Origin of the sequence: Arthrobacter sp. CAN_A214 (assembly GCF_015751955.1) — a bacterium.
Lineage (GTDB): Bacteria > Actinomycetota > Actinomycetes > Actinomycetales > Micrococcaceae > Arthrobacter_D.
The window spans coordinates 1-50,030 of sequence record NZ_JADOUU010000018.1 but is presented as its reverse complement, the minus strand read 5'-3'; the positions used below and the strand labels follow the sequence as shown (position 1 = coordinate 50,030).

General features: G+C 63.4%; 47 protein-coding genes and 2 riboswitches. Of the genes, 25 read left to right on the top strand and 22 right to left on the bottom strand.

Annotated elements, in window-relative coordinates; all coding sequences use genetic code 11:
- Positions 1 to 453: 453 nt before the first annotated feature.
- Positions 454 to 678: a LysE family transporter gene (locus IWX65_RS13660; RefSeq protein WP_196883645.1), complete on the bottom strand. Its 225-nt coding sequence runs from the start codon at positions 676 to 678 to the stop codon at positions 454 to 456.
- Positions 679 to 859: 181 nt separating this feature from the next.
- On the opposite strand from IWX65_RS13660, the gene IWX65_RS13655 reads away from it, so the two are divergent.
- The 9 genes from IWX65_RS13655 (at position 860) to IWX65_RS13615 (ending at position 11,216) form a co-directional block, all read left to right on the top strand.
- Positions 860 to 1,264, top strand: a complete 405-nt coding sequence (locus tag IWX65_RS13655; RefSeq protein WP_196883644.1) for a tautomerase family protein — start codon at positions 860 to 862, stop codon at positions 1,262 to 1,264.
- Between the two features lie 171 nt (positions 1,265 to 1,435).
- Entirely contained in the window at positions 1,436 to 2,419 is a 984-nt protein-coding gene (iolC, locus tag IWX65_RS13650; protein WP_196883648.1) for a 5-dehydro-2-deoxygluconokinase, read from the top strand.
- Positions 2,416 to 3,351: a Cgl0159 family (beta/alpha)8-fold protein gene (locus tag IWX65_RS13645; RefSeq protein WP_196883643.1), complete on the top strand. Its 936-nt coding sequence runs from the start codon at positions 2,416 to 2,418 to the stop codon at positions 3,349 to 3,351. Before iolC ends, IWX65_RS13645 begins: the two co-directional genes overlap by 4 nt.
- A 14-nt stretch (positions 3,352 to 3,365) precedes the next feature.
- Entirely contained in the window at positions 3,366 to 5,294 is a 1,929-nt protein-coding gene (iolD, locus tag IWX65_RS13640) for a 3D-(3,5/4)-trihydroxycyclohexane-1,2-dione acylhydrolase (decyclizing) (protein ID WP_196883647.1), read from the top strand.
- An 18-nt stretch (positions 5,295 to 5,312) separates the two neighbouring features.
- On the top strand, positions 5,313 to 6,818 hold the full coding sequence (locus tag IWX65_RS13635) for a CoA-acylating methylmalonate-semialdehyde dehydrogenase (RefSeq protein WP_196883641.1): 1,506 nt from the start codon (positions 5,313 to 5,315) through the stop codon (positions 6,816 to 6,818).
- 41 nt (positions 6,819 to 6,859) lie between these two features.
- Positions 6,860 to 7,795, top strand: coding sequence for a sugar phosphate isomerase/epimerase family protein (locus IWX65_RS13630; protein ID WP_196883640.1), 936 nt, complete (start codon positions 6,860 to 6,862; stop codon positions 7,793 to 7,795).
- A gap of 27 nt (positions 7,796 to 7,822) precedes the next feature.
- Positions 7,823 to 8,836, top strand: coding sequence for a Gfo/Idh/MocA family protein (locus IWX65_RS13625; RefSeq protein ID WP_196883639.1), 1,014 nt, complete (start codon positions 7,823 to 7,825; stop codon positions 8,834 to 8,836).
- A gap of 71 nt (positions 8,837 to 8,907) precedes the next feature.
- Positions 8,908 to 9,798 (top strand): sugar phosphate isomerase/epimerase family protein, encoded by an 891-nt coding sequence (locus tag IWX65_RS13620; RefSeq protein ID WP_196883638.1) that lies wholly within the window; start codon positions 8,908 to 8,910, stop codon positions 9,796 to 9,798.
- Positions 9,795 to 11,216, top strand: coding sequence for a sugar porter family MFS transporter (locus tag IWX65_RS13615; protein WP_196883637.1), 1,422 nt, complete (start codon positions 9,795 to 9,797; stop codon positions 11,214 to 11,216). Before IWX65_RS13620 ends, IWX65_RS13615 begins: the two co-directional genes overlap by 4 nt.
- Before the next feature lie 92 nt (positions 11,217 to 11,308).
- On the opposite strand, the gene iolB is transcribed toward IWX65_RS13615, so the two are convergent.
- Both iolB and IWX65_RS13605 read right to left on the bottom strand, forming a co-directional pair.
- Positions 11,309 to 12,202, bottom strand: a complete 894-nt coding sequence (iolB, locus tag IWX65_RS13610) for a 5-deoxy-glucuronate isomerase (RefSeq protein ID WP_196883636.1) — start codon at positions 12,200 to 12,202, stop codon at positions 11,309 to 11,311.
- Between the two features lie 27 nt (positions 12,203 to 12,229).
- Positions 12,230 to 12,967 (bottom strand): GntR family transcriptional regulator, encoded by a 738-nt coding sequence (locus tag IWX65_RS13605; RefSeq protein WP_196883635.1) that lies wholly within the window; start codon positions 12,965 to 12,967, stop codon positions 12,230 to 12,232.
- 444 nt (positions 12,968 to 13,411) lie between these two features.
- On the opposite strand from IWX65_RS13605, the gene IWX65_RS13600 reads away from it, so the two are divergent.
- Positions 13,412 to 14,833 carry a sugar porter family MFS transporter gene (locus IWX65_RS13600; RefSeq protein ID WP_196883633.1) on the top strand — a complete coding sequence of 474 codons (1,422 nt, stop codon included), beginning with the start codon at positions 13,412 to 13,414 and terminating at the stop codon, positions 14,831 to 14,833.
- Positions 14,834 to 15,536: 703 nt separating this feature from the next.
- On the opposite strand, the gene IWX65_RS13595 is transcribed toward IWX65_RS13600, so the two are convergent.
- Both IWX65_RS13595 and IWX65_RS13590 read right to left on the bottom strand, forming a co-directional pair.
- On the bottom strand, positions 15,537 to 16,577 hold the full coding sequence (locus IWX65_RS13595) for an NAD(P)-dependent alcohol dehydrogenase (protein ID WP_196883631.1): 1,041 nt from the start codon (positions 16,575 to 16,577) through the stop codon (positions 15,537 to 15,539).
- A 682-nt stretch (positions 16,578 to 17,259) separates the two neighbouring features.
- Positions 17,260 to 18,033, bottom strand: coding sequence for a CHRD domain-containing protein (locus IWX65_RS13590; RefSeq protein ID WP_196883629.1), 774 nt, complete (start codon positions 18,031 to 18,033; stop codon positions 17,260 to 17,262).
- A gap of 567 nt (positions 18,034 to 18,600) precedes the next feature.
- On the opposite strand from IWX65_RS13590, the gene IWX65_RS13585 reads away from it, so the two are divergent.
- Entirely contained in the window at positions 18,601 to 19,062 is a 462-nt protein-coding gene (locus tag IWX65_RS13585) for a cupredoxin domain-containing protein (RefSeq protein ID WP_196883627.1), read from the top strand.
- Between the two features lie 92 nt (positions 19,063 to 19,154).
- A complete protein-coding gene (locus IWX65_RS13580) occupies positions 19,155 to 19,550 on the top strand; it encodes a hypothetical protein (RefSeq protein WP_196883625.1) in 396 nt (131 codons plus the stop codon).
- A 15-nt stretch (positions 19,551 to 19,565) separates the two neighbouring features.
- On the opposite strand, the gene IWX65_RS13575 is transcribed toward IWX65_RS13580, so the two are convergent.
- The 3 genes from IWX65_RS13575 to IWX65_RS13565 form a co-directional block, all read right to left on the bottom strand.
- Entirely contained in the window at positions 19,566 to 20,504 is a 939-nt protein-coding gene (locus IWX65_RS13575) for a polysaccharide deacetylase family protein (protein WP_196883623.1), read from the bottom strand.
- A gap of 135 nt (positions 20,505 to 20,639) precedes the next feature.
- Positions 20,640 to 21,608: a D-2-hydroxyacid dehydrogenase family protein gene (locus IWX65_RS13570; RefSeq protein WP_196883621.1), complete on the bottom strand. Its 969-nt coding sequence runs from the start codon at positions 21,606 to 21,608 to the stop codon at positions 20,640 to 20,642.
- 16 nt (positions 21,609 to 21,624) lie between these two features.
- A complete protein-coding gene (locus IWX65_RS13565) occupies positions 21,625 to 22,524 on the bottom strand; it encodes a ketopantoate reductase family protein (RefSeq protein WP_196883619.1) in 900 nt (299 codons plus the stop codon).
- Positions 22,525 to 22,650: 126 nt separating this feature from the next.
- Between IWX65_RS13565 and IWX65_RS13560 the strand changes: the two genes are divergently transcribed.
- Positions 22,651 to 23,052, top strand: coding sequence for a universal stress protein (locus IWX65_RS13560; RefSeq protein WP_196883617.1), 402 nt, complete (start codon positions 22,651 to 22,653; stop codon positions 23,050 to 23,052).
- A gap of 85 nt (positions 23,053 to 23,137) precedes the next feature.
- Here the strand turns inward: IWX65_RS13560 and IWX65_RS13555 are convergent, their stop codons facing one another.
- A complete protein-coding gene (locus IWX65_RS13555; RefSeq protein WP_196883615.1) occupies positions 23,138 to 23,992 on the bottom strand; it encodes an IclR family transcriptional regulator in 855 nt (284 codons plus the stop codon).
- A gap of 96 nt (positions 23,993 to 24,088) precedes the next feature.
- On the opposite strand from IWX65_RS13555, the gene IWX65_RS13550 reads away from it, so the two are divergent.
- The 10 genes from IWX65_RS13550 to IWX65_RS13505 all read left to right on the top strand — a co-directional run bounded on the left by IWX65_RS13550 (position 24,089) and on the right by IWX65_RS13505 (position 34,227).
- Complete coding sequence (locus IWX65_RS13550; RefSeq protein ID WP_196883614.1) at positions 24,089 to 25,315, top strand: CaiB/BaiF CoA transferase family protein; 1,227 nt, start codon at positions 24,089 to 24,091, stop codon at positions 25,313 to 25,315.
- Entirely contained in the window at positions 25,308 to 26,090 is a 783-nt protein-coding gene (locus IWX65_RS13545; protein WP_196883612.1) for an enoyl-CoA hydratase-related protein, read from the top strand. Before IWX65_RS13550 ends, IWX65_RS13545 begins: the two co-directional genes overlap by 8 nt.
- 2 nt (positions 26,091 to 26,092) lie before the next feature.
- Positions 26,093 to 26,530: a PaaI family thioesterase gene (locus IWX65_RS13540; protein ID WP_196883610.1), complete on the top strand. Its 438-nt coding sequence runs from the start codon at positions 26,093 to 26,095 to the stop codon at positions 26,528 to 26,530.
- A gap of 70 nt (positions 26,531 to 26,600) precedes the next feature.
- Complete coding sequence (locus IWX65_RS13535) at positions 26,601 to 27,587, top strand: Bug family tripartite tricarboxylate transporter substrate binding protein (protein ID WP_196883608.1); 987 nt, start codon at positions 26,601 to 26,603, stop codon at positions 27,585 to 27,587.
- Positions 27,584 to 28,138: a tripartite tricarboxylate transporter TctB family protein gene (locus IWX65_RS13530; RefSeq protein WP_196883606.1), complete on the top strand. Its 555-nt coding sequence runs from the start codon at positions 27,584 to 27,586 to the stop codon at positions 28,136 to 28,138. The genes IWX65_RS13535 and IWX65_RS13530 overlap by 4 nt, the downstream gene beginning before the upstream one ends.
- A 35-nt stretch (positions 28,139 to 28,173) precedes the next feature.
- Complete coding sequence (locus tag IWX65_RS13525) at positions 28,174 to 29,748, top strand: tripartite tricarboxylate transporter permease (RefSeq protein ID WP_196883604.1); 1,575 nt, start codon at positions 28,174 to 28,176, stop codon at positions 29,746 to 29,748.
- Positions 29,749 to 29,859: 111 nt separating this feature from the next.
- Positions 29,860 to 31,083 (top strand): MFS transporter, encoded by a 1,224-nt coding sequence (locus IWX65_RS13520; RefSeq protein WP_196883602.1) that lies wholly within the window; start codon positions 29,860 to 29,862, stop codon positions 31,081 to 31,083.
- A gap of 61 nt (positions 31,084 to 31,144) precedes the next feature.
- A riboswitch (TPP riboswitch) is annotated at positions 31,145 to 31,275 on the top strand.
- 62 nt (positions 31,276 to 31,337) lie between these two features.
- Complete coding sequence (locus IWX65_RS13515) at positions 31,338 to 31,943, top strand: ECF transporter S component (RefSeq protein ID WP_196883600.1); 606 nt, start codon at positions 31,338 to 31,340, stop codon at positions 31,941 to 31,943.
- Entirely contained in the window at positions 31,940 to 33,433 is a 1,494-nt protein-coding gene (locus IWX65_RS13510) for an ABC transporter ATP-binding protein (protein ID WP_196883599.1), read from the top strand. The genes IWX65_RS13515 and IWX65_RS13510 overlap by 4 nt, the downstream gene beginning before the upstream one ends.
- Entirely contained in the window at positions 33,430 to 34,227 is a 798-nt protein-coding gene (locus tag IWX65_RS13505) for an energy-coupling factor transporter transmembrane component T family protein (RefSeq protein ID WP_196883598.1), read from the top strand. The genes IWX65_RS13510 and IWX65_RS13505 overlap by 4 nt, the downstream gene beginning before the upstream one ends.
- A 47-nt stretch (positions 34,228 to 34,274) precedes the next feature.
- Here IWX65_RS13505 and IWX65_RS13500 read toward each other — a convergent pair whose 3' ends face one another.
- The 8 genes from IWX65_RS13500 to IWX65_RS13465 form a co-directional block, all read right to left on the bottom strand.
- Positions 34,275 to 35,012 carry an amino acid ABC transporter ATP-binding protein gene (locus IWX65_RS13500; protein WP_196820620.1) on the bottom strand — a complete coding sequence of 246 codons (738 nt, stop codon included), beginning with the start codon at positions 35,010 to 35,012 and terminating at the stop codon, positions 34,275 to 34,277.
- Entirely contained in the window at positions 35,009 to 35,773 is a 765-nt protein-coding gene (locus tag IWX65_RS13495; RefSeq protein ID WP_196883597.1) for an amino acid ABC transporter permease, read from the bottom strand. Before IWX65_RS13495 ends, IWX65_RS13500 begins: the two co-directional genes overlap by 4 nt.
- Before the next feature lie 7 nt (positions 35,774 to 35,780).
- A complete protein-coding gene (locus IWX65_RS13490; RefSeq protein WP_196883596.1) occupies positions 35,781 to 36,695 on the bottom strand; it encodes an ABC transporter substrate-binding protein in 915 nt (304 codons plus the stop codon).
- 179 nt (positions 36,696 to 36,874) lie between these two features.
- A riboswitch (SAM riboswitch) is annotated at positions 36,875 to 36,992 on the bottom strand.
- Positions 36,993 to 37,080: 88 nt separating this feature from the next.
- Complete coding sequence (locus tag IWX65_RS13485) at positions 37,081 to 37,959, bottom strand: aminodeoxychorismate lyase (protein ID WP_196883595.1); 879 nt, start codon at positions 37,957 to 37,959, stop codon at positions 37,081 to 37,083.
- A 55-nt stretch (positions 37,960 to 38,014) separates the two neighbouring features.
- Positions 38,015 to 40,066, bottom strand: coding sequence for a chorismate-binding protein (locus IWX65_RS13480; RefSeq protein ID WP_196883594.1), 2,052 nt, complete (start codon positions 40,064 to 40,066; stop codon positions 38,015 to 38,017).
- An 8-nt stretch (positions 40,067 to 40,074) separates the two neighbouring features.
- Positions 40,075 to 40,695 carry a LysE family transporter gene (locus tag IWX65_RS13475; RefSeq protein ID WP_196883593.1) on the bottom strand — a complete coding sequence of 207 codons (621 nt, stop codon included), beginning with the start codon at positions 40,693 to 40,695 and terminating at the stop codon, positions 40,075 to 40,077.
- Positions 40,696 to 40,830: 135 nt separating this feature from the next.
- Entirely contained in the window at positions 40,831 to 41,628 is a 798-nt protein-coding gene (locus tag IWX65_RS13470; RefSeq protein ID WP_196883591.1) for a methyltransferase domain-containing protein, read from the bottom strand.
- Positions 41,629 to 41,671: 43 nt separating this feature from the next.
- Entirely contained in the window at positions 41,672 to 42,178 is a 507-nt protein-coding gene (locus IWX65_RS13465) for a MarR family winged helix-turn-helix transcriptional regulator (protein ID WP_334683859.1), read from the bottom strand.
- Between the two features lie 50 nt (positions 42,179 to 42,228).
- Here IWX65_RS13465 and IWX65_RS13460 point away from each other — a divergent pair, with 50 nt between their 5' ends.
- Positions 42,229 to 44,454 (top strand): MMPL family transporter, encoded by a 2,226-nt coding sequence (locus IWX65_RS13460; protein WP_196883589.1) that lies wholly within the window; start codon positions 42,229 to 42,231, stop codon positions 44,452 to 44,454.
- 406 nt (positions 44,455 to 44,860) lie between these two features.
- The gene (locus IWX65_RS13455; RefSeq protein ID WP_196883588.1) at positions 44,861 to 45,148 is read left to right on the top strand and encodes a DUF1905 domain-containing protein; all 288 of its coding nucleotides are present in this window, start codon (positions 44,861 to 44,863) and stop codon (positions 45,146 to 45,148) included.
- A 43-nt stretch (positions 45,149 to 45,191) separates the two neighbouring features.
- Here the strand turns inward: IWX65_RS13455 and IWX65_RS13450 are convergent, their stop codons facing one another.
- The 5 genes from IWX65_RS13450 to IWX65_RS13430 form a co-directional block, all read right to left on the bottom strand.
- The gene (locus tag IWX65_RS13450; protein ID WP_196883587.1) at positions 45,192 to 45,731 is read right to left on the bottom strand and encodes a DUF2231 domain-containing protein; all 540 of its coding nucleotides are present in this window, start codon (positions 45,729 to 45,731) and stop codon (positions 45,192 to 45,194) included.
- A gap of 325 nt (positions 45,732 to 46,056) precedes the next feature.
- Complete coding sequence (locus IWX65_RS13445; protein ID WP_196883586.1) at positions 46,057 to 46,848, bottom strand: ZIP family metal transporter; 792 nt, start codon at positions 46,846 to 46,848, stop codon at positions 46,057 to 46,059.
- 381 nt (positions 46,849 to 47,229) lie between these two features.
- On the bottom strand, positions 47,230 to 47,997 hold the full coding sequence (locus IWX65_RS13440; RefSeq protein WP_196883585.1) for an SCO1664 family protein: 768 nt from the start codon (positions 47,995 to 47,997) through the stop codon (positions 47,230 to 47,232).
- On the bottom strand, positions 47,997 to 48,551 hold the full coding sequence (locus IWX65_RS13435) for a DUF3090 domain-containing protein (RefSeq protein ID WP_196883584.1): 555 nt from the start codon (positions 48,549 to 48,551) through the stop codon (positions 47,997 to 47,999). Before IWX65_RS13435 ends, IWX65_RS13440 begins: the two co-directional genes overlap by 1 nt.
- An 18-nt stretch (positions 48,552 to 48,569) precedes the next feature.
- The gene (locus tag IWX65_RS13430; protein ID WP_196883583.1) at positions 48,570 to 49,268 is read right to left on the bottom strand and encodes a histidine phosphatase family protein; all 699 of its coding nucleotides are present in this window, start codon (positions 49,266 to 49,268) and stop codon (positions 48,570 to 48,572) included.
- Positions 49,269 to 50,030 lie beyond the last annotated feature (762 nt).

Genomic DNA, 50,030 nt, shown 5'->3' with positions numbered 1-50,030 from the left:
AGGAAACAGTTTTGCTCCCAGAACTCACTGCAGCATAATCAAAGAACTGACCCGCACGGTGTCGAGAAAACTCCACCACTCAGCGGGACGTAACCATAAGGATGCCGAAATGTAGCGGCATACGCTGCATTATTATGCTTTGGGCTGCATGATGTCGGAATGTAGCAGTTGCTCGTTTCGCACCGGTCGCCGGTGATGCATATAGGTTTGCTTCACCGCGACACTTTGGAGGCACGCCACCACGCCAGAGGCTCAACGGCCTCGACGTTCAAGCGATGCGAAGTCGACCTGTTAGTCCAATACGGATCCCCCTGTGCCCTCTCACCTTGAGGGCATTTCCTTGAAGCGCGTCCGCCTGGATCAGGTCGTAGAAGAGCACGGCGCCAACAACACTCGTTTCCCGACCTCCAGCGGCACGAACGAACAAGCAGCTTTCCTTGTGGCGCGGTGCTTTCAGTGGGCATCGAGGGCGAGGGTGGTGCCGAAGCAGACCAGTGCCACACCGGTGATCGTGTCGGTCGCCCTGGTGATTCGGGGGGTACGCAGCCATTGGCGGGCGATATGCGTGCCGAAGATGATGAGGGTGAACCAGACAGGGCCCAGCAGGTTGTGCATGCCTGCCAGGGCGACGCCCATCCAGAGGGGACAGGGACAACGGAGCAAGTTAGCTCGAGACATCGGGGCACTGTGTACGCCCCGGACGACAGCAAAGGACCTTCGTAAGGGGATGGATGACTGTCCGTGGGTGCAGCCTGTGTTGATCAGGCCGGGTAACGCCGGTAGGTAGCTTGCCTATCGAATGCATTGCATTCAGTGTCCCCTAAAGAGTATGTTAGGACAAACTTTTCTAGGAGGATCAATGCCCCTTGTGCGGATCGACATCAACAAAGGCCGAACCAGCAAACAGCTGCGCGAGATCAGCGAAGCGATCCATGCGGCGATACTCGCCGAGTACCGTATCCCCGAGCGTGACCTGTTCCACATCCTTACTCAGCACGAACCGGGCGAGATCCTGGCACAGGATGCGGGTCTCGGCTTCGAGCGCAGCACCGATGTCGTCATGATCCAGATTTTCACCCAGGGAGGTCGCACCCAGGAGGCGAAGAGTGCCCTTTTTGCTCACGTTGCCGCAGCGCTGGAGGGAGTTGGTGTTGAAGGCTCGGATGTTTTCATCGGCTACGTCGAAAATGGTCCAGGCGATTGGTCTTTCGGCTTCGGTCGTAGCCAATACATGAACGGCGAGCTGACCGTTCCTGCTGAATGAGCCATCGGTAAGAACTATTTGTTCTGATGTACATACAAACTTGACAGAGCGGTCGGGTGTAGCGGAGTCTCGAAGTATGAAGCACGTCACACGGGCGAGGGTCTTTGCATTCCCCCATCTCCCTGAAGCACACCGCTTACGGGCAGGAACAACGGAAGGTCAGGGTCGATGGTGACTCACGAATTACTGACGATCGGACGCATCAGCGTCGACATCTACCCCAATGATGTGGGGGTTGATTTGGAGGACGTTACGTCCTTCGGGAAGTACCTTGGAGGGTCGCCCTCGAATGTGGCAGTCGCCGCGGCGGTCTACGGCCATAAGACGGCTGTTGTCACCCGTACCGGCGAGGATCCGTTCGGAAACTACCTTCATCAGCAGCTTCGGAAGTTCGGCGTGGACGACAGTTTCGTGACCGGAGTCAAAGGCTTGCCGACTCCAGTCACCTTCTGTGCCATTAAACCCCCGGATGATTTCCCGCTGTACTTCTACCGCACGCCCACCGCACCGGACCTTCAAATAGAAGCCGAGGAAATTCCCCTAGCTGCAGTCCGCGATGCGACGATCTTCTGGTCGACCGTTACCGGCCTCTCCCAGGAACCAAGCCGCGGCGCCCACATCGCAGCCCACGAAGCACGCCCCACCCAGGAACTGCACGAGGGCCAGCACACCATTCTCGATCTCGACTACCGTCCGATGTTCTGGGCTTCGGAAGCCGAGGCCAGGGAACAGGTGGAGCGGATCCTGCCGCATGTCACCATCGCAATCGGCAACGACAAAGAATGTTCCGTTGCCGTGGGGGAGGGCACCCCTGATGAACAGGCCGACCGTCTCCTCGCCGCCGGTGTCAGAATCGCCGTCGTCAAGCTCGGCCCTGAAGGGGTGATGGCGAAAACCGTCACCGAACGAGTGGTGTCCGCTCCAGTACCCGTGGAAACGGTGAACGGGCTGGGCGCCGGCGACTCCTTCGGGGGCGCGTTCTGCCATGGGCTCCTGGCGGGATGGCCGCTGCAGCAGATCCTCGACTTCGCCAATGCAGCAGGTGCCATCGTCGCCTCCCGCCTATCCTGCGCGGACGCCATGCCTACCGCCACGGAGGTGCTCGCTCTATTGAAAGAGCGCGGCCGTGCCCTACCCGAAGAGGTCTCCCTATGAGTAGTATCGATCCAGCCAACCCCGCACGGTACGAGCACCTGACTGCCCAGCGGCTCGAGGACCCGAAATCGGTAGCCCACGCGGCCGCCGCCCGGCGCCACCATCCGGGTCCTGTCGCAGGATCGCAAAATTTCATCGTTGCCGCCGATCATCCAGCTCGTGGTGCCCTGGCGGTCCGGGACAATCCCACGGCCATGGGGGATCGCAGGGATCTGCTCGACCGGCTCCTGATCGCACTGGAGAATCCGGCCGTGGATGGCATCCTCGCCTCACCCGACATCATGGATGATCTGTTGCTTCTGGGTGCGCTGGACGGCAAGCTACTCTTCGGCTCAATGAATCGTGGGGGTCTGGCCGGTTTCGTCAATGAGATCGATGACCGATTCACTGGGCACACGGCTACCGCGTTGAAGGCAATCGGCGCAACCGGCGGCAAAATGCTTACACGGATTTGCCTGGGGGATCCGGCAACCGCGGGAATCCTCGAATCCACGGCCCAGGCGATCGACAGCCTCGCCGGGTACGAGCTTATCGCCATGGTCGAGCCTTTCCTTTCGGTCTGGGACAACGGACGTGTCCGCAACGACCTCAGCACCGACGCGGTCATCAAGTCCGTGGTGATCGCTGAGGCACTCGGTGCCAGCAGCGCCTACACCTGGATGAAACTCCCCGTTGTCGCCGACATGGAACGCGTCATGGCATCCACCACCCTTCCCACCGTCCTGCTCGGCGGGGATCCTACCGGCGCACCCGAGGAGATCTTCGCGACCTGGCAGGCCGCTTTACGGCTTCCCGGCGTGCAGGGACTCACAGTCGGCCGTACCTTGCTCTACCCGCAGGATGGGAACGTGGAGGCGGCTGTGCAAACCGCCGCTTCGCTGCTGAAATCACCGGCCAGCGCCGGCGCAGCCCAGAAAATGAGGACCATCTGATGCAGACCCGCAGAATGAGCGTCGCCCAGGCGGTCGTGGAATTCCTGAGCCGTCAATACACCGTTGATTCCGTGGGCGGCCAGGAATACCGCGAACGACTGATCCCAGGAATGTTCGGCATCTTTGGCCACGGCAACGTCGCAGGAGTGGGACAGGCGCTGAAGCAATCCCAAACCGCTGACCCTTCAACCATGCCCTACTACCAGGGCCGCAACGAACAAGCCCAGGTGCACCAGGCAGTGGGCTATGCCCGCCACACCCGCCGCCGCGCGACCTTCGCAGTCAGCGCTTCCGTCGGGCCCGGGTCAACAAACATGTTGACCGGTGCCGCATTGGCGACCACAAACCGGCTACCCGCCCTGCTGCTGCCCAGTGACATCTTCGCCACCCGTGCTGCGGACCCGGTGCTGCAGCAGCTGGAACGCCCCGAAGCGTACGACATCTCGGTGAACGACGCTTTCCGGCCGCTGTCGAAGTACTTCGACCGCGTCTCACGGCCCGAGCAGTTGTACTCGGCGCTACTGAACGGCCTGCGCGTGCTGACCGACCCGGCAGAAACAGGTGCCGTGACGATCTCGCTGCCACAGGACGTACAAGCTGAACCAATTGATGTTCCCGCGGAATTCCTGGAGGACCGCGAATGGCGGATCCGCCGGCCCGAGCCTGAAACTGATGATATTCGTCGTGCTGCCGCAGCCATCTCGGCGGCCGAACGCCCTCTGATCATTGCCGGCGGCGGTGTGCTGTACTCATTCGCCACCGAGCAGCTGGCGGCCTTCGCCGAGGCCACAGGCATCCCCGTCGGGTACACCCAGGCCGGTGTCGGGTCCATGCCGTGGGACCATGCCCTGTGCCTAGGGGCCATCGGTTCCACCGGCACGACCGCGGCGAACACGATAGCGGCCCAAGCGGACCTGATCATCGGAATCGGTACACGCTATGAGGATTTCACCACCGGATCCCGCACTGCGTTCCAGAACCCCTCGGTGCGCTTCATCAACATCAATGTCGCCGCCATCGACGCCTATAAACACGGTTCATCCCTGCCGATCGTCGCCGACGCCCGCAAAACCCTGGTCCGCCTCACGGAAGCCCTGGGCGGGTACCGGGTAGGTGCTGACCTTACGGGCAGGATCGAGGCGGAAAAGCGGCGCTGGAATGAGACGGTCGACACGGCGTTCGACACCCGCCACACCCCGCTGCCCTCGCAGAACGAAATCATCGGTGCGACAAACCGCTCCATGGGAGAAAAAGACGTCGTCATCTGTGCAGCAGGGTCCCTGCCGGGAGACCTCCACAAGATGTGGCGTGTGAGGGATGCCTTCGGTTACCACGTGGAATACGCGTTTTCCTGCATGGGCTATGAGATTGCCGGCGGTCTGGGCGTGAAACGGGCAACCCTGGCCGAACACGCGGCAGGCGGCACGCAACGGGACGTCGTCGTCATGGTGGGCGACGGTTCCTATCTGATGATGCACACGGAACTGGTCACCGCGGTCGCCGAGAAGATCAAACTGATCGTGGTGCTCATCCAGAACCACGGATACGCCTCCATCGGAGCACTCTCCGAATCGCTGGGTTCTCAACGCTACGGAACGCAGTACCGCTTCCTAGACGGAGAACACCACAGCTTCGACGAAGGTGAGCGGCTACCCATTGACCTCGCCACCAACGCCGAAAGCCTCGGCGTCAGCGTCCTTCGGATTCAGCCCGGCGAATCGGTGATCACCGACCTCGAGGACGCAATCCGAAAGGCACGCGCCGCGCCGGAAGACAACGGGCCGATTCTCATTCACATCGAATCCGATCCACTGCTGGACGCTCCGTCCTCGGAATCCTGGTGGGACGTCCCCGTCTCCGCCGTCTCCGACCTGGACTCCACCCAGGCCGCTTACCAGACTTACACCGACCACAAGATCCGCCAGCGTCCACTGCTGGGCTAAATACCGGGAGTTTTGCATATGAGCACCACGATCAACCACTACATCAACGGCGCCGAAACAGCAGGGGAGGGTGAGCGCACCCAGCCCGTATACAACCCTGCAACCGGTGCCGTCACCGGCGAGCTGCGGCTAGCCAACCGGGCCGACCTCGACACCGCCGTCGCCGCCGCTAAGGCCGCCGCCGTCTCCTGGAACGACATCTCCCTCGCCAAGCGCACCGGTGTCCTGTTCCGGTTCCGCGAGCTGGTCGCCGCCCACGTCGATGACCTCGCCGCCCTCATCACCGCCGAACACGGCAAAGTCCTCTCCGACGCCAAGGGGGAGATCGCCCGGGGACTCGAAGTCGTCGAATTCGCCTGCGGCATTCCCCAGCAGCTCAAGGGGGACTATTCCGACCAGGTATCCACCGGCATCGACGTTTTCTCCTTCCGCCAGCCCCTCGGCGTGGTGGCAGGCATCACCCCCTTCAACTTCCCCGTGATGGTGCCCCTCTGGATGGCGCCGATGGCGATCGCCACCGGAAATGCATTCATCCTGAAGCCCTCCGAGCGTGATCCGTCGGCATCGCTGCTACTGGCGAAGCTGTGGAGTGAGGCCGGGCTGCCGGACGGTGTCTTCCAGGTTCTGCACGGCGATAAGGAAACCGTCGACGGACTCCTGACCCACCCCGACATCGACGGAATCTCCTTCGTGGGATCCACGCCGATCGCCCAGTACGTGCACGAAACCGCCACCGCGCACGGCAAACGTGTCCAGGCACTGGGAGGCGCGAAAAACCACGCCATCGTCCTTCCCGATGCCGACCTTGCATCCGCCGCCGATCACCTCAGCGCGGCGGCTTTCGGCTCTGCCGGGGAGCGATGCATGGCCATTTCCGTCGCCGTGGCCGTCGGTGATGCCGCGGACCTGCTCGTGAAGAACGTCGAAGAGCGCGCAGCCGCAATCACCGTCGCCAATGGAACCGACCCCCAAGCCGACATGGGCCCGGTCATCACCCCGGCGTCCAAGGAACGCATCGTGCGCATCATCACCGAAGCCGAGCAAGCCGGTGCGGCGATGGTGGTCGACGGACGCTCCCTGGTCGTCGAGGGCCACGAGGAAGGATTTTGGGTCGGCCCGACGGTGCTGGACCACGTCAGCTCCGAGATGAGCGCCTACACCGAGGAAATCTTCGGGCCCGTGCTCGTGGTGGTCCGCGTCGACACCCTCGAGGACGGCATCACGCTCATCAACGCCAATCCCTACGGCAACGGCACCGCCATCTTCACCTCCTCCGGGGCTGCCGCCCGCAAGTTCCAACGGGAAGTCACGGTCGGCATGATCGGCATCAACGTTCCGTTGCCCGTGCCCGTGGCCTACCACTCCTTCGGCGGATGGAAAGCCTCCCTGTTCGGAGACAAGCACATCTACGGACCAGAAGGCGTGTCCTTCTACACCCGCGGCAAGGTCGTCACCTCACGCTGGCCGGAACCCACGCACGCCTCCGGCGCTTCCTACAACTTCCCCAGCAACAGCACCGACTAAGTCCCACCGCCACCTGATACCTCACGAAAGACAACGACGTCATGACATCGACCTTGAACAGCACCGATATCGAGAACAAGATCATCATCGGCACCGCCCCGGACTCCTGGGGTGTCTGGTTCCCGGATGATCCGAAACAAACACCGTGGGAGAGGTTCCTGGACGAGGTCGCCGAAGCCGGATACTCCTGCATCGAACTCGGCCCATACGGGTACCTCCCCACCGACCCGGTGAGGCTGGCCGATGAACTGCGCCAGCGCAAGCTAACCATTTCCGCCGGAACCGTGTTCACCGCCTTCCACCGTGGCCTCGATCAATGGGACACGGCCTGGAAACCGGCCCGGGAGGTTGCGGAACTGACTGCGGCCATGGGAGGCAAACACATTGTGGTCATCCCGGCCATGTGGCGCGATGATGTCACCGGGGAAGCCGTCGAACCGGGAACCCTCCACGAGAAGCAGTGGAACGACCTTTTCGAGGGGCACAATCGCCTGGGGAAGGTGTTGCTTGAGGACTTCGGGCTGCGTCAGCAGTTCCATTCGCACGCCGATTCCCATGTCGGCGCCCAGCAGGACATCGAGAAGTTACTTGCCCACACGGACCCGGCGCTCTTGAACCTGTGCCTGGACACCGGTCATGCCGAATACTGCGGTGCCTCCAGCCTGCAGCTCATCCAGGAGCACCCCGAGCGCATCGGCTACCTCCATCTGAAGCAGATCAACCCCGAGATCCTCGCGAAGGTCAATGAGGAGAACATGACCTGGGCGGCAGCGAACCTCGCCGGCGTCATGACCGAACCTCCTCACGGACTGCCGGACCTGCGCGCCGTCATCGAAGCGATCGAAGCCCTCGACCGGCCGATCTTCGGCATCGTCGAACAGGACATGTACCCGGTCGACTTCGACGTGCCCATGCCCGTGGCCAAGAGAACCCGCGACTACCTGCTGTCCTGCGGCTCGCGCACCCGCATCAATTAACACCTCGCCCAAAAGAAAGCAGAAACCATGTCCACGATTCTTGGAATAGCAGTAATCGGCGCCGGGCGGATGGGCGCCGACCATATCGACCGCCTCAACCGTCGCATCACCGGGGCCCGCGTGGCCGCCGTCGTCGACGTCGACCTCGCCCGTGCCGAAGCCGCCGTGGAAGGAATCGAAGGCGCTGTCGCGCTCACCAGTGCCGAAGAGGCCCTGGAGCGCCCCGACGTCAACGCCGTACTGATCGCGACCCCTGGTTTCCTGCACGAAGACATCCTGCTCAAGGCCCTCAAGAAAGACCTGCCGATTCTGTGCGAGAAACCGCTCACTCCGGATGCCGAGTCCTCTTGGCGTATTGTTCAGGCTGAAGTCGAGCTTGGTCACCCCCGCATTCAGGTCGGTTTCATGCGCCGCTTCGACGCCGAGTACCAGCAACTAGGCGAGCTCGTGCGCTCCGGCGCTCTGGGGGAGCTACTTATGCTGCACTGCGCCCACCGCAATCCGGCAACTCCCGCTAACTTCACCAACAAGATGCTCATCAACGACTCCGTCGTCCACGAGTTCGATGCCATCCGTTTCCTCACGGGTGAGGAGATCACCTCTGTCCAGGTTCGCCTGGGCAAGGCCACGAAAAACGCCCCCGAGGGCCAGCACGACCCACAGCACGTGCTGATCGAGACGGAATCCGGTGTCCTGGCCGACGTTGAGATCTACGTCAATGCGAAGTTCGGCTATCAGGTCTCCACCCAGGCCGCTTTCGAGGACGGCATCGTCGATATCGGCGGCGACACAGGACCCTACCTGCGTAGCGCGGGCCGGTGGGGCGGCTCGATCACCCCCGGCTTCGAGGAGCGTTTCGGGGCAGCCTACGACGTCGAAGTGCAGGCCTGGGTAGATGCAGCAGCCCAAGGAACCCTGGGTGGACCCTCCGCCTGGGACGGCTATGCTACTGCCGCGTGCTGCGAGGCCGGCGTCGAGGCGCAGGAAACCGGCACAAAAATGACCGTGAAACTCGAACACAAGCCCGGCATCTACAGCTGATCCTCCGCGAAATTCGGCTTCCAAGCTGGGAAATTTCCGCGCGCCCGTACTCAATCACCTTGGAGACTTGAATGAAGATTGCGCTCGACCCCACCCCCTTCCACGCCACACACCGCCTCCTGGAGTTTCCGCAGTTGGCGGCAGAGCTCGGCTACAAACACCTTCAGCTCACTCCCCACCCCGACTTCCTGCCCTTCTTTCGCAATCCCAGAGCCGACGACGGGCTGGCGAAGGATTTGAATAAGGCCTGCGCCGAGGCAGGGGTCGGTATCGCCTCGGTCCTTCCGGTTCTGCGGTGGGCATCCCCTGATGAGGAGGAACGTCAGGCGGCCGTCCGCAAGTGGAAGCGTGCCATCGAACTCACCGTCAGTCTGGGTGTTAACGTGATGAACACCGAATTCACCGGCCGCCCCGAGCTGGCGGAAAAGTCGGAGGACGCGTTCTATCGGTCGATGGAAGAGCTGCTCCCGATGATCGAACGCGAGGGGATCGACGTACGCATCGATCCGCACCCGGATGACTTCGTCGAAGACGGACTTGAGGCGCTGCGCGTCATCCGCGGCTTGAATTCGACCAACATCGGCTTCGTTTTTGTTGCGTGTCATTCCTTCCACATGGGCCACTCCCTGCAGGACATCATGCAGGCCGCTGGAGGCAGGTTGAGGCTCGTGCACGTCGCGGACACCATGGACCACACCGCTTCTTCCGGCCTCCGCTACATCACGAATCCGCCGGGAAATGCGGTGCGGGTGCACCAACATCTGAAAATCGGGGACGGCGACGTCGACTGGGACGCCTTCTTCGGCGGACTGCATGGCCTGGGCTTCTTCGATCGTGAGGACACCGTGATGGTTTCCAGCGTCTTCGCCGAGAACGAGAACGCGGCGGAAGTGTCCCGGTACCAGCTCCAAACCATGAACAGCTACATTGCAAAGGCCAAACAGGAGCGGAGCCAGCCATGAGCACCACACCCACCCCGGCCGCGGGTATTGCCCAGGGGAAACCGGGGGTCAACAAGCAGGATCGCTTCCTGCGGAAGATCACCTGGATCGCGACCCTCGGCGGTCTCCTGTTCGGTTTCGACACCGGAGTCATCAACGGTGCGTTGCCTTTCATGGAGGAGGACCTGAACCTCACTCCATTCACGGAAGGGCTCGTGGCGAGTTCCCTGGTCTTCGGTGCGGCGTTCGGAGCCGTCCTCGGCGGACGCCTTGCAGACCAGTACGGCCGACGCCGGATGATCATCGTCCTGGCCGTCATCTTCCTCATCGGTACGCTCGGCGCATCGCTGGCGCCCGACGTCGTGGTCATGGTCGCCTCGCGACTGGTGCTGGGCCTGGCCGTCGGCGGCGCGTCGGTCATGGTGCCGATATTCCTCGCCGAGCTCTCACCGGCGGCGAGGCGCGGCCAGATGGTGACCCGCAACGAACTGATGATCGTCACCGGGCAGTTGCTGGCGTTCACCACCAACGCATTCCTCGGAAACTTCTTCGGCGAATCCGACGGCGTCTGGCGCTGGATGCTGGTGATCGCCACCCTGCCCGCCATCGGGCTGTGGATCGGCATGCATTTCGTGCCCGAAAGCCCCCGCTGGCTCGCGTCAATCGGCAACTTCGGTGAAACCCACGAGGTGCTGCTGCAGATCCGCGAGAAGGAGGTGGCACGGAGGGAATTCGAGGAGGTCAAGGCCCTCGCCGTCGAGGACTACAAAGCCAAGATGGGGACCTTCAAGGACTTGAGCGAACCGTGGTTGAAGCGCGTGTTCGTGGTCGGCATCGGGCTGGCCGTCATTCAGCAGATCACCGGCGTCAACTCGATCATGTACTACGGAACCCAAATCCTGACCGATGCCGGGTTCGGTACCGAGGCCGCGCTCACCGCCAACATCGCCAACGGCATCATCTCGGTCCTGGCGACCTTCGTCGGAATCTGGCTGCTCGGTCGGGTAGGCCGCCGCCCCATGCTCCTCGTCGGACAGATCGGAACGACGTCGGCCCTGCTCCTGATCGGGATCTTCTCGCTGATCCTTCCCGAGGGCACCGCACGCGGCTTCGTCATCCTCTCCCTGACGGTGACCTTCCTTGCGTTCCAGCAGGGAGCTATCTCACCGGTCACCTGGCTGATGCTGTCCGAGATTTTCCCGCTGAAGATCCGCGGAATGGGCATGGGTGTGTCGGTCTTCGTGCTGTGGATGGTCAACTTCGCCGTGAGCTTCAGCTTTCCCATCCTCGTCGCGGCGCTCAGCATCTCCACCACGTTTTTCGTCTTCGTGGTGCTGGGGATCGGTGCCATCCTGTTCGCACGGAAGTTCATCCCCGAGACACGGAACAAATCACTCGAGGAACTCGAACACGAATTCAAGGGAAAGATCAACGCCTGACGCAGAAGGCCAGACACCGGCCTGAGGATTCTTAGCGGACGAATAAGGGGCTCAACCTTTCGGTTGAGCCCCTTATTCGTTTTGCTGATCGGTTACTGGCTGAACGGCAACCGGGGGTCGATGTCCTGGCCCTCCCATGTGGAGCGAACCCAGCCGTGATGAGGATCGTCGCTGATCAGCCATTCCCGTACCGGGCCGGGGCCGGCCATCACGTTGAGGTAGTACAGGTCGTATCCGGGAGCCGCCATGGCGGGCCCGTGCCACCCATAGGGCACCAGCACCACATCGCCCGTGCGCACCTCCGCTGTGACATTGATGGGACGCTCATCGGAGGCATACACACGCTGGTACCCCATCGGATCCGCTTCGGTCGGCGCCGAGCCACCGGGGGCACTGCGGGTTTCGAAGTAGTAGATCTCTTCGAGGTTGGTCTCACCGTCCTTTTCCTCGTCGTGCTTGTGCGGGGGGTAGGAGGACCAGTTGCCGGACGGCGTCAGGACCTCGCAGACGATGAAGCGATCCGCCTCCAGGGCTGCCGGCGTCCCGAAGTTGTGGACCTGACGGGAGCAGTTTCCCGCGCCCCGCAGTTCGACAGGAATATCGGCTGCGGCCACGACCCGGACCGGGTAATCGTTGCCCGCCGGCGCCGTTGCGACAGCGACCCGGCCCCCGGCTTCCGAGGTGATGCTGACATCCCTACCGATGCCGGAATACAGGACGTCCGAGGGCCCGGAGAACACCGATTCGCGGCCCGCCAAGGTATAGTCCCTTTCCTCGACGGTGACGAGGAAAGAGCCGTTCAGGGGTACCACGATGCGTTCCTCATCCGCTGCAGGCAGTAGCACTGCTTCGCCGGCGGCCAGGGTAGCGACGCGGATTCCCGTATGCTGCCAGCCCTCCACGGCTTGCCGGGAGCCTGCGGCTCCCAGCGCCACATCCCACGGACCGTCTACTGCTGAACCCAGCGGGTATACCCATTCGGTCATGTCGAGCCTTTCTTCTGGCTGGTTGGTCTAGCGGTTGACCAGGGTCATTTCGAAGCTGTAGGAATCCGCCCGGTACACGTGGTGCCCCATTTCCACATTGCGGCCGATGTCGTCAACGGCAGTACGGTCCATCGTGACCAGGGCCGAGCCCGGCTTGATTCCCAGCAGCTCCGCCTCATAGTCATCACAGGTTCGCGCACCGATACGCTGCTGAGCGAGGCGGAAATTCACCCCAGCGGTCCGAAGAATCTCGTACAGCCCGCGGTCTTTCAGCGATCTCTCATCCAAATCAGCCACGTCGTCACGGACCCAGTTCTCCATTAGCGCCAACGGCTCGCCATCCATTCGGCGCAGTCGCACCACGTGGTAGACCCGAGCTCCCTGGGGCAGGTGAAGACTCTCGCGGACAGTGTCATCGGCCGCCATGTGAGCGAAGGAGAGTATCTCACTGCTCGGTTTGCTGCCGGAGCCTTGCAGGTCATCAAAAAGGCTCGAAAGTTCGAGGTGACGCTTGATCTGACTGGCCACCACCTGGGTTCCGACGCCGCGCTTACGCACCAGCAGCCCGGATCGCACCAGTTCATCCATGGCTTTGCGCATAGTGGGTCGGGAAAGTTTCAGCTGCGCAGCCAGAGCAATCTCATTATCCAGCTTGCTGCCGGGGGCCAGTTTCCCGCTACGGATCGCAGCCTCGATACCCTGGGCGACCTGATGATATAGAGGGACCGGCGATGACCTGTCGATGTCGAGACGCAGTGAACTCATACCCTCACCCTTCAACGCGTCCGGCTCCCGCTGACCCGAGGACAACTTCCATCCGACGCTTACGGCCGGCTCTTTAACCGGACAAACTGTGTATTCGACGATACCCCAGAGGCAGACCCTCCGGGCGAGTCGTAGCGGAGATTCGAAGCATAAGTTAATTTCGTATCCCCCACTGGCCTGAAATATGGCAGTCAACTCTTACCGACGCTACCTATTTGTACTGACATAAGGACTAAGTATTGACGGGTGAGGTTCGTCAGCCCTACAGTGATCACAATGTGAGCCGCAGCACAGTGAAGACCCACTGATCCGGCCCGCCGAAACCTAGCCGTCCCACTTCGCGCATGCGGAGACCGCTCACCGTCACATGCCGGTTGCAAATCCTTTGATCTCGTACACTCCTTCCGCCGGGCTGCCGGCTCCCACCTCTGAAAAGAGACAACAATGTCGTTGCGCAACCCCGAACCCACCGCCTTGGCTGGACAGGGCAATCACCGCGGATATCTCATTCGTCTCACCGCCATTTCCACCCTTGGTGGTCTTCTCTTCGGCTATGACACAGGAGTGATCTCCGGTGCCCTGCTGTATATGAACGATTCATTCGATATGAACGCTGTTGAGGAAGCTTCGGTCGTCAGCTCGCTCCTTTTTCCGGGGGCGGCACTCGGAGCCCTCACCGGAGGTCGACTCGCGGACAGGATCGGACGCCGGGGCACGCTTTTGGTCTGTGCCGTCCTCTTCCTCGTCGGTGCGTTGAGCTGTGCCTTCGCTCCCTCCGTGGGATTCATGATCGTCGCGAGGATCATCCTCGGCCTTGGTGTGGGTGCAGCCGCGGTGACTTGCCCGCTCTATCTCGCGGAAATGGCCCCATCGCACCTGCGGGGACGGATGGTGACCATCAACGAGCTCATGATCGTCACCGGTCAGATGCTCGCCTTCGCCATCAACGCGCTGCTCGATGCTTTGGTTCAGGACACTCAGGTATGGCGGATCATGCTGGGGGTGGCTTCCATCCCGGCTATCGCCCTGTTGATCGGTATGTTGCTCCTGCCAGAGTCGCCGCGCTGGTACGCCCTGCGGGATCGCCTCACGGATACGCGTAAGATCCTTGACCGAAGCCGGACCCCTCTCGAGGCTGAGCGGGAGTTCCAGGAGATCGTGGAAGCATCCAAAATCGCTCGAGGTGAACGGGGCCAGGTATGGCGTGATCTGAAGAACAACCCATGGATGCGCCGACTGCTATGGATTGGTATCGGACTGGCAATCGTCCAACAAGCCACCGGCATCAACACCGTCAACTACTACGCACCCACCATCCTGGAGCAAAGCGGACTAGGTGTCAGTGCCTCCCTGGTAGCAACCATCGCCGTCGGCGTCACCTCGGTAGTCATGACAATCGTCGGAATCTGGCTTCTCGGCTTCGTGGGACGGCGCAAGATGCTGCTGATCGGATTCTCAGGAGTGGCAGCATCACAAGCCGTATTGGCCATCGTGTTTCTTCTGCCCCCATCGGACATTGTCAGCTACACCATCCTCGTTGCGATGATGCTTTTCGTCTCCTTCGTGCAGTGCTTCATCGGAACGTGTGTCTGGTTGCTGTTGTCGGAAATCTTCCCAATGGCCATTCGCGGCTTCGCCATGGGCCTGGCGGTTTTCGCCCTTTGGACGGTCAACGCGGCCATCTCGTTCCTGTTCCCCATCGTCAACGAGAACCTCGGCTCCACCGGCACTTTCGGACTGTTTGTGCTCGTGAATATCATTTCTCTCGGATTCGTGCACAGATACGTCCCCGAAACCAAGGGCCATTCATTGGAGGAACTCGAATTCCACTTCCGGACCGAGGGCGAAAAAGCACAAGTGTCCTAACGCTCACCTCCCTGATACAGGATGCCCGCTCAAGGGATCACGTCCGATCAGGCCTCCGATCATTTGGAGCCACAACCCAAACACCACGAGGGCCCCACCGAAAGTGGAGGCCCTCTTGGTGACTCAAGATCCATCGGGCCAACACCGCCCTTCTAGCTCGCCGAGAGCAACGCCGCGGGATACCCCTGATTTCATGAATCCCAAGTAGGGAGCTAATTCGGAGGTCGGCTCGCGATGGAACACGATAAGAGGCTCGAAGAACCGGATCCTCCCAGCTATCTTCGTGGAGGCAATCCCATCCGCCGGAGCGCGGATGGGATTCGCGGGTAGCGGATCCATGCATACACGCAACCCGGCTCCGCGGAACTGCACCGCCTTGCACTGGGCGTTTTTGACCTTCGGTTCGGGCACATCCTCAGTGTATGTGCCGAAATTTGTTACGCGGAGGACGTCGGCCGATCCATCGGAGTAGAGGTACAAGCTGCTCATGGACCCGCTGGCAACCCACCTCGGGCCTAGTGTCCGCAGAGATGATTGTGGGTTGCGTCGAGATACAGCGCCCGGGTGCCCAGAGGCCGAGCATCGACCGAACTACGAGCCGCACCGTCCCGTACGCCGATCCTCGACCGCTACATGAGTTGGGGTTATGATCGGCTGGTTTCTCAGGACGTGGGCCAGCAACCAGCCGCTGGTTGCTGGTCGGTTAGAGCGTCGCGGTGTCGATGACGAAGCGGTAACGGACGTCGGAGGCCATGACGCGTTCGTAGGCGTCGTTGATTTTACTGGCTGGGATGACTTCGATCTCGGCACCGAGGTGGTGCTCGGCGCAGAAATCGAGCATTTCCTGGGTTTGACGGATGCCGCCGATCATTGAGCCGGCGAAGGACCGGCGTCCGGCGATCAGCGCGAATGCGTTCACGGGGAGCGGTTCCGCTGGCGCACCGACGTTGACCAGGGTGCCGTCGAGGGTCAGCAGCTGCAGGTACGCGCTGATGTCGATCGAGGCGCTGACGGTATTGATGATCAGGTCGAAGGTGCCTGCGAGGGTTTCGAACGTGCCGGGGTCGCTCGTGGCGTGGTAGTGATCCGCGCCCAGACGCAGGCCGTCTTCCTGCTTTTTCAGCGACTGGGACAGGACAGTGACTTCGGCGCCCATTGCGTGGGCGATTTTGACGGCCATGTGGCCGAGACCACCGAGTCCGACGATCGCCACTTTCGTGCCGGGACCGGCGCCCCAGTGGCGCAGCGGTGAGTAGGTGGTGATGCCGGCGCACAGTAGCGGGGCGGCGGCGTCGAGTTCGAGGCCGTCCGGGATTCGTACGACAAAGTTTTCGGTCACGACGACGTGGGTGGAGTAGCCGCCCTGGGTGATGGTCCCGTCACGATCGACAGCGCCGTAGGTGCCGGTGTTCCCTTTTTCGCAGTACTGTTCCTCGCCCTTGCGGCAGTTGACGCATTCACCGCAGGAGTTGACCATGCAGCCGACTCCGACGCGGTCGCCGACAGAGTAGGTGGTGACCTCGGGGCCGACTTCGGCGACGATGCCGGCGATTTCGTGGCCGGGGGCCAGTGGGTAGGACTGTGGCCCCCAGTCGCCGCGGACGGTGTGGATGTCGGAGTGGCAGATGCCGGCGAACTTGATGTCGATCAACACGTCGTGCGGGCCGACATCGCGCCGTTCGATGGTGGTGGGGGCCAGATCCTCCGTCGCGGAAGGGGCGGCGTAAGCGTTAACGGTAAGCATGGTTCTCCTGGTTCAACGATGGATGGATGGTTTGCCATAAGGGGAGGGCGCGGCCGCGGAGGGCGCGTATCCGTTTGTCTACTGCTTCGGGGGTGCTGTGCCCTCTGAACGCGATGACACCTGCGGTGAGGTCGAGTCCTGTCTTGACGAGTGAAAGGGCCATCCCATTGTAGTTGCCGATCAGAGGATACCCATCGTGCCTGCGGTGAACGACGAGGTTGAAGGAGCCGTCGAACATGGAAATCGTCGTGTCGGCGTTCGCGTCGCTTGCCGCGTTGATGCTGGTTTGCAGCCGGGCCGCTACATCTTCGAAGGTAGTGCCTCGAAGGCTGGAACGGTCTAAGTCTTGCTCAGCAGCTTGATCCCGTCGGGCTGTAGTTCACCCGTGGGGAACACGTGTCCTTCGAAGTCGATGATTTCCAGGCGTAAGGCGATCGGCCGGCAACGGAGGGGTACGGGCTTATCGGTGGCATCGGCCAGGATGAAGATGTCTGGCGCATGGTTTACGTGCGCGGTTCTGATGAATCAGGTTCGCGACGGCGCGGCCGGTGAGCGTTAAAAGAGCGACCGCCGCAGGGGTTAGGGCTTCTGCGGCGGTCGCTGGGTTGGACTGATCGTTGGAGGAATATGGTTCGATCAGTCCGTCAATCTGTGGTGCTGTGGTGCTGTTTTGGTGGTGCGGTTATGCGTTGGTGTTGCTGCGGCGGACCATAAAGGTTCCGCCGGCTGCTGCTGCCAGGACCAGGCCGCCACCGAGGGCGAGGATGGCGGTGTTGGAACCGGTTTCCTGGGCGACGCCGGTGTCGGCGCCGCCTGCTGGCATGTCGCCCATCTGTGAGGCTACGAGGGTTCCACACAGTGCCGGTGAGGTGGCGCCGAGGGGAAGTGAGGGCTCCAGGTCGCTGGGTGCGCTGAAGGCCTCTGTCGTGGCGGTGACGGTGGCGGGGTCCAGGCCGTGGACGACGACGACGGCGGTACCGGCTTCGAGGGAGGCCTTGGTTGCGGCGTCGAGGTCGATTTCACGGTCGATGGTGTAGCTGCCGCCCTGGCCGCCGAGCGCGAGGTTCAGGCCCTCGGCCGGGGTTGTTGCACCGGAGGTGGTCAGGGTGGTGAGGATTCCACCGTAGGAAGCAGCACCGTCGGTGGTGCTGAGGATTCCGTCGCCATTGGCGTCATCAGCGGTGGTGGGGCACTCACCCAGGGCTCCGCCGTGGATGTGCTGGACGTGGGGGTAGGGTGCGTCCATGAAGGTCTCGGCGAGACCGGAGACCTGCAGGTTGACATGGGCCTTGTCGCCGGTGACGTCGACGGTGACAGTGCCCGAACCGGTGGTGCCGCTGAGCTGGCCCAGGGTCGAGGAGTAGGACTCATCTGCTGCCATGGCCGGCGACGATGCCATGGCCAGGGCGCCGAGGGCGAGGGTGGGAACTGCAAGGAAGCGCATTGCCTTGTTCATGAGAATAATTCCTTCACTGTGCGGTGAACGCGCGTCCCGGTCGGACACGCTCGAATAATGATTCGGAGCACTCCGAAGCGTGGATTGGTTTTACCTCCACATAAAATTCCGGGGGCCCAGCACCCTCGACTTCGCGGTGCTTCTGCTCACAGTAAGCAGGAATACCTCTGCTTGGGAAGCAATTATGTGTGGCAGATGTGACACAAGAGATTCGTCGGTGAAAGCCCCGCTAACAGGTAGAACCCAGAAATCAGCTGTAGTGTCTACTGCATTTTCATGTGCGAGTGAGTGATGGCAGGACATTTCTGCCCTGTCGAGAGCGGTGGAGAACGGAACCAGCGGTCTCCACCGTATGTTCTCCGGCGTTTTCACTCTGGTCGCAACTCTCCGCGGATTCGACGGCAGGGGATATCCGGCTGTGCCGATCCCCCAGTCGGACCGGCGAGGCAATCATCGCCTCGACGTGGCCCGGCCGAAGAAGGGCTTCGAGGTCTTGTCCCGATGCGCGAAAACCGGGATTATTCCACTTACCGATTGTCGGGCGGTTCGAACTGTGGAGGCATCATCATGAAGTTGCGCTACGGATTATCAGCTCTTATCCTTGCGGCGCTTCTCATGGGCGCCACCGCCTGCGGGTCCGGTGCCGGACCAGGTGCCACCGAGGCGACCACCCCGCCGACTGAAGTTGCGGCACCGGAATCTGCGGCGGCGACAGCCGGCGCAGGAACCTCCGCACCAGCGTCCTCTGCTGCGATTTCTTCTGCGGAAGCTGCGCCGGCAGAAGAAGTCCTGATCACCATCGCGGACTTCGAATACGTAATGCCTGAATCCATCGCGCCCGGCGCAATGGTGACGGTAATCAATGAAGACGATGCCCCCCATACGGTGACGGCCGAGGATGACGGGGGCTTCGACGTCGATGTCCAGGGTGGTGAAACAGTGACCTTCACTGCTCCCGACGAGCCCGGTGAGTATGCCGTCATCTGCGTCTACCACCCAGGAATGTCCAGCACCCTGGTCATCCGATGAGCGCCCCGGGAAGTACCGGCGGACAGCCGAGTGCGCACCCCACCGGGAAGGGGCGTTCTCCGGGCAGGTCGACTGCGCGCAATAGCCCGCTGATGATCCTCCTGCGCGTGATCATTGCGGCGGGCCTGATCGTCAGTGCGGTCATCCACTTCCAGCTCGCGCCGGGGTTCCAGCAGGCCGCCCCGGCCGGAATAGGCGGGGGTAACCTGTTCCGGATCCAGGCCGTTGTGGCCGTCCTTGCCGCCCTGTACGTCCTGGTCAGGGGAGACCGGCCCGCGTACGCTTTTGCGGCAGTGGTCGCCCTTTCGGCACTGGCAGCGGTGGTCCTGTACCGGTACGTGCAGGTTCCTGCAATCGGTCCAATTCCATCGATGTATGAGCCCGTCTGGTATGCGCAGAAGGCACTCACCGCAGTAGCAGAGGCTATTGCCGGCCTCCTTGCCGTCCTCGGTTACCTCCTCCTGCACCGCCGCCGAAACGTCAGTTAGGCAGTTCCCAAACTTTCAAGCTGGAATTGCGTCGCCGAGCGTGAGGAAAGGAGTGCCGGCATCGGTCATGACGCCCAGCGCCTGCAGAAGTCCTGGGCCCGTTCCGGAGCCGGGGCGGTTGCCGTGGGCGATGATGATGGATCCCGGACCGGCGGCTCTGGTCTCGGTCGTGACGGCGCCGGCAGGGTAGGTTGCTCCGCCGTCGCCGTTGACGCTGAAACCGGCAGGGATCAGACCCAGGTCGTGACAGATCCGCGCCGAGACGTCGTCGAAATATGCCGTACCCGGCCGGAAGAATCGTGGTCGCTGACCGGTGAGCGCCGTCAGTACGGCGTCGTTTCCCATGATCTCGTCATAGACGCTACCGGTATCTGCAGTTCCCGGGATGCCGTAGGCCGAGTTTCCGGTGACGCTCAGCGGGAGGTGGTCCGTTCCATGGTTCGCCAACTCGAACAGCGGGTTGTCCGCCAAGTCCGCGGCAAGGGGCCGGTTGTCGGCGACCCAGCGTGCGTTGAGGAAAAGGGTTGCCGGGACACGTAGGCGCTGCAATCCTGAAATAAGATCCGGGTCGAAGCTATTGCCACCGGCGCCGCCGCAGAAATCCAAGGTCAGCGCAACGCCTTGCGAGCCGTTCGGTATGCGCGAGACCACCCCTGGTGCCTCGAGTCCCCAGTAGTAGGGGGACCGGCCGGCGTGCCGATCGATGATCTCGTCCCGGCTGGGCAGGCGATGCGGTTCCGGGCCTGCGGGCGGCGGCACGACGGGCGGCGGCACTACGGGCGGCGGCTCACCGGGCGTGAGCCGTGGAACCGTCGACGGCGGATTGGACGGGGACGGGACGGATGGGGCGGATGACTGGACGACGTCATTCGTAGCTTGGCGCACCCCGCAGCCGGTAAGGATCAGCCCCATGCCGATCGCCAGAACAGTTCGGCGCCCAGGGTTGTGCGCCATTAATCTGCTCCTCTTAGGGCGAAGCCCATGCGTAACACCTATAACACCAGTAACAGCGCTAACAGTAGTACACGGCTCGTCCTCCGGGAGAGGCGCAGTTCTCCCGGTCCCGACAGTGTTGTTGCCGCGAAATGGTTATCTGGGGCTGATCACACGTATGGGCTTACCGTCAAGAAAGGCATTGATCGACTCAACAGCACCCTGGAAGAACAATTCATAGTTCTGCCGGGTGACATAACCGAGGTGCGGAGTGAGCAGGGTGGAGGGCGCGGTCAACAGCGGATTCGTTGCAGCGATCGGTTCCGTGTCGAAAACGTCGATTCCGGCGCCACCGATCCGGCGGCTTCCCAGGGCCACCGCCAGGGCGTCCTGATCGGCGATGCCCGCACGGGACGTGTTCACGATGATGGCAGTGGGCTTCATGGCATGCAGATGCCGCTCGGTGACGAGGCCCGCTGTTCGCGGGCTCAGCTGCAGATGGATCGACAATACGTCCGAGCGTTGGAAGAGGTCGTCCTCCGACACCCATTCCACTCCCCTGTCGCGCGCCAGCTGTGGAGTCAGATGCTGGCTCCATGCAATAACGTCCATGCCGAAGGCAAGGCCGACGGCGGCAACCTTGGTGCCGATCCTTCCTAGCCCGAGCACGCCCAGTGTCGAACCGGCAAGGCCCGACCCGATGGAACCGGATTGCCAGTGGCCGTTCCTCAGGGACTCTTCCTCGATTCTCAGATTGCGCTGAAGCGCCAGTATCAGGGCCCACGTCAGTTCGACGGTCGGTGTGCCCAGCGACTCGGTTCCGCACACGAGTACGCCGGCACCTGCATCAACTGCCGCATTTCGCATTCCGGTCGTGACGATCAGGCGCAGCCTCGGTAGGCGCTTGATGACCTCAGCCCTCAGCGGTGTCCGCTCGCGCATCACGACCACTATGTCGAAGCCCTTCAGGCGCTCCACCAGGGCTTCTTCATCGGTCAGGTGGTCGGAAAAGAAAACAAGGTCCAGAGGGTGCTCGCCGGAATGCCAATCGGCCATTCGCTCGGCAACCGCCTGGTAATCGTCGAGCACCGCGACCCGCGTTGCTGATCCCTTATTCGATGTCATGTGGTCAGTCCTCAGTTCAGTCTCGACGGCTCTCGAGCGGATCGGAACCCTGCAGTGTGTCCACCATCTTCGCGATGGCCGGGGTTGGTAGTGCATGCTTCTCGCCGCGACGGATCAGTGCACCTCCGATCGCGTCGAGCTCGCTCGGTCTTCCCGCAGCTATGTCGAGCTGCAGGGAGGACCTCATCCCAGGCGGAAGGCCGTGCAGCGCCTCTGCCACGGTGGTAACGGTTGTCGGCAGGCCGTCCGCTGTTGCAACATTGCTGACTTCCGCCAGGAGCCCCGCGGTGAGGTTCTCGTCGCGGGTGAGGGCAGGACCGATCGGTAGGTCCCAGTACGTTGTCAGGAGCGCCAACGGAGCCAGGAACCGAAACTTGTTCCACAGGACAGCATCCTCGGAATCGCGGGCCGTGACTTTGATTCCAGCCTTGCGGAGCGCCTCGACCGTCGCGGAATCTGCACTTTCCACGGGAACAGCGATTCGAAGGAAAGGGCTTCGATGCTCGATAACCGACGGGGAGAACCGTGCCGCCTCCACCGTGATGGCCGCGCCGGCGATGGACGCTCCGGGGCAGGATTCCCGTAGCTCCTGCATATGATCCAAACCGTTAAGCAACGAGATGATCTCGACCGGAACTGCCGCGCGGATGATCGGAATCGAATCCGGAAGGGCAAATGCCTTGGTGGCCAGAATTATCCGCGCTCCGTGTGGGACGGTTTCCTGTGCAGGCACGGGAGCGGTCCAACTCCCGTATTGCCCACTTCGAATGGTGAGACCGTCATCGTTGATCGCCTTGGCGGCGTCCGGCCGTGCGACAGCGACGACGTCCTCACCTGCGCGGTGGAGCAGTGCGGCGACCAGGCCGCCAACCGCCCCTGGACCGACTACGGCAATCCGGCCTCGTTCGTCCGTCATTTCTGGCCTTTCGGTGGTGACGGGCCCTACTTCAGGACCGCCGGTCGGGTATGGATCGCTATGGTAAATTTTGCACGTCAAGCGCGCCGGAGCTTTTCATCGGAAACCCAACAGGGAGCAGCACACATGTCAGTCGTAGTAGGTTACATACCCACGCCGGAAGGCCGGGCGGCTCTCCAGCGTGCAATCGAGGAATCACGACTCCGGAAGGCGAAGCTTGTCGTCGTCAATTCCCAAGACAGCGGGAAGCCCATCAGTGGCCAGGAAAAAGGCCAGTACGAGCTCGAGCTGAAGGAGATGGAGAAGAGCGTCGCGGATACCGGTGTGGAGTACGAGATCCGGACGATGGCTCGGGGTACGCTCCCGAGCGAGGACCTGACCGCGGTTGCAGAGGAGACACGGGCCGAGCTGATCGTCATCGGTATGCGTCGGCGGAGCCCCGTGGGAAAGCTGTTCCTCGGCTCGAACGCACAGGAAGTCCTCCTGAGCGCCAATTGCGCGGTCCTCTCGGTCAAGGCGGCAAGATAAAGCCTCCCCGACGCTTGTCGGGGCCACCGGCGGCCGGCCGCCAGTCGGGGCCACCGGCGGCCGGCCGCCACTAGAGTAACCTTTTTCACCCTGGTATCACTTCATCGCGTTCGTCGGTGGGTGGGAGGGCTCGCTGAAAATTCTGCTGCACGGCATGGTCCGAGGCGCCGAGCGCTTCGGATATCCCCCACGCTGTCTCCTTGGCACGAGATCCCAGCAGTGCCGCCCGGCCCTCATCGATGCGCATGGACGGCACCGACAGGCCGACAGCTCCGATGACGCCGCCCGTATGGTCGAAGATCGGCGCGGCAACCGCCCGGATCCCCGTGGTCCGCTCCGCATTGGAATCCGCCCAGCCCTGATCCCGAATCCGGCTCAACTCCGCCCGCAGCCGTTCGGGGTCGGTGACCGTGGCAGGTGTCACCGGACGGATCGAGCGTGAAAGCCACCACTCCTGGCGCTCCCAGGGAAGGAAGGAGAGTATCACCTTGCCGGGAGCACCATGGGGCAGGGGTACGGGCACCCCGATGTCGGTGTAGTGCCTCCGAATTTCTTGACGGCTTTCGGCCTGGTCGATGACGGCGCGTTCGCCGGTGGACAGCAGCTCGTGCAGCCCGACCGTCTCGTCCACCTCGTCGCGCAGCTTCATCATGAACGGCATGGCGACATCGCGGAACGTGGTGGGGATAGCGCCGTTGCGCGCCAGTTGAATCAGGAGCGGACCAAGACCGTAACGCTTGTCCGAAGTCTGTCTAATGAGTCGGTTGGCCGCCATGGACACGAGGATGCGGTGCGCGGTGCTGGTAGACAGGCCGGTGCGCTTCGCCACCTCGGTGATCCCCAACTCCGGACTGCGGGAGTCGAAGCATCGCAGGATCGCCACTGCACGGTCGATTGACTGCACGCCGCTGCGCAGCTTTGCGCCGTCGTCGTTTTCCATTCAGACCCCTTGACACTTTTTGGCGGAAGCCCTAGGGTGATGTGAGTCACTTCCCGAAGAGCGGTAGTGCATCCCACTATACAGGAAAGGAGCGATATGCTCCCTCTCGACGGATTTCGGGTCCTCGACCTCACAAGATTCCTCTCCGGGCCCTATTGCACGATGGTTCTGGCGGAAATGGGCGCGGACGTCATCAAGATCGAGGTGCCCCACACCGGAGCTGATGAACGCCGGTTCGCGCCGAAGGTCAATGGCGAGAGCTACCCCGGTGCCATGCCGAACCGCAGCAAGCGAAGCATCTCCCTCGACCTGAAGACTGAGGAAGGGAAAAATCTCCTCCTCAAGATGGCGGAGGACGCAGATCTCGTGATCGAGAACTTCCGTCCCGGCGTCGCCAAGCGGCTCGGAATCGACTACGAATCCGTCCGGAAGGTGCGCCCGGACATCCTTTACTGCTCCATCAGCGGCTTCGGCCAGACCGGCCCGTACAAGCACCGCCCCGGCTTCGACATCATGGCCCAGGGCGTCGGTGGCTTCCTGCGGATGACGGGCGAGCCGGGAGGAAAGCCTGCGAAGGTCGGTATCGCGATCAACGACATCGCCGCCGGCATGACCGCGGTCTACTCGATCATGGGCGCGCAGATGCTTCGCCAGAAAACCGGCGAGGGCCAGTACATGGACATCTCCATCCTGGAAGCAGGCCTCGCCTGGACCGTCTGGGAATCGGGGGCATACTTCTCCGGAGGGGAAGTCCCCCAGGCCACCGGAACCAGGCACCGCCGCTCCACCCCCTACCAGGCCTACCGCACAGCCGACGGGTACGTCACGATCGGCGCTGCGAACGACCGTCTCTGGGAGCGCCTTGCCGTCGAGGCCCTGGACAGGAAGGAGTGGCTCAACGATCCCCGGTTCGTCACGCTCCCGGACAGGATGGCGAACATCGACGAGCTGGAACGCGAAATCGAAGCCATCACCATGACGAAGACCACGGATGAGTGGATCGCGATCATCGATGGAGTCGGTGTTCCCTGCGGCCCCGCGCTGACCTACGACCAGACACTTCAGAACGAGCAGATCCTGGCACGGGAAATGATCGTCGACGTCGAGCACCCGATCATGGGTGGAATGAAAACCATCGCGCCGCCCACGAAGTTCTCGAATATGGACTACAGCGTCCGCGGACCCGCCCCCTGGCTCGGTCAGCACACTGCCGAGGTCCTTCGGGAGGCAGGCCTGGATGACGCGACGATCGAAAAGCTCTTCACCGACGGTGTCGCCTTCGACGCCCACCCCACCCTCCAGAGGAGCGACACCAATGTCTGACGAAATACTGGTCGAGCGCCGGGGAGCAATCGCAACCGTCATCCTCAACCGGCCGAAGAGCCATAACGCCATCACCATCGGGATGTACACCGAACTGCCCGGAGTGGTCTCCGAACTCGACGACGACCCCACCGTCAAAGTGATCGTGCTGCGGGGAGCGGGCGAGAAGTCCTTCGCCTCCGGAGCGGACATCAGCGAATTCGAGAAGGAACGGGGAAACGCAACCAGCGCGCGGAACTACAACGAGCGGGTCGCGGAAGCGGAACATGCCATCGAAGGGTTGAAGAAGCCCACGATCGCGATGATCCACGGCTACTGCATCGGCGGTGGTGCCGGCCTGGCGCTGGCCTGCGACATCCGGTTCGCCGACACCAAGGGCCGGTTTGCCATCACGCCGGGAAAGCTGGGGCTGGTCTACAGCCTCGAGTCGAGCAAGCGCGTGGTGGATCTGGTAGGTCCGGCCCGCGCCAAATGGATCCTCCTCTCCGGTCTGCAGATCCACGCCGAGCGTGCCCTCGCCCTGGGCCTGTTCGATGAACTCTCCGCACCCGAGGAACTCGAGCAGTTCACCTACGACTTCGCTGAAACGGTCTGCTCACGTGCCCAGTTCAGTGTCCGGGCAGGCAAGGAGATGGTGCGCCGCATCGTCCTTGGCCAGGTGCAGGACGACGAAGACACCATCAACCTCCGCAACTCGTCCTTCGACACCGAGGACTTCGCTGAGGGCGTCCAGGCTTTCCTCGCGAAGAGGCCGCCGAACTTCCAGTGGTCCTGACCGTGTCCGACACCATTTTCGACGGGGCGGTGGACCAGGCCCGCAGCGCAGCCGGCGATTCCAACCAGGAATTCGGAAATTTCTTCCTGTCCCGCTTCCTGAACCTGGACATCAGCTATGACGACGCTCAGCAGAGCTGCATCGTAGTGCTGCCGTACGCCGCCCACCTCCGCAATCCCCAGGGTTCGGTGCACGGGGGCATCATCGCGACCGCAATGGATATCTCGATGGGCCATCTGTGCCATCGTTACCTCTCGACGGCTGTAACCCTGGAAATGAATTTCCGTTATTTCCGCCCCCTCGAAGGAACGGGGCGCTGCGTCGCCACCATCCTTCGTGCGGGACGGCGGATCGTACACCTTGAATCGCGCCTCACCGACGAAAGCGGCCGTCTGGTCGCCTTCGCGGTCGGCTCCTGGCACCGGCTCGACGGCGAATAACCTTTCGCTCACCGAGGCAAATATCCACCCGCTCCGCAATACAACGACGTTACGAGGAGAAGAGAAAGCAATGCGCAGTAAGAAAATCATCACCACAGTGGCAGCACTGACGCTTATCGCGTCCCTGACCGCCTGCGGCAACGACGCCGGTTCCGGAGCCGAAGGCGGGGCTGACTATCCCTCGGAGGATATGGACTGGACGATCGCGTTCGGGGCCGGTGGCGGTAACGACATCATGGCCCGCACCATGGTGGACATCATCAACCAGTACGAGTTGTACCCGGAGAACATCTCGCTGGAGAACCGTGAAGGCGGAAGCGGCGCCACCGGTTGGGGTTACGTGTTCAGCAAGGCCGGCAGTGGCTATGACATCTCCACCACCTCGGGCTCGCTCATCACTACGCCCTTGCAGTCGGACACCGGCTGGACCTTCGAGGACTTCACTCCGATCGGGCTGTTCGCCACTGACGATGCAGTGTTCGTCGTCCCTGAGGGTAGCCCGTACGAAACCTGGGAGGACTGGGTTTCCTACGCCCAGGAGCAGGAAACCGTCGTCGTCGGTGGAATCGGTACCGTCAACGTCGACCTCATCCTGCATGAGCTGCTCGCCGAGGCCGCTGGGTACGAGATCGACTACGTGCCGTTCAACGAGGAAGGCCAGCTCCAGACCTCACTGCTGTCCGGGGCGCTGGACGCCATCGTCTCGAACACCGGTTCGGTCCTCGGGCAGATCGAGGCGGAGGAAGTGACACCACTGCTGTTCACCGGTGTTGAAAGGCTGGACGTCATTCCCGATGTCCCCACCGGTGAGGAAAAGGGCATCGAAAACCTCCCCGCCATGCCCCGCGGAATGATCCTCCCTCCCGACGCTCCGGCGGAAGCCAAGGAATGGTGGATCACCACCATGAAGGAAGTTGTCGAAACCCCGGAGTGGAAAGAATACGTCGCCTCCAACTACCTCACGGAGAACATCCTTTGGGACCAGGAATTCTTCGATTCCCTTCGGGAGACCACTGACAGCTTCGAAACCACTCTGAAAGAGGCCGGGGCGCTTTGAGCCACTCCGTCATCAAGGGTGAAGCGGAACCTGAGGGGGTGGGCCGCTCCGGCTGGCGCCGGAGGCCCGCCGCCAAGACGATTTTCCTCGCCGTGCTGCTGCTGGTCCTCGCTGCTTATACGGAAATAGCTTTCGGGATGGAGGCTACGACGACGTCGGGCCGCATCGGGGCAGGGTTCTTCCCGAGGATCATCGGCGGCTCGGCAGCGGTGCTGACCCTGATCGCGCTGGTGCAGAGTATGCGTGCCGGCTCCGGCGAGGACGACGACACCGTCGACCTCGAGGAGGACATGGGGGAGGGCGACCTCGGTCACCATCCGAAAGCCATGATCATCACGATCGCCCTGACGATGGCCTTCGTGGCGACCCTCACCACCCTGGGTGCGATCATCTCCGGCGTCATCTTCATGTTTGCGCTGCTGTGGTTCCTGAACCGGACCCACCTGGTGACGAATATCGTGCTCAGCCTCGGCCTGCCCCTGGCGATGTACCTCCTCTTCCAAACATTCCTCAATTCGGGTTTGCCCGAGGGAATCCTTCCGCGCTTCTAGCAGCGGAATCCGACTCGGCTCGAAGGAGAGTTAGCTTGGACGTCTTCAATAACCTCGCTGGGGGGATTGTTTCGATCCTGACCCTGCAGAACATTCTGCTACTGGGGGCTGGGGTCACCCTGGGTATGATCGTCGGCGTCATGCCCGGCCTCGGTCCATCGGCGGGCCTCGCGATCCTGCTGCCGCTGACCTTCGGGCTGGACCCCACCGGCGCGATCGTGATGATGGCCGCCGTGTACTACGGATCGATGTACGGCGGCACGATCACCTCGGTCCTGATCAATACCCCGGGCGAGTCGGCGACCGTCGCCAGTACCTTCGACGGTTATCCGCTGGCGAAACAAGGCCGGGCGGGGCCCGCGCTGATCATGGCCGCCATCGCTTCCTTCATCGCGGGCACGATTGGTGCGGTCCTGATCAGTTTCTTCGCGCCGAGCGTCGCGTCGGTCGCCCGCACCTTCGGTCCGCCCGAACTGTTCCTGATCGTCGTCGTAGGACTGCTGACGCTCATCGTCATCGTCGGAAAGAATCGCCTTCTCGGTGTGATCTCGGCACTCATCGGGTTCGCCCTGGCAACCGTCGGCATCGATGTCGGAATCGGCGCACAGCGCTACACCTTCGGCTCCACCGAACTCATCAACGGAATCGACTTCATCCCGGTGGCCATCGGGCTGTTCGGTGTGGGGGAGATCCTTCATGCCATGTGGCGCGGTGGGCACCTCGAGAAACTCGATTATCAGAAGATCTCGCTCCGAGGCAAGGGTTTCTGGCCCACACGGGCTGACTTCAAGGAATCCAATGGCGCGATGCTGCGCGGCTCCTTCCTCGGTTTCTTCACCGGAACCGCGCCCGGCGCCGGGGCGACCGTTGCCTCGCTCATGTCCTACAACGTCGAGAAATCGATTTCGAAGACGCCCGAGCGTTTCGGCAAGGGTGCCATGGCGGGACTGGCCGGACCGGAGGCAGCCAACAACGGTGCTTCCGCCGGTGCAATGGTGCCGCTGCTGACCCTCGGCATACCGGGATCATCGTCGACGGCGGTCCTCCTGGCCGCATTCCTGATGTGGGGCCTGCAGCCGGGCCCGTTGCTGATGGAACAAAACCCCGAATTCGCCTGGGGACTGATTGCCAGCATGTATCTCGGCAACGTGATGCTCCTGCTGATCAACATCTTCATGATTCCGACGTTCGCCAACGTCGCGAGGGTGCCGTTCCGTGTGCTCGCTCCCGCAATCATCCTCATCTGCGCACTCGGCACCTACACCATCCACGGCAGCATCCTCGAAGTGTGGATCATGCTCGCCTGCGGCGTGCTCGGGTTCTTCATGCGCCGTTACGGCTTCTCTCCGGCCGCCCTCGTTATCGCGCTGGTCCTCGGACCTCTTGCAGAGGAGACGCTGCGCCAGACAATGATCATCTCGGGCGGCAGCTTCGGGATTTTCTTCGAACGTGCAACGTCGATGTGGCTGCTGGCAGTCATGGTCCTCCTCGTCGCCGTTCCGCTCCTGAGTCCCTGGATCAAGCAGATCGTCAATGTCCGGGTTCGGGACGTCGGAAGGCGCCGCCGTGAGCAGCGGCGCGCTGATGAGAAGAATGATGTGAACTCCTGACCCTTTGACTGCTCGCCCCGCACGGAGCGAGCGGTCAAAGCCACATTGCAACACCGGAAGTGAACAAAAGGAAGCGGGTGTAAGCGCCGGCGCCACTGGAGGAGCATCACTATGGCACGAGCCGCGCGGCCGGGACGATGGCTTTGGATGCTCGTAGCGGCAGCCATCCTCAGCCAGGGCTCCTTGAACCTGGCCCGGTTGCTGATCTCCTACAAGGCCCTGGCACTGGGAGGCGACGCCGTCGCCATCGGATTCATCTCGGCCGCCTTCGCGATCCTGCCTGCAGTTGTCGCCATCTCGCTCGGCCGGTTGTCGGACAGGACCGCCTGGTTGCGGCCGCTGATCGCCACTGGATTGCTGACCCTCACCGTCAGTTGCCTGCTGCTATCCGGTTCGGCTTCACTGCTGCTCGTGGCTGTCGGTAGCGCCGGGCTGGGATTGGGCCATCTCGCCTTCGCCATCGCGGCGCAGTCCATGATCGCCAAGCGATCCGATCCCGACTCGATGGATGCCGGCTTCGGTTGGTTCACCGCTGGATTCGCCCTGGGCCAGATGGTGGGCCCGCTCCTCGCCGGCGGGCTTCTCAGCAACCGAGGCGCTACCACCGTCGCGGGCCGTCTCGCGGACATCGACCAAGCCCTGTTGCTTGCCGGACTGCTGGCCCTGATCGCCGTCCCACTGATCCTGGTGAGGATTGGAAGCCGTGGAATGGCCGGCACCGCGGTCAAGGGAGCTGCAACCCTGGACGTGAAGGACTCGGTCGGCATGATCCTCGGACGCCCCGGGGTGAAGTCCAACATGCTGGCAAGCCTGGCTCTCCTGACCACCATGGACATTCTCATCGCGTTCCTGCCGCTGATCGCCGAGCAGCAAGGTGTCCCTCCGCTGGTCGTGGGTCTGCTGCTCGCCCTCCGCGCCGCGGCCACCATTCTGTCCCGCATGCTGTTGACCGTCCTCCTGCGTCGATGGAGCCGGAACCAGCTGGTGTTGGCGAGCCTTTTCGGTGCGGCACTCGGCCTGGTCGTGCTGCCGTACGTGCTCGAGAACATCTGGATTGCTGCCGCGTCCCAGATTCTGGTCGGCTTCTTCCTCGGCCTCGGCCAGCCCCTGACCATGGCATTGATATCCCGGGCCGTGAGGGAAGAATCACGGGGGGCGGCCCTCGCCATCCGACTGCTGGGCAATCGGATCGGCCAAATCGTCCTGCCGGCGGCAGCGGGACTCGCGGCAGCTCCGCTGGGACCGAGCGGCGCCATCTGGATGACCTGCTTCGTGCTGGGTGCCGCGGGCGCAGTCAAGGGTATCGGCGACCGCCGTCCCCCTCCACCGGGATGAACAGAGCGACATCCGCGGTACTGGAAGCCCCTGCGGTGTAGGATCGTAACGCTTCACCAAACACATACGACAGGGGAGCGCCGTTCCGTCGCAGCCAGTGCTGCCGGAGCCGGGCGCTGAGAGTGCGGACAGCCGCAGACCCTCGAACCTGATCCGGTTAGTACCGGCGAAGGGAGTCGAGTTCTCAGAGTGTTTCTAGGAAGACCCTTCCCTGGAATACCCTCCCCTCCTGTACCTCAGGAGGATTCTGCATCATGGCAACAACGGCCCCCAAAGGCACTCAAACCCGCAGCCTCGAATGGCGCGTCGTCGACATCGTGGTGGCCTCGGTCATCGCGGTGGCAGTCGGCGTCGTCTTCTTCGCCTGGTCCGCGGGCTACTCGCTCATCAGCGGCATCACCGCCGCGTTCCCGCCGCTCGGAGGCCTGTACGTGGGCGGCTGGCTCATTGCAGGCGTCCTTGGCGGGCTCATCATCCGCAAGCCCGGTGCCGCTCTCTACTGCGAAGTCCTTGCAGCAGTAGTGTCGATGGCCCTCGGCACGCAGTGGGGTCTCCTCGTGGTCATCTCCGGCGCTATCCAGGGCCTCGGCGCCGAACTCGTGTTCCTGCTCTTCCTCTATCGACGCTGGAACCTGGGCGTCGCGCTCCTCGCAGGGCTCGGCGCCGGTATTGCCCTGGCGATCAGCGAGAACATCCTGTACAACTCGCTTTGGGCCATCGACTGGCAGCTCCTCTACCTGCTTTTCGCTTCCATTTCCGGCGTCGTCATCGCGGGCCTGCTGTCCTGGCTCGCGATGCGGGGGCTCGCCAAAACGGGAGTGCTCTCCTCCTTCGCCGCGGGTCGCACGGCCGACGTGTGACCCAGCACACCACGGCGCCCGTTGCCGTCACCGCCCGGAACTGGGGGTGGCGGCATGCGGGCCGCAGCCGCTTCGCGGTGAGGGGAATCGACCTCGAAGTCGAGCCCGGCGAGCGGATCCTGCTCCTCGGCGCATCCGGTGCCGGCAAGTCCACGCTCCTTTCCGCTCTGGCCGGTGTGCTGGGGAACGACGACGAGGGTGAACAGGAGGGCACCCTCCTCCTCGACGGCGGCAGTCCCGCCTCCCAGCGCGGCCGAGCCGGATTGGTGCTGCAGGATCCCGATTCGCAGGTCGTCCTTGCGAGGGTGGGCGATGAAGTGGCCTTCGGAGCCGAGAACCTTTCGGTTCCGCGCGCGGACATCTGGGAACGCGTGCACCGCGCGCTCGACGACGTCGGGCTGAATGTTCCGCTCGACCGCTCCACCTCGGCGCTGTCCGGCGGGCAGAAGCAGCGTCTCGCGCTTGCATCGGTCCTGGCCATGCAGCCGGGCCTCCTGCTGCTCGACGAACCGACGGCCAACCTCGATCCGCAGGGCGTGATCGACGTGCGCAACGCCGTTGTCCGGGTGCTTGACCGGGTTCCGGCGACGCTCGTTGTGGTCGAACACCGCGTTGAGGTGTGGGCGGGCGTTGTCGACCGCGTGGTGGTGCTTGCCGCCGACGGCGGAATCCTCGCGGACGGCACCCCGGAGGAGATTCTCGGCAAGGAAGCCGCCCGCTGCAGCCTTGCCGAGGCTGGAGTCTGGGTGCCGGGTCGGAGACCGGCGGTGGAAGGCCCGCGGCCCGGCGCCGGCGGGGAGGTACTGCTGTCCTCGGCCAACCTCGCGGTGGCACGGACGAAGCGGGGACCGGAGGTTCTTGCGGGCGTGGACGTCGAGTTGCGTGCCGCATCGGCCCTCAGCATCGTAGGCCCCAATGGAGCAGGAAAATCGACGCTTGCCCTCACCCTGGCGGGGCTCCTGAAACCCCGCCGGGGAGAAGTCACGGCAGGTACGTCGCTCGCCCGCGGAGCGGGACCCGATCCTTCGAAGTGGCGGTCGGCGGAGCTGGTGCAGCGCATCGGCACCGTTTTCCAGGAACCCGAGCACCAGTTCCTCACCTCCACCGTGGCGGATGAGCTGGAGTTCGGGCCGCGCCGCGTGGCCCGCGAACCGGAGGCTTCCTTCCGCCCCCGTATCGCAGAGCTCGCCGGAAGACTCCGTCTCGATCATCTCCGCGCGGCGAATCCCTTCACCCTGTCCGGTGGGGAGAAACGGCGGCTGTCAGTGGCCACCATGCTCGCCACCAGCCCCGACATCCTGGTGCTCGATGAGCCGACGTTCGGACAGGATGCAGGAACCTGGGCGGAGCTCGTCGGTCTGCTGCGGGAACTGGTCAGCGAGGGCGGCTGCGTCGTCTCGGTCACCCACGACACCGACTTCACTGAAGCGCTCGGCAACCGCGTCCTCGACGTCGGGTCTGTTGCTGACGCCCGGCGGGATTCGCGATGAGCAGTGACATTCTCACGCCGTCGCTGACGGGCAGCACGCTGATCCGCGCGAATCCGCTTTCCAAGCTCTTCGCCGCCGGGATGATCACCGCGGTGGTGATGCTCAGCATCGACTGGGTCAGCGCTGCGGTGGCCCTCGGATGTGAGATCCTGCTGATGCCGCTGCTCGGCATCAGTGTCCGCGGTCTGCTGCTCCGGGCCTGGCCCCTGCTCATCGCAGCGCTGGTGGCCGCCTACGGCACGGCACTGCTCGCCGAAAAGACAGGCGACGTACTGCTGGAGATCGGTCCGGTTCTTTTTACCGAGGGGTCCGTGTCCGCAGGATTCGCCATCGGGATCCGGGGCCTCGCGCTGGCCCTGCCCGGTATTTTCCTCGCCGTCTCCACCGACCCGACCGATCTGGCCGATGCCCTCGCGCAGAAGCTGCGCGCGCCGCACCGCTTCGTGCTCGGCGCGCTCGCGGCACTGCGCCTGGTGGGCCTTCTGGTGGAGGAGTGGCAGACCCTCGGGCTCGCGCGTCATGCCCGCGGTGCAGGAGCCGAAGGAAACGCGCTGGTACGCACGCGCAACTTCCTCGGCCAGGCTTTCGGCCTCCTTGTGCAGGCAATCCGGCGTGCCACCCGACTCGCGGTCGCCATGGAGGCGCGGGGCTTCGGGGCGGGCCGGCGTACCTGGGCCCGCGAGAGTAGATTCAGCCCGCTCGACGCGGTCGTCGCGGCGGGAGGTGTGGTAATCGCCGCGGCTGCACTGACGGCGGCCCTGCTGGCCGGGACCTGGAGCTTCCTCCTGTCCTGATGCCGGAAGGGCCGCCGCGACATGCGCCCGGCGGCTGAAGGAAGTCCCTAGAGCACGTCCGAGAGGAACGACTTCAGCCGCGGGGTCTGAGCGTTGTCGAAGAGGGCCGCGGGCGGTCCGCTTTCGACCACCACGCCGCCGTCCATGAACGTGACGGTGTCGGAGACGTTCCGGGAAAAGCCCATCTCATGGGTCACCACCACCATGGTCATTCCGGCCGTCGCGAGGTCGGCCATGAGCGCGAGGACGCCCTTGACGAGTTCCGGGTCCAGCGCCGAGGTCGCCTCATCGAAGAACATGACCTCGGGGTCCATGGCAAGGGCCCTGGCGATGGCGACACGCTGCTGCTGGCCGCCGGACAGGTTGGCAGGGCGAACCTCCGCCTTGTGCTTCAGCCCCACCTGGTCGAGTTGGGCCAGTGCCTTCTCGCGCGCCTCGTCCGCGGACATGCCGCGGAGCTTCCGCAGGGCCAGTGAGACGTTGTCCACGACGGTCTTGTGCGGGAACAGGTTGAACTGCTGGAACACCATGCCGATGCGGCGGCGCAGTTCGTCCGGATTGTCCTTGAGGACCGAGCGCCCGTCGAGCAGGATGTCGCCCTGGTCCGGTTCGATGAGCCGGTTCAGGACCCGCAGCAGGGTCGACTTGCCTGAGCCGGACGGACCGATCACCGAGGCCGTGGTGCCTCGCTCCACGTGCAGGTCGATACCGCGGAGCACATGGTTGGAACCGAAGGAGAGGTGGAGGTTGCGCCCGGTCAGGGTGCCTGATTCAAGCGTGCTCATGTTCTTGCTCCTTCGCCGATCCGGGCGGCGATATCATCGGGTTCGGGCTTCTCGCGCTTACCCATCCGCAGACGGTTGTCGATGTAGTTGACCAGGTGCGTCAGCGGAACGGTGAGGCACAGGTACAGCGCCGCCGCAGCGATAAGCGGTGAGAGATTGCCCGTATTGCTTGCCGCGTCATTGCCGATGCGGAACAACTCGCGCTCGCTGGCCAGCAGTCCGAGGAAGTAGATCAGGGAGGATTCCTTGATCAGGGCGATGAACTGGTTCACCAGGGCGGGCAGGACGCGGCGGACGCCCTGGGGGATGACTACCAGTTGCATCGAGGAGCTGTAGCTGAAGCCCAGCGCACGGGACGCTTCGAGCTGGCCCTTCTCGACGCTCTGGATTCCGGAGCGGAAGATCTCCCCGATGTAGGCGGCGGCCATGAGCGACAACGCCAGGATGCCCATCGGGAACGGACTCGTGCTGCCGGTCAGTTGCCGGAAGAGCGGACTCAGCCCGATCCCGATGAGCAGGATGATGACGACGGCGGGAACTCCCCGGAAGATGTCCGTGTACACGCGTGCGGCCCAGCGAAGCGCACGGTTCCGCGAAATGCCCATCACCGCGAGGATCATTCCGAGCACAGTCCCGATCACGCCGGAACTGATCGCAAGGATCAGGGTGTTCGGCAGGCCCACCGTGAGGAGTTCCGGAAGGACCGAACCCATTGCCTCCCAGTCGAAGAAGGTCTGCAGGAGTTGTTCGAAAGCGTTCATGCAGGGCCTACTTGACTTCTACGGCTTTGCTGCCGGGCTTCCAGTCGGTCGGCATTTCGCGTTCCGGGTACCATTCCTGGGTGAGCTCGGCCCAGGTGCCGTCCTCGATCACGGCGTCGAGGCCGGAATTCAGGGCATCGATCAGCGGCTGATTCTCGCTGTTGACTGCATAGGCAGTGAAGTTCTCCGTGTTGATGATGGTCTCGGCGATGGTGGTGCCGTCACCCTCCTTGACCTGGCCCGTGGCCTGCTGGGAGGGGGCCACCCAGGCATCGACCTGGCCGTTTGTGACGTTCGCGTAGACGGTGTTGTAGTCGGCGAAGCGGACGGGCTCCAGGCCCAGGGTGTTCGTCACGTAGTCGTCCTGGACCGTGCCCTGGACGACACCGATGCGGGTACTCTCCGACAGCGAGTCGAAGCCCGTGATCTCGGAGTCGCTCTTGGCAACGACAGCCATGTAGCCGAAGTCGTAGCCGTTGGTGAAGCCGACGCCTTCGCGCCGTGCCGCGGTGGTGGAGATCGAGGAGGAGCCGACGTCGAACTGCTTGTTCTGCACCTGGGCCAGAAGGGCGGAGAAATCGGTCGAGGCGAACTCGACCTCGAGGCCGAGCTCGTCGCCGATGGCGCGAAGCAGTTCGTTGTCGTAGCCGGTGAAGACACCGTTCTCGATGAAGATGTTGGGAGGCGCATCGGAAAGGGTGCCCACGCGGAGCGTGCCCTCGGTGACCAGCCCCAGCTTCGAGGTGTCGATCTGGTCCAGCGGTGTGGTTTCCTCGGTGGTGTACTGGTCGAGCGACTGCTGGTCGCTGCCGGCCAGGGCATCGGTGGTTTCCGCCGGCTCACTGCTGTTCGAGCCGCACGAGACGGTCAGGGCGAGCAGGGGGACGGTGAGGGCTGCAAGGATTTTTCGGGACAGGTTCATGGCTTCCTTCGATGGACGCGGCCCGGGTTGCGGGCGTGCGGAATCAGGGACGGGATGTTTCAGGGGGTGCCGGATGACGGCGGACGATGCTCGGCTCTGCTGTCTACTCGGGTGACACGCTCGCTGCTCCAGGCTGTGCGGGCGTTGGACGGCCATTGCCTTTCGGGCTGACCGGCATTCCGCCGTACTTGCCTACCGGGGGACTTGGCCCGGCGGCCGAATCTTCACCTGGAGCACCCCACTACGGGAGAGGGTTGCTGTCCAGCCGGCCAGGGCCTGTGGCTGGAACTCTTGATTGTGTAACAACGTTATACGATGGCGCGGCGCAGGACAAAATGCACGGGCAACACTGCGTAAGGAAGCTTCTTGGAAGATGGACTGTGTGCTATATGAACCGGTCCACGAGCTCCGACAGCTCGCGGGTCAGTTCCTCCGACGTGGCAATGGGCGTGCCATCGATGGCGGTGACCGGCGTCAGCAGCCGCACGCTCGAAATCAGCCACACCGCGTCCGCCTCGAGCAGGTGATGCGGTTCCAGCGGCCCGTAGCCCAGATCCCAGCCGCTCCCGTGCGCAGCCTTGAACAGTGCTCCCTGGGAGGTCCCGGGAAGGATGCCGCTTTCGAGCTGCGGTGTCAGCAGGGTCTTGGACGTGCCCTGACGACGCGCGAGGAGGACGGTGGACGTCGGGCCCTCGAGGACCTTTCCGTCCGACGATGTGAAGATGACGTCGTCGGCGCCGCGGGATTTCGCGTAGCGGACCGCGGCCATGTTGACGGCATAGGAAAGCGTCTTGGCGCCCATCAGGAGCCACGGCGCGCGCTGCGCAACCGTGCTGTCGTAGCCCCGTTCGAGGAGCAGAACCTCCACGCCTGCTTGCTGCTGCTGCCGGATGCCAGCCGGTACGGGTGACACCTGGACCCAGGCGGTGGGTTCGGCTGCGCCTTCCGCGCCGCGGGTCGCGACGAGCTTGACCACTGCTTCGGACTGCGCTGGTTGGGTCGCGGTGAATTCGTCGAGGGCGGTGCGGATGGCGCGGCTCCAGGCATCAGCCACCGGAATGGCGAGGTCGAGGGCGGCAGCCGAGGACGCCAGCCGTTCGAGGTGGGCCCGCTCCTTGCGGGGCACGCCGTCCACGGCCAGCAGCGACTCGAAGATGCCGTCACCACGCGTGGCACCGAGGTCGTTGGCCATGAGCTGCGGCTTCGACGGATCGACTATGCGGCCGTCACCATGCGCTGCGTCGAGGAACACCAGAACAGTCATGGGCCCAGCTTATCCAACGCGGTCAACGAAGCTGCCCAAGAAACATCAGAAGACATCAGGGATTGTCGGGGAACACTGCACCGAGGCCCGAGAGCACTCCGAGGGCTTTCGTCCGCACTTCCTCCCATTCTTCGGAAGGCACCGAATCAGCGGTGATGGCGCCGCCGACGCCGAGGCTGAGGCGTGCGCCGTCGTCGGTGTGTTCGATCACCAGGGTGCGGATGACGACGGCGAGGTCAGCGGCGCCGGTCAGGGAAAGGTAGCCGGCCGCGCCCGAATAGACGCCACGGGCCCGGCCCTCGAGATGTTCGAGGATGGCCATGGTACTGATCTTGGGTGCACCCGTCATGGACCCCGCGGGAAAAGCCGAGGCGATCACCTCGGCGCGGGAGGTTCCGGGTTTCAGTTCTGCCTCGATGGTGCTGACCAGCTGGTGCACGGTGGCATAGGTTTCGATGTCGCAGAGGCGGCTCACGGTGACCGACCCCGGAACGGCGTGGTGCGAGAGGTCGTTGCGGAGCAGGTCGACGATCATGATGTTCTCCGCGCGGTCCTTGAGCGAGGCTGCGAGGTCCCGGCGAAGCCCTGCATCGGTCTCCGGATCGAGCGATCGGCCCCTGGTGCCCTTGATGGGTTCGGCCCGGAGGCCGCCGTCGGAGTCGATCCTCAGGAAACGCTCGGGCGAGGTACTCGCGACGGCGAAGTCGGGCCAGCAGATGAGATGCCCGAACGGCGCCGGGCTTGCACGGCGCAGGCGCAGGTAGGCGGCGAGCGGGTCGACCGGGCGCTCCACGGCTGACACGAGGGAGGTGGTGAGGCACACCTCGTAGGTGTTGCCGTCGGTGATCTGTTCCTGTGCCTGTCGGATTTTGTCGAGGTACCCGGCGCGGGAATCCCTCGCCTGGAAGACCGGTGGTTCGGCGAAGGCCGGTTCGGTCGATTCGGGGATCTGCCGCCCGGTGTCGAGAACAGCCTTCCGTACCGTCGCGTGCCAGTCCCCGCACCCGGGGTCGGGCGTGCCGTCGTTCAGGCTGAGGAGGAACACCGCCTTCTCCCGGTGGTCGAGAACGACGGCGCGACCGGCGAAGATCAGTGCGGCATCGGGAAGGGGCGAGGAGGAAAGCGAGCCTCCGCCCGTTTCGCGCTTCAGTTCGTAACCCAGGTAACCGAGCCAACCGAGCGCGAAACCGCACTCGTAGCCGTCGGGGCGTCGGACCACGCGTCGCCCCCAGGCGCCGTCGAGCCAGCGGAAGAAGGGCTCGCGGATGCGCGTCGTCACCGCGCCGGCACTCACCTCGGTGACGCCGTCCGAGTGCTGCGCACGCTGGCCGAACCGTCCGGCGTCGTCGGCCAGGATGGAGAAACGGCTGCGTTCGGATGCCGGCGTTGCGCCGACATCCGAACTGTCCAGCCACACCGCCGCCTTCGAGTTCGGGTAGAGGGCTGCGAACAGCGCCCCAGGATCCGGCACGGCATCGATCCGCTCCACGCGTACGTTCAGTCCGCGACGGGCGGCGCGCTCGACGGACATCAGCCGTTCGCACTGGGGCAGGCTGGTGAGGGCCAGGCGTACGCGGTTCGGGGTGGCCTGCCCCTGGTGCCCCTGGATGACGACGTCGGCGGAGGAGTCGGGGCAATCGGCATCGAGCCAGGAGGTTTCCTGTTCGGCCCACCGGTCCCAGAACGGCTCGTAGCTTCCGCCGTCGCGTGCGAGGGCGCTGCGACGGCGGAGCGCGCCGGGAGCTTCTACCCAGAGGACGGCGTCGAGCAGGCCGCGTGCCTCGCGGGCGGCGGCTCCGACACCCTCGACGAGCACGATGTCAGCGGGCGGCGTATGCCTGAGCTCGCCGTCGCGCCCGTTGTCCCAGTCCCAGGCCCGCCAGGATGCAGGCTCTCCCGAAGCCAACGGCGTCAGCACCTGCCGCACGTATCGGTCGATGCCGCCGCGCAGGCCGTCCCACCCCGGATAGATGTCTTCGAGGTGGAACGTGCTCACGGTGTGGTGTTCGCGTAGCAGTGCGGCAAGTTCAGCGGCGAGGGTGGTCTTGCCCGCGCCGGAACGGCCGTCGATCGCGACGATGAGCGGGGCGTTCCGGGAAGGGATCATGACGAGGATCAGGCCAGCGCAAGCAGGGTTCCCACGCCGACGAACAACGAGCCGAAAGTCCGGTTCATGATCGTCTGTCCGCGGGAATGCTGCGTGAAGCGGCTGAAGGACCGGGCCGCCGCGGCATAGAAGAACCACATCACCAGCAGGTCGATGGTGATGACGGTGGCCGCGAGTACCGCGTACTGCTCGGCGAGCGGTTGGTCCGTGCGGATGAACTGGGGAATCAGCGCAAGGAAGAAGATGATCGCCTTGGGGTTCAGGAGGTTGACCCACATGCCCCGACGGATCAGCGCCAGTGGTCCCTCGGTACGCCGCTCCGCAAGGATTTCCTCGTCCAACGACGGCTTCTGCAGGAACTTCCGGACCCCGAGGTACACGAGGTAGGCCGCTCCGGCATATCGGATCACGTTGAATGCCACCGGCGAATTCGAGACCAGGAGCCCGACGCCGGCTGCTGCCACTCCGATGTGCACCAGGAGGGCGGCCTGCTGGCCGAGGATGCCCCAGATCGACCGCCGGAATCCTACGGTCAGGGCATTGCTCATGGTGTTCACGGCACCGGCACCCGGGCTGAAACTGATGAGTGCGCCCGCGCCGAGCAGCGCAAGCCAAACCGAGGGATTCACCCTCCCATAGTAAGCAGTGCGCAGCGGTTCGTTTCCCGGCTGGACGCGGATCCGGATCTTCAGGTGCCGCAGGGGCAGCCCGTCCGAGGCGAATTCCGAAGTGCGTGATCCCGGCGTCGGTTGTCGTGCCGTCGTTCAGGCCCGCGCCAGCACCTCGATGCTGGGGATGAGGAAGAGTCCGTCGGGAGCCCTTCCCCAGGTCCGCCAGCCCTCGGCAAGCCGTTCCAGGTCCTTCCTCTCGGCCAGGCCGCGCTCGAGGGCCTGCTCGGCGAAACCTGAGTGCAGCACCCGCTCGGCCCAGGATTCCGCGTGGAACCGCCGGCGGTCATCTGTGGCGTAGATCCAACTCGACGTGGAAACCTCCGTCTCGGTGAAGCCGGCCTCCTGGGCCCAGGAAAGGAGATGCCGGCCGCCGTCGGGCTCGGCATTGTTGCCCCGCGCAAGCCGCTGGTACAGCTCCATCCACTCGGTAAGCGCAGGGGAGGAGGGGAACCAGGTCATCGCGTGGAAATCGGCGTCGCGTACTGCCACCACGCCACCGGGCCGGAGGACCCGGCGCATCTCCCGCAGTGCCGCCACGGGATCGGTGAGGTGCTGGAGCACCTGGTGGGCATGAACGACGTCGAACGTCTCGTCGGGGAAATCGAGGTCGTAGATGTTGCCCTCGGTGAAGACGGCATTCCGGACGGAGGCGTATGCTGCGGAGGCCTGTGCCACGACGTCGGCCGACCGGTCGATGCCGGTCACTGTTCCCGGTGCTACAAGGGCCGCGAAGCCGGTTGTGATGCTGCCCGGACCGCAACCGACATCGAGCACATCCATCCCGGAGGTGAGGTGCGGCACGAGGTACGCGGCTGAGTCCTCCACCGTGCGGGTCGCGTGCATGGTCGTCACACTCGGGTGGTGGCCGTGGGAATAGACGTCTTCGCTCATGATCGAGATTAACCCCGGCGGAAGGCCTTCTCCCGCTTTCGCGTCATATTCCGGTGCCATCTTCTTCCGGAGCACTTGTCGCGGAGCCGGCTTCCCCGGCGTCCGCTTTGGCGGCGATCGTGGCGTCGGTGATGCGCTGCATCATCCGCTCGAGAAGGGCGAGCTCGGCGTCGTCGAACTCATCCAGCGCCGTATTGATGTGTTGTGCGAGCGGAGCGAACAACTTGCCGCCGGTCATGCGCGCTTTCTCGGTCAGTTCGAGGTGCACCTGACGCCGGTCGACAGCGCTGCGGGTGCGGGTGACATGACCCGCGGTGTCGAGCCGATCCACCAGAGCGGTGGTGGCGGGGGAACTCAGGTTCAGTTCCTCACGCAGCATGCCCGGCGTGACCGTGGCGCCGGCGCGGGCGGCACCCATCATGATTCCGAGGGCATTGAGGTCGGTTCGGTACAGCGCGTCCTTGGCGCTCGCCGCCTCGATGTACCGTTCGGTCTCGGTGGTGAACTGGCGCATCAGGTCGATCAGCCTGGCTCGGTTCGTACTGGACATGGAGTGCACCTCGATTCAGAACAACTTTAGGCCCTTCCGCAAGTATCTCCATGATAGATATAGTCATTCATAGAGGTAATTTTCCGGAGGGCGTGGGTAGCGTGAAAGCCAAGTGGTTGCGTGTCCTGCTCCCCGTCGTCGTCGTCCTGATCTGGCTCCTCGGTGCCGGGTTCGGTGGGCCGACCTTCGGCAAGCTCGATACCGTCTCCCGTAACGACCAGGCGTCATTCCTGCCGGCAAGCGCGGAATCCACCGAAGCAGGGGAGCTGCAGGAGCAGTTTCGGAACTCCGACGCCGTTCCGGCGGTGATCGTCGCTGAATCCGAGGGAGAGATCGCCCCGCAGGAGCTGCCCGCCTATGAAGAGGTGGCCCGCGCCCTCGGGAATGTCGAGGGCCTTGAGCCTCCAGCCGATGGCGCCCCTGCGGTTGTCGGTCCCATTCCCTCTGAGGACCTCCGGGCCGTCCAGTACCTCGCCTTCATCGCGTCGGATGCCGAGCTCGGCGAGGTTGTCGTTGAACTCCGCTCGGCGCTGAACGAGGAACTGCCCGACGGCGCCATCGGGTACGTGACGGGGCCCGCCGGTTTCACCGCCGACCTCGTCAGTGCCTTCGGCGGGATTGACGGCATCCTGCTGGGAGTGGCGCTGGGACCGGTCTTCCTGATTCTCCTGGCCGTATACCGTTCGGTGGTCCTGCCCTTCCTTGTTCTCCTGACCTCGGTCTTCGCGCTGGCCACGTCCATCCTGCTGGTTTTCGCCTTCGCGTCATGGGACTGGATCCAGCTGAGCGGCCAGAGCCAGGGCATCCTTTCCATCCTGGTGATCGGAGCCGCAACGGACTACGCGCTATTGCTGGTGGCACGCTTCCGGGAGGCTTTGGGTGAGCACGAGTCGAAATGGGAGGCCATGAGGGTGGCCTACCGTGGATCGGTGGAGCCCATCGTGGCCTCCGGAGCCACGGTGATTCTCGGACTGCTCTGTCTGCTGTTCTCAGACCTCAACTCCAACCGGAGCCTCGGCCCCATCGCTGCGATCGGCATCGTATTCTCGCTCGCTGCCGCGCTGACATTCCTCCCCGCCTTGCTCCTGCTCTTCGGTCGTTCCGCCTTCTGGCCGCTGCAGCCCGCGGTTCATCCAGTGCGGCCCACGTCCGTTGAGGAACCCGACCCGGCTGCGGCGGCCGTCACCGCCGTTCCGGGAACGGGGCAGTTGCGCGGGGTGTGGAAGCGGATCGCCGTACTGATCTCGCGTCGGCCGAGGGTTCTCTGGATCGCGTCAGGGCTGGTGCTCGCCGCGGGAGCACTCGGACTCATCCAGCTGCAGGCCAGTGGCGTGCCACAATCGGCCCTGATCCTCGCGCCGTCGAACGCTGTGGACGGCCAGGACGCGCTTGCACGGCACTTCGACGCCGGCGCCGGCAGCCCTATCGCCGTCGTCGCTCCGGAAGCGGACCGGGAGGCGGTTCTCAGCATTGTCGGTGCCGAGCCCGGAATTTCGGAGGCCACACTGACCACGGATCCGGCCGGAGCCGCCGTCGTCGAGCAGGGCCGCGTCCTCGTCAGCGGGACCCTTGAATACCAGGCGGATTCGGATCAGGCCGAGAACGTGGTGCGCAGCCTCCGGACCACCCTCGACGACGCCAGTCCCGACGCCCTTGTGGGCGGCGTTACCGCTATCGCGGTGGACACCAACGACACCGCGCTCGCGGACCTCGGCAAGATCATTCCGATCGTGCTGGCCGTCATCCTGGTGGTGCTGATGCTCCTGCTGCGTGCCGTCGTCGCGCCCGTGCTGTTGATCCTGAGCGTGGTTCTGTCCTATGGGACAGCGCTGGGGGTGTCGGCGCTGGTGTTCAACAACCTGGTCGGATTCGAAGGCGCGGACGCCTCGGTACCGCTGTTCGGGTTCGTGTTCCTGGTGGCGCTCGGGGTCGACTACAACATCTTCCTCATGACGAGGGTGCGTGAGGAGTCATTGCGGATCGGCACCCGGCCCGGGATTCTCCGAGGGCTGGGCGTAACCGGCGGGGTCATTACCTCAGCGGGCGTGGTGCTTGCCGCGACATTCGCGGCGCTCGGCATCATTCCCATCCTGTTCCTCGCGCAGATCGCTTTCATCGTGGCGTTCGGCGTGCTGTTGGATACGGTCCTGGTGCGGTCCCTGCTGATTCCGGCGCTTGCCTACGACATCGGACCGAACATCTGGTGGCCGTCAAAACTGGCGAGGTCGGAACCGTCGAAACCGGCGGGGAGGCACCGGGCGTCGTCGGTTTCCTAGCAGCGGATCCTGCAGGGATCAGCAGCCGACCACCCCATCCTGCTCAAACGCGACACCTTGTGCCGTCAACCGATACTTCACGGCCCGCGATCAGTCAGGATGGACGGAGGTCAGGCAGAAAGGATGCCCAACCGGATTCGGAAATTACCGGGGCGGACGGCACACCCGCCTTCTGTACCTTGAGGTACTGCTCCTCGGTCAACCGCAATCCATGGCCAGCTTCTGATCAACTTACAACGGGCTTATGGACCCATAGGTCGACCGACCTTAGTTCATCCTGCGATAAGGCCAGTCAAAGTACCGTTAGGCCGATCGCCCACCGGACGACCTTCACGCCTGATAGACAGTCTGGTGACTGGTGAGGCACCCTGATCGGTAACTGGCTTGGAGAAGGAAGGCGATTGTGATGAGCACGATTTTGGGTCCGATGGATTTACGGTTCACCGCCCCGATAGGAGTGGAGGTCAGGGGTGACGTGTGGTCGTGCGTCGAAATTCCCGATTCGAAGGAGCTGTTTGGCACGGGCAAGGCGGTAAAGGTGATCGTGAGGGTTGACGGCGAACTGCTGGCCGTTGCCCTCATGCCGACCGGGATGGGTGGTCACATGCTTTCGATCAGCGGCAAGCTGCGGAAGAAGATCGGTAAGGATGTCGGGGATGAAGTTGCAGTCCACATCTCGGAGCGCCTGACCTGAACCAGCGGGAGTGTCCTCCGTTATGCATAGGGTTGAATCTTCCTCAGGTGCTAGCAGCTGTCCGGCGGGCGGTTCCGCGATTGAGCGCTAGGTGCCCACCCAAAAAGCCCGCTCCTGACACGATCGCGTTTCCTGCCAGGCCGAGCGTCGCCCCCAGTGCGTACCGGCCGTGCTTCCGCGTGATCAGGGAGCCGAGGAAAAGGAAGATGGCGGCATCGGTGCCGAGTGCGTGCACCGCGCCGATCCGACGCTCGGCGCCCGTCAATTCCGCCCAGTCACCGGCTCCTGCGATAGCGGTCGGAACGGCCGCCGCCAGCCCAGCTCCGACCAAGAGCATGGCACCGCGGCGGGCCTGAGACCCTCCGGCTAGATCGAGGATTGAAGCGCTGATCCAGCACCCAAGGGTCAGATCGGTGAGTAGCGGGTGTACCGAGTGGCCAAGGACGCTGGTGTGGAATGGGCTGCGCCGTGCCCAGTCGATAATCGGCCCGTAAACGACCTCTTGTGCGACAGCCATCTGCTCCGAGAGGGGACTCTTGCCGACACCCCGGGCTAGTCGCTGCGGCAGTGACAATTCGTTCACGCTCAGCCACGGTACGCCGACGCTGCGCGGCCGTATAGAGTGCTCAATCGAATCTGATGAAGTCTCTGGCGGCTCCTCCACAAAATTCGTTCGTCTCGGTATAGCCGAGGGCTTCATAGGACGCCTTTTGCTCTGGCTCATCGTCGGTGATCAAAACTTTCTGATGCACGGCTTACAACCGTGGGCACCCGAACATGAATGGCGGCTTCCGAGCCTTGAGGGTTTCCTTCAAGTGGGGGTGATCCGTATGGGCATGCCTTTTCGTGAGTGAGCGGACCCCGGATGCGATCCTGTGAAGGTGTTTCTTCGTCCTGATGCGGGGGCGTCACATGAGGGATAGGACGAAGGAGAGCACGAATCCGGCGGCGGTGCTGAGGGCTACGGCCGGTCCGCCGTGTTCGTAGGCTTCGGGCATGAGAGTGTCAGCTAGTGAGGCGATGACCGCTCCGGCGGCGAAAGCCAATGGTAGCGAGATGGTTTCCGGGTTGGCACCCGAGAGTGGTCCGGCGCCAATGACGACGGCGATTACGAGTAGTGCAGCGCATGCTCCCCAGAGACCGAGTATGGTGCCACGAGACTTGCCTTGGCTGCGCATCGAGGATGCTCCGACGAGTGCTTCGGGCAGGTTGGAAACAAAGATCGCGGCCAGGAGTGCTAGTCCGCCCGTTCCGCCGCCAAGTGCGACGCCCAGGGCAATGTTTTCGGGCACGCCGTCGAGGGTGACCGCGGCCAGCAGGGCCATACCCGCGGCACCGCGGGTGGACGCCTTGGTGGGGGGGCGCTCAGTAGCGGCGGCATCGGTGTCGAGTTTGGGACTGCCCTCGTACTCGTCCGCAGGGGTGGGCTGGGAACTTGGTTGAGCCCAGCGGTCAAGCAGTGCGCTCAGTGCCGTGAAGACCACGGCGCCTGCGAGAAGACCAATCGCTGCACGCCAGATACCGCCTTGCTCGAAGGCGTCCTCGAAGAGCTCGAACGTCAAGGCAGTGATGAGCGATCCTGCGGCGAAGGCCAGAAGGATCGCCAGCACGCGCTTGGGCAGTTCAAAGCGTGAACCGATGAGAGCACCGATAACGAGGGCGCTGGAAGCTATCACGCCGAACAGCAATGACGTTGCCATGCCGTCAGTATAGGAAGGCGGACGCCGGGCGGGAAGGGAGTTGCAAACCGATGGCTCAAGACCTTGGCCGAGTTGTGTGCCATGTTCACCGAACAGGGCCACGATCGTCTCCACCTATGTCATACGGACGGTGGTGATGGACGGGCAGCGCCGACGTTCAGTACGAGTTGTCGAAGCATAGGGGCAATGACTTCGGGCCGGGATGAGCAGAATGTCAGGTATCGAAAAAACCATCCGGGCCGCCGAGGGTTGCCCGCACAGGCCTGCCACCTTGGAGAAGCGCCGGCCGAGCTCGCGCTCAGGAATGACGAGCTCCGTCGATACCTTGAGATTCATGCCCTCAACGTCACACAACCTGCGAAGCCCGTACCCGTAACCCCCTCAGAACAGCGGCCAGGGCACCGCCGACATCTCACCACTCGGAGCCGGAAACCGCCCTGCCGAGCGCAACCGGGCGCAGCGCGCGGCGAGCGAAGCGATCTCTTCGGCGGTGAGCAAGTCCGCCAGGTGTCGGCCCAGCTCACCGTGCAGTCCTTCGCTGACACGATCGATGCCGTCGAGTTCCTCGGCGGTCAGAGCGTCTCCCAGCCACCCCCACAGCACCGTGCGCAGCTTGTGGTCACTGTGAAGGGTGAGCCCATGGTCCACGCCGTGCCGGTGTCCGTCCGTCATCGAAAGGATGTGGTCGCCTTTGCGGTCGGCGTTGTTGACGACGACGTCGAACACGGCCATGCGTCTCAGTGCTGGCGAGTCTTCATGAACGAGGGTGACCACCCGTCCGTTCTCATCTCGTCCCTCGAGAACGGATTTCCAGCCGGTTTCCGGCACGTGGTCCGTCGCAACCAGGTCCACCGCGTTCTGGGCATGGTCCTGCTCCTGCCAGAGCTGCACCATTCCTTCGCCCATTGGACCATCGCGCAGCCAGGTGTGCGGCACCACGTTCCAGTCGAAGACCTGCGAGATCAGGTAGGCCGCCACCTCCCGGTGAGCCAGGGTGCCGTCGGGAAAATCCCACAGCGGATTTTCACCTGCTATTGGCTTATAGACGACCACCGCTTCGCCGATGCTGCCCAAGAACGTCGCGTTTGAAGCCGTCGTGATCCGACCGGTGAGCTTCAGCTCGGCGGTCACCAGATCGTGCACTGGCATCAGACCTCGGGAAGCGTGCAGATGTGTCCGTCGGCGTCAATAGGGTAACCACAGCGCGAGCAGATCGGACGCCCGGCGCCCACGACCTCACGGGTGCGCTTGGCGAATGCGCGGGCGGTGCCGACCGGCATCCGCACCCGCAGCACCTCGGGCGCGTCAGTGTCATCCTCATTCAACAATTCGTCGTTTTCATCAGCATCGACGTCAGTGATCGGGTAGGCCTCTATGACGACCTGCAAGGTCGATGGGTCCCAACCAAGGCTCATGGCACCGGTCCGAAACTGCTCCTCAACGGCCTCGAGCTGGTCATTGTCGACCAGTTCGACGGGAGTGCTCGTGGGAACGCTGAAGGGGTTGCCCTCAAGGGTGATGAGCTGGTCGAGAATTTCGTCGATCTTCTCGGCGAGCAGAGCTGACTGCTGCTTCTCCAGGGCGATACTCACGATCTGTTTCCCGGAGCGCACCTGCAGGTAGAATGTGCGCTCCCCCGGAACGCCAATGGTGCCGACGACGACCCGATCGGGCCAGGCAAACTCGTGAACGATTGTGGGCATATACGTATTTTAGGCGCATCAGGTGCGCGGTGCTTGCTGTCCTGCGCCGCCGCCCACCGGCGCATCGCTGGAGTGGATGTTGTTCGACAACCACGACAGATCCCCCGCATCGGTATTCGTTGCGTAGACGCTCGGCCGACTAGTGCCGTAGCGCACGATCGATACGGAGGCGGGACCCACGTTGATACGCTGGAACAGGTCGAGGTGCATGCCGAAAGCATCGGCGAGGACCGACTTGATGATGTCACCATGGCTCACCGCCACCCACACAGCCCCTGGTCCGTGCTCGGCTTCGAAAGCTGCATCGTGGCGTCGAATTGCTGCTACCGACCGGGCCTGCATCGCGGCCATGGATTCGCCGCCGGGAAAGGTGACGGCGGACGGCTGTGACTGCACAACCGACCACAAATCCTCGGTTGCGAGATCACTGAGTGTGCGGCCCTGCCACTGGCCGTAATCGCACTCGGTCAGATCGAGATCCATCGGCGCGTGAGGCCTGCCGGCCTGGCGATCGAGGATGAGCTGAGCGGTCTGCTGACAACGCTCGAGGGGGCTCGACACCACCCCGACGACGGGCACGGCCGCGAGCCGGTCCGCGGTCAGTGCCGCCTGGTCGCGCCCGACTTCGTCCAGGCTGACGCCGACGGTCCGACCGGCCAGCAGCCCGGTGGCATTTGCTGTGGTGCGGCCATGCCGCACGAGAATAACTGTCGCCATCCACCCAGCCTAACCATCCGCTCGACGACGGCGCCCTCCCTTGCCGGCCAGTTCGGTGGGATCGCGACTAGTCCCACATCGGATGACAATTAATTTGTGTCGATGCCATCCCCGATATCGGAGATGAAATCTTTTGTAGCCAGAACGGTCTGTCTAGGCGTACGTTTGGCCTTACAGGTCGATCCGGCCATTTGGGGTCCAGTAAATTCGTATGAATTTCGCGGTATTCGGTCCTTGTTCCACAATGCGTGGGCAGGGCGTATGAACTGATGGAGTAGGTCTCTCTCTTTACTACAATCGAGCAGCTCTTCGGGCGCGCCTGTATATCGGCCCCTCATCTCCTTGCTCGGTAATCGTGTCCAACCATTCTTTGATCGTTGTCGTGCAGGCCAAGTTGTCGGGTTGAAAGGCTCACCCGCAGCGATGACTGCCTGGCCGCAGCCACCGGTTATGAGGGTGTTCGAAGTAAGGAGCAACCCGTCCTGGGCTGCTCCGGCGGAGCCGCCGCTCCATCTTTCTGGCTGGTTCGGGCAAAAGATGGAACGGGTACGGGAATCTGAACCATGATCAGTCGATTGTGGTTCTGAACCTGCCCGATTGCGACGCAATCCGCACTAACTGATTTATCTACAGCGAGGAACCACATTATGGCTTCCCATCGTCATCCCGCTTCCCTGTGCGCCAGGCTGGAGTGAGACACCCTTACTAATTCCTTCCCTTGCACGGGGTGAGAAGCGAGACAAATAGCGATGACGATGACGA

What these genes read in the sequence shown, in the direction of transcription:
- IWX65_RS13660 (WP_196883645.1), bottom strand. Translation starts at nt 678, where the DNA reads ATGTCTCGAGCTAACTTGCTCCGTTGTCCCTGTCCCCTCTGGATGGGC.
- IWX65_RS13655 (WP_196883644.1), top strand. Translation starts at nt 860, where the DNA reads ATGCCCCTTGTGCGGATCGACATCAACAAAGGCCGAACCAGCAAACAG.
- IWX65_RS13645 (WP_196883643.1), top strand. Translation starts at nt 2,416, where the DNA reads ATGAGTAGTATCGATCCAGCCAACCCCGCACGGTACGAGCACCTGACT.
- iolD (WP_196883647.1), top strand. Translation starts at nt 3,366, where the DNA reads ATGAGCGTCGCCCAGGCGGTCGTGGAATTCCTGAGCCGTCAATACACC.
- IWX65_RS13635 (WP_196883641.1), top strand. Translation starts at nt 5,313, where the DNA reads ATGAGCACCACGATCAACCACTACATCAACGGCGCCGAAACAGCAGGG.
- IWX65_RS13630 (WP_196883640.1), top strand. Translation starts at nt 6,860, where the DNA reads ATGACATCGACCTTGAACAGCACCGATATCGAGAACAAGATCATCATC.
- IWX65_RS13625 (WP_196883639.1), top strand. Translation starts at nt 7,823, where the DNA reads ATGTCCACGATTCTTGGAATAGCAGTAATCGGCGCCGGGCGGATGGGC.
- IWX65_RS13620 (WP_196883638.1), top strand. Translation starts at nt 8,908, where the DNA reads ATGAAGATTGCGCTCGACCCCACCCCCTTCCACGCCACACACCGCCTC.
- IWX65_RS13615 (WP_196883637.1), top strand. Translation starts at nt 9,795, where the DNA reads ATGAGCACCACACCCACCCCGGCCGCGGGTATTGCCCAGGGGAAACCG.
- iolB (WP_196883636.1), bottom strand. Translation starts at nt 12,202, where the DNA reads ATGACCGAATGGGTATACCCGCTGGGTTCAGCAGTAGACGGTCCGTGG.
- IWX65_RS13605 (WP_196883635.1), bottom strand. Translation starts at nt 12,967, where the DNA reads ATGAGTTCACTGCGTCTCGACATCGACAGGTCATCGCCGGTCCCTCTA.
- IWX65_RS13600 (WP_196883633.1), top strand. Translation starts at nt 13,412, where the DNA reads ATGTCGTTGCGCAACCCCGAACCCACCGCCTTGGCTGGACAGGGCAAT.
- IWX65_RS13595 (WP_196883631.1), bottom strand. Translation starts at nt 16,577, where the DNA reads ATGCTTACCGTTAACGCTTACGCCGCCCCTTCCGCGACGGAGGATCTG.
- IWX65_RS13590 (WP_196883629.1), bottom strand. Translation starts at nt 18,033, where the DNA reads ATGAACAAGGCAATGCGCTTCCTTGCAGTTCCCACCCTCGCCCTCGGC.
- IWX65_RS13585 (WP_196883627.1), top strand. Translation starts at nt 18,601, where the DNA reads ATGAAGTTGCGCTACGGATTATCAGCTCTTATCCTTGCGGCGCTTCTC.
- IWX65_RS13580 (WP_196883625.1), top strand. Translation starts at nt 19,155, where the DNA reads ATGATCCTCCTGCGCGTGATCATTGCGGCGGGCCTGATCGTCAGTGCG.
- IWX65_RS13575 (WP_196883623.1), bottom strand. Translation starts at nt 20,504, where the DNA reads ATGGCGCACAACCCTGGGCGCCGAACTGTTCTGGCGATCGGCATGGGG.
- IWX65_RS13570 (WP_196883621.1), bottom strand. Translation starts at nt 21,608, where the DNA reads ATGACATCGAATAAGGGATCAGCAACGCGGGTCGCGGTGCTCGACGAT.
- IWX65_RS13565 (WP_196883619.1), bottom strand. Translation starts at nt 22,524, where the DNA reads ATGACGGACGAACGAGGCCGGATTGCCGTAGTCGGTCCAGGGGCGGTT.
- IWX65_RS13560 (WP_196883617.1), top strand. Translation starts at nt 22,651, where the DNA reads ATGTCAGTCGTAGTAGGTTACATACCCACGCCGGAAGGCCGGGCGGCT.
- IWX65_RS13555 (WP_196883615.1), bottom strand. Translation starts at nt 23,992, where the DNA reads ATGGAAAACGACGACGGCGCAAAGCTGCGCAGCGGCGTGCAGTCAATC.
- IWX65_RS13550 (WP_196883614.1), top strand. Translation starts at nt 24,089, where the DNA reads ATGCTCCCTCTCGACGGATTTCGGGTCCTCGACCTCACAAGATTCCTC.
- IWX65_RS13545 (WP_196883612.1), top strand. Translation starts at nt 25,308, where the DNA reads ATGTCTGACGAAATACTGGTCGAGCGCCGGGGAGCAATCGCAACCGTC.
- IWX65_RS13535 (WP_196883608.1), top strand. Translation starts at nt 26,601, where the DNA reads ATGCGCAGTAAGAAAATCATCACCACAGTGGCAGCACTGACGCTTATC.
- IWX65_RS13520 (WP_196883602.1), top strand. Translation starts at nt 29,860, where the DNA reads ATGGCACGAGCCGCGCGGCCGGGACGATGGCTTTGGATGCTCGTAGCG.
- IWX65_RS13515 (WP_196883600.1), top strand. Translation starts at nt 31,338, where the DNA reads ATGGCAACAACGGCCCCCAAAGGCACTCAAACCCGCAGCCTCGAATGG.
- IWX65_RS13505 (WP_196883598.1), top strand. Translation starts at nt 33,430, where the DNA reads ATGAGCAGTGACATTCTCACGCCGTCGCTGACGGGCAGCACGCTGATC.
- IWX65_RS13500 (WP_196820620.1), bottom strand. Translation starts at nt 35,012, where the DNA reads ATGAGCACGCTTGAATCAGGCACCCTGACCGGGCGCAACCTCCACCTC.
- IWX65_RS13495 (WP_196883597.1), bottom strand. Translation starts at nt 35,773, where the DNA reads ATGAACGCTTTCGAACAACTCCTGCAGACCTTCTTCGACTGGGAGGCA.
- IWX65_RS13490 (WP_196883596.1), bottom strand. Translation starts at nt 36,695, where the DNA reads ATGAACCTGTCCCGAAAAATCCTTGCAGCCCTCACCGTCCCCCTGCTC.
- IWX65_RS13485 (WP_196883595.1), bottom strand. Translation starts at nt 37,959, where the DNA reads ATGACTGTTCTGGTGTTCCTCGACGCAGCGCATGGTGACGGCCGCATA.
- IWX65_RS13480 (WP_196883594.1), bottom strand. Translation starts at nt 40,066, where the DNA reads ATGATCCCTTCCCGGAACGCCCCGCTCATCGTCGCGATCGACGGCCGT.
- IWX65_RS13470 (WP_196883591.1), bottom strand. Translation starts at nt 41,628, where the DNA reads ATGAGCGAAGACGTCTATTCCCACGGCCACCACCCGAGTGTGACGACC.
- IWX65_RS13465 (WP_334683859.1), bottom strand. Translation starts at nt 42,178, where the DNA reads ATGTCCAGTACGAACCGAGCCAGGCTGATCGACCTGATGCGCCAGTTC.
- IWX65_RS13460 (WP_196883589.1), top strand. Translation starts at nt 42,229, where the DNA reads ATGATAGATATAGTCATTCATAGAGGTAATTTTCCGGAGGGCGTGGGT.
- IWX65_RS13455 (WP_196883588.1), top strand. Translation starts at nt 44,861, where the DNA reads ATGAGCACGATTTTGGGTCCGATGGATTTACGGTTCACCGCCCCGATA.
- IWX65_RS13445 (WP_196883586.1), bottom strand. Translation starts at nt 46,848, where the DNA reads ATGGCAACGTCATTGCTGTTCGGCGTGATAGCTTCCAGCGCCCTCGTT.
- IWX65_RS13440 (WP_196883585.1), bottom strand. Translation starts at nt 47,997, where the DNA reads ATGCCAGTGCACGATCTGGTGACCGCCGAGCTGAAGCTCACCGGTCGG.
- IWX65_RS13435 (WP_196883584.1), bottom strand. Translation starts at nt 48,551, where the DNA reads ATGCCCACAATCGTTCACGAGTTTGCCTGGCCCGATCGGGTCGTCGTC.
- IWX65_RS13430 (WP_196883583.1), bottom strand. Translation starts at nt 49,268, where the DNA reads ATGGCGACAGTTATTCTCGTGCGGCATGGCCGCACCACAGCAAATGCC.